We start from the raw sequence: 56,605 nt of genomic DNA, 5'->3' as shown, positions 1-56,605 counted from the left end.
ACGCGGGCTGACGGTGCTCGGGGTGCCGTGCAACCAGTTCGCCGGCCAGGAGCCGGGCAGCGCCGCCGAGATCGAGGAGTTCTGCCAGGTCAACTACGGCGTGACGTTCCCGCTGACGGAGAAGGTCGACGTCAACGGGCCGGACCGGCACCCGCTCTACGCGGAGCTGGTGTCCACGCCGGACGCCGAGGGGCACACCGGCGACGTGCGCTGGAACTTCGAGAAGTTCCTCGTCGCGCCGGACGGCACGGTGGCCGCCCGGTTCGGCCCGCAGGTCACGCCGGACTCGCCCGAGCTGCGCGCGGCGATCGAGAAGGTCCTGCCGGCCTGACGGGCGCACCCGCCGCCGGGCACGGCGCAGCGGCACGCCCCCGCGGGAGGCGTGCCGCTGCCATGGATCGGGTCAGCCGGCGGCGGCCCGGAAGACCGGGTAGTAGCCGCCGGACTGGCCGGCCGCCGTCGGGTGGTACGACTTGCTCAGGCTCAGCACGTTGAGCGCGTGCAGCCACTTCGTGCCGTAGCTGCACAGCTGGTGACCGACGAAGATCGAGCGGACGTCGGCGAAGGTGAAGCCGGCCGAGACGGCGGCCGTACGGGTGATGTCGTCGAGCAGGTTGATGCCCTCGTTGATCTTCGCCCGGGACGTCGCGCTGAGCCCGACGCAGGTGGTGCCGAGCTGGTAGAAGACCGGGTAGCCGACCACCACGACACGGGCCGAGGGCGCGCGGCTCTTGATGCCGTTGTAGACGTTGGCGAGGCGTCCCGGCATCGCGGTGCTCGCCACGTTCATGGCGGACTGCACGGCCGCCACGCACTGGGTCTCGCCCTGGAGCACGCAGGTGCTCATGATGTTGGCGAAGCCGACGTCGTTGCCGCCCACAGTGATGCTGACCAGGGTCGTGGTCGAGGAGAGCGCGGAGAGCTGGCTATTGATGACGTCCGCGGTGGTGGCGCCGGAGCAGGCGACCGACCGGTACGACGCGGGCTTGATGTTGGTGTTGTAGAGGGCTGGGTAGGCGTTCGTGCTGCGTAGACAGTTGCCGCTCTCGGAGGTGTAGCTGTCGGCGCCGACGCCGGAGGCGTACGAGTCGCCGAGCGCGACGTAGCGGTCGGACGGGGCCGCCTGGACGGGGGCGGCCAGAGACAGTGTGACCCCGACCGAGGCGGCCAGGGTCAGGGCGAGGGTGGCAAGACGGGATCTCCGCACGTCGCACTCCTGGGGGGGGTGAAGTGGTGGTGAGAGATAGATATCAATAAGATCACAGGGCATGGAAGATCACCGATTTGCGGCCGGGCGCGCATAGCGACTTAGGCCTACAAATCGTTGCCGGTTTCGCGGAACGGTATGAAGGATTGTTCCGCCGGGAAGGTCAGCCGCATCGCCGGGTCGGCGGTCTCCCGGAAGCCCAGGGCGCGGTAGAGCGGGCGGCCGGCCGCCGAGGCCCGCAGATCGACCCGGCGCACACCCCGGTCCCGGAACCAGGCCAGCAAGGCGGTCACGCAGGCTCGACTGTGGCCGCGCCGGCGGTACGCCGGGTCGGTGCTGACGTTGAAGACGTACCCGACCAGGCCGCTCGGGTCGTCCGGCCCGCCGAGCCGCCGCTCCACAGTGCCCACCGCGCAGGCCGCCAGCGACGCGCCGTCCGGCGCGTCGGCCACGAAGGCGGCGAGCCAGGGATCCGGCTCGGCCAACCAGGTCCGCAGATTGTCCCGGGCGACGTCCTGCCAGCGGCCCGGCGGCGTCGGCACCCCGCTCATGCCGGCGAGCATCAGCCCGCGCAGCCGCACCAGCTCACCGGCGTCGGACGGCACCGCCCGGCGCGCGTCACCCACGGACCGGCTCAGACCGGGCGGCGGCCGGCGAACCCGCACTCGACCCGGTGGTACCAGCGGATGTCGGTGTCCCCCTCCAGCCAGCACCAGAGCACCGCCCGGCCGTCGCGCTCACCCGGGAAGTCGAGCAGCACCGGGGCGATCCCCTTGACCGCGATGTCGTGCTGGTGGAACTCGTCCACCACCAGGTGCAGTCGCGCCTCCAGGGCCTTGACCTCGGCCAGCCCGCCGAGCGCGCTGACGCCGTGGTCGGCCAGGTCGACCCGCAGCTCGGCCAGGTCGGCCCGCAGCCGGATCAGCTCGTCGACGCGCGGCCGCAGCGTGGCAACCAGATGACGCGCCTGGGCGAGAGTGAACACCGGGCCAGTATGCGGCACGACCGTCCGGGGGAAGGCATCCACATGCCACGACCGTCGCCTCCACCTCGGCTTCGCCGTCACCGGCACCCTTGACCGACAGTCAGATCGGGAACACGGAACGAAGGAGGTGTGCGATTATCGCACCATGGTCGATGACGGCGACTGGGCGACGGTTGGCGAGCAGATCCGGCAGGCACGCCTCGGGGTCGGCCTGTCGCAGGCTGAACTGGCCACCCGAATCGGCCTTGACCGTACGATGATCGCCAAGGTCGAGGCCGGTGCCCGACGCGTCGACGCGTTGGAACTCGTCCGTCTTGCCAGCGCGCTCGATGTCACGATCGACTATCTGCTGCATCGACGGCCGGCCGTCGTCTCTCACCGTGCCGAACTCCTCGCCGAAGACAACAACGCCGAAGCCGCTCGCAGATCACAACGTCTCGACATCGCGCTGTCCGCCTGGCTCGGCGACGTCCGCCAGATGATCGAGGCGGGAACGCTACGTCCGAACACTCCGATGCGATATCCCGGACCTGTCGAATCGGAGGCCGACGCCCGGACGGCCGCACGATGGCTACGCGAGGCGCATGGTCTCGGCAAGGAACCGATCACCACACTCATGGGGTTCAGCGAGCGCTGCGGACAGTACATCCTGGTCATCGACCTGCCGGGTGACGGCGCCTCCCTGATCGACGGCGACATCGCCGTAGCGGTGGTGAGCGCCAAGGGTGACCCGGGCAGGCGGCGAGCCACCGCCGCCCACGAGCTCGGTCACCTCGTACTCGGAGACGAATATTCCAGTGACCTGGCCGTACACCTGTCCCGGGCCGATCGTGAGTCCATGATCAATGCGTTCGCGGCGGAGCTGCTGCTGCCGGTGGCGGCCTTCTCCGGCCCCGGTACGGATGGCAACCCGCGCGAGCAGATCATCCACCTGGCCGCCACGTACCGCACATCCTGGTCGCTCGCCCTCAGGCAAGCTGAGCTGGCCGGTTGGCTCGACGCCACGACGCGGCGCAGTCTGAGCCAGGTCACGCCCACCCAGGCGGAGTTCATGGACGCCGTGGGCTGGGCACCGCAGCCGGACCTCAACGGCGTACGTGTTCCGCCCGGCTACTCGCACGCGGTGATGCAGGCGTGGCGCCGCGATCTGGTGACCGGCCCCCGTGCGGTCGAACTGCTGCACGGGCAGATCACCTCCGATGATCTGCCGCGGCGCGACGACGCCGATCTGCCGCTGTGACCGGCTCCGGAGCGGACGGCAACTCGGTGCTGGTCTTCGATACCACAGTGCTGCACCACTTCGCGCTCGCCGACCGGCTGGACGTCCTGGCGAACGTGGTCGCGGACAGCTCATGTGCCACCACCCCGATCGTTCTGGACGAGCTACGGTCCGGAACAGAGCGGCACCCGATGCTCAACTCCGCGCTGGGACTGGACTGGATGCGGGTCATCGGGCTCGACGACGCGGCCGAGATCCGATGCTTCGCGGCCTGGGTCCGCAGGACTGGTGCCGGCGCCCGCCACATGGGCGAGGCCAGCGTCTTCGCCGCCGCAGAAATTCACGGTGGGACCGCGGTGACCGACGATCGCGACGCGACCAGAGTCGCCCGCGCCTACGGCTTGAGCGTGCACGGGACGATCTGGCTTCTGGCCACCGCGTGTAGCGCGGGCAGGATGACGGAGGTCGGGGCCGGCGCGATCATCGATGCGCTGCGGCGGACGGGCCATCGGCTCCCGTGCACAGGGACGGAGTTTCCCACGTTCGCCCGCCGTCACGGCCTGCTCAAGGTGGTCTCACCCCGTCAGCCCACGACGCCGGGCGTCATCACACAGCGCGGTACTTCAGGCGTACTTTGACCGTCAGGGCCGGGACGAGACGGTGGGTCTGGAATGGCCGCGGGAGACCAGACGACGCCGGTAGCCTCCCGCACCTCGGCCCGCCAGGCGCGCGGGGCCCGCTTGATGCGGTCGTTCTCGACGCGTTCGAGCGCGATCTGACGCCATGGGTGGTCACCGATGCCTCAGCCGGCCACGGTGGTCCGGCCGCACACGAGGCGGGCATCTTGGTGCACAGCACTTCGTCGGTACCGGCCAACTCGTTGACGCGAACGCGGCCGGTGGGCTGTTCGATGATCGGTGATCGCGACGAGACTCCGGTCCGCGTGCACCTCATCGACAACCTCCGACTTGCCCAGGCATACCTACCCACCAGCCGAGGAGTATCCGCCCTTTGTGATGCGACGGCACGACCCCACGACGGGGTCGTATCGGGTGTCTGAGCAGGTTCTCCGGCTCAGTCGGCCTGGGCGGCGAGTTCCCGGGCCCGGTCCCGGGCCGCCTCCAGCGCCGCCAGCATGGCCGCGCGTACGCCGTGGTTCTCCAGCTCGCGGATCGCGGAGATGGTGGTGCCCGCGGGCGAGGTGACCGCCTCGCGCAGCTTCACCGGGTGTTCGCCGGAGTCGCGCAGCATCACCGCCGAGCCGATCGCGGTCTGCACGATCAGCTCGTGCGCCACCTGACGCGGCAGGCCGAGCAGGATGCCGGCGTCGATCATCGCCTCGACCAGCAGATAGAAGTAGGCCGGGCCGGAGCCGGAGAGCGCGGTGACCGCGTCCTGCTGCGACTCGGGCACCCGGACGGTCGAGCCGAGCGGGGAGAACATCTCCTCGGCCAGGGCCAGGTGCTCGCCGGTGGCGTACGCGCCCGCCGAGATCGCGCTCATCGCCTCGTCGACCAGCGCCGGGGTGTTCGTCATGACCCGGACCACCGGGGTGCCCTCGGGCAGCCGCCGGTTGAAGAAGGCGGTCGGCAGGCCGGCGCAGAGCGAGATGACCAGCTTGCCGGCCGGCACCTTCGGGCCGATCTCGTCCAGCAGCGCGGCGGCGTCCTGCGGCTTGACCGACACGGCCAGCACCTCGGCCTCGGTCACCGCGGTGAGGTTGTCCACCACCCGTACGCCGTAGCGGTCGGTCAGCTCCTGGGCGCGCGCCGGTCGGCGCGCGGTGGCGAGCAGCCGCTCCACCGGCCAGCCGGAACGCAGCAGCCCGGAGAGCATCAGCTCACCGATCTTGCCCGCGCCGATCACCGCGACCGTGTGCCCGCCCACCCACGCCTCCTCGTCCGACCCCAGCGACCGACTGTTAAGCGGGGGCCCCTGCTATGCACGAGGCGTTAAGCGGGGGCCCCTCCTTACACACCTCAGCTGCCGAAGAAGACCTCGGCCTCGGCGTACCGCTCCAGCGGCACGGTCTTCAGCTCGCGGGTGGCCTCGGCGAGCGGGACGCGGACGATGTCCGTGCTCTGCATCGCGACCATCTTGCCCCAGTCGCCCTCGTGCGCGGCGTCGATCGCGTGGAGGCCGAGCCGGGTGGCCAGCACCCGGTCGAACGCGGTCGGGGTGCCGCCGCGCTGGATGTGGCCGAGCACCACGGTGCGAGCCTCCTTGCCGGTCTTCGCCTCCAGCTGCTCGGCCAGCCACTGGCCGATGCCGCCGAGACGGACGTGACCGAACGCGTCCAGCTCCTGGTTGTGCAGGACCATCTGGCCGTCCAGCGGCTGGGCGCCCTCGGCGACCACGACGATCGGGGCGTACTGGTGCTGGAAGCGCTTCTCGACGTAGCCGGCGACCTGCTCGACGTCGAACTGCCGCTCCGGCAGCAGGATCACGTTGGCGCCGCCGGCGAGGCCGGCGTGCAGGGCGATCCAGCCGGCGTGCCGGCCCATGACCTCGACCACGAGCGTGCGGTGGTGGCTCTCCGCGGTGGTGTGCAGCCGGTCGATCGCCTCCATGGCGATGTTGACGGCGGTGTCGAAGCCGAACGTGTAGTCGGTCGCACCCAGGTCGTTGTCGATCGTCTTCGGCACACCGATGACGTTCACGCCCAGCTCGTGCAGCTTGGTGGCGACGCCGAGCGTGTCCTCGCCGCCGATCGCGATCAGGGCGTCCACGCCCTGGGCGGCGAGGTTGTCCTTGATCCGCTCCACGCCGTTCTCGATCTTGAACGGGTTGGTGCGGGACGAGCCGAGGATGGTGCCGCCGCGGGGCAGGATGCCGCGCACCTCGGCGATGCCGAGCGGCTTGGTCAGGCCCTCGAGCGGGCCCTTCCAGCCGTCCCGGAAGCCCACGAACTCGTGACCGTAGGTGGCGACGCCCTTGCGGACCACCGCCCGAATCACCGCGTTGAGACCTGGGCAGTCGCCGCCGCCGGTGAGCACGCCGATACGCATGATCTGCTCATCCTCCTGGAGCATCAGGTGAAGCCCGGATAAGCCCCAGGATATGTGTCAGATCAGACCATCGGCGTCGTTGCCGGCCCGGGGCGGGCCGTCACTGCGCACTGTAGTCGGCGTAGGCGTACGCCGACACCGCACCCCGGGCCGTTCCGGACGGCGGACGGGCTACCCGTCAGTAGCTGACCTCATGGTTCTCACCCGCCTTCGGCGGCTTGCCGGTCACCGCCGCCTTGGCGAAGCCGAGCAGGTTGACCACGGTGCTGCCGGGAGAGTCCCAGTACTCCGCCGACCCGGCGTGCACCTTGATCAACGTGATCCCGGGCGTGTCCAGCCCGTCCGGGAACCACGCCTTGAGCAGCGGGTTCCACAGCTCCTTCGCCCGGCCGGCGTCCCACTCCTCGGTGGCGGTGCCGGCGACCGACACCCAGGCGTGGTGCCGCTGGTCGGAGAAACCGACGTTCACCTGCGGGTTCACCCGGATCTGCCGCACCTTCGCCGAGTCGGCGTACGCGAAGAACCACAGGTCGCCGTCGAACTCCGCCTCCTGCAGCCCCATCGGGCGGCTGACCAGGCGCCCGTCCACGCCGGTGGTGGTGAGCAGACAGATCCGGGCGTCCCGGATCAGCTCGGTGACCCGGCGGCGGGCGTCCGTGGCGTTGGTCGGCTCGTTGCTCATGGGGCACTCCTGTCTCGGATCGGCGTAGATGCCGCTCCCGTGCCCTGGGCGGAACCGGTCAAACCTCCCGCGCCGTCATCGCCCGCCACCGCGCCAGGTTGTGCCGGGCGTCGACGAGCGCGTCGTGCCGGTCGGCCTCGGCGTCCGGCAGCCGTGGGCGGCCCCGGTCGTCCCAGAGCTGGCGCAGTTCCTTGGTGAAGCGGGGGATCTCCCGGGGCAGCGCCGGCATCGCGCCCCAGAGCTGGGCCAGCACGACGTGGTCGTAGGCGGCGTACCAGGCCCACAGCTCCAACTGCTCCCCCGGCCGGTCCCGCACCGGCTCCAGCAGGAACTCGTGCAGGTCGTCGCGGATGCGCTCACGGGAGCGCCAGGCCCGGTCGGCCGGGGACGGGAGCTTGTCCAGCACGTTGCGCCGCACCCAGGGCACCGCCCGGGAGTCGTCGAACTCCGTGGAGACCGCGTAGAACTCGCGGCCGTACTCGTCGACGACGCCGATCGACACCAGGTCGACGATGCGGCCGTCCTCGATGAATTCGCAGTCGTAGAAATAGCGGTAAACCATCGCCCCCATCCTCGCCCATCACCGGCACGGACCGGTCGCCGGGGCGTCCGCCGAGGTCGGCGGGCGTGCCGGCGGCGGCCGGGCATGGTCACGGAAGTGTTTCCGGGGGTGTACAGCACGCGACGAGAGCGTCATGATCTGATGTGTACCGCCGTCGGGCGCCGAACCGGTTGAGCTGCCTCGTACCGGGACTGACAGCTTCACCCGGTGTGCGAGTCGTGACTTCTGACCGGGGAGGGGTTGAGCCGTGGAGTCTCGCCTGCCGGAGCCGGGTGACGCACTCACGGGTGTGGAGATGTTCGCCGGGCTTGAGCCGGAGGTGCGGCAGCGCGTCATCGCCGCGGCCGTACCGCGCACCTACCGCAAGGGCCAGCTGCTCTTCGTCGAGAACGACCCCGGCGAGTCGCTGATCGTGCTGCGCCGCGGCGCGGTGGCGGTGTTCCGCACCGCACCGACCGGCGAGCGTGCGGTGCTGTCGGTGATCCGACCCCCGGACGTGCTCGGCGAGGTGTCCCTGTTGGACGCCTCCACCCGCTCGGCGTCGGCCGAGGCGATCGAGGACTGCGCCGCGCTGGCGCTGTCCCGGCCCGCGTTCATGGAGCTGGTGCACTCCAACCCGCGCATCCTGGACGCGGTGATGCGCTCGCTGGGGCAGCTGATCCGCCGGCTCACCGAGCAGAACGCCGACCACGTCTTCCTCGACCTGCCCGGCCGGGTGGCCAAGACGCTGGTCCGGCTGGCCGGCGAGAGCCAGGCCCCGATGATCACGATCGAGCTGAACCAGAGCCAGCTCGCCGAGATGGCCGGCGGTTCCCGGCAGAGCGTCAACCAGGCCATCGGCTCGTTCGCCAGCCGGGGCTGGCTGCGTACCGAGGGACGCCGCATCGTGGTCACCGACGTGGCCGCGCTGCGCCGCCGGGCCGGCATGAACGACCGCTGACACGACGACGGCGGGGGCCGGCGGTCGTCCCGCCGGCCCCCGCCGCGTTCGTCGTACGCCCGTTCGTCGTACGCCCGGTCAGTCGTTCTCGGTGTCGGCCGGGGGCGCGCTCGGCCCCGGGCCGATCTTCGACGGGTCGGTCTTCTTCGGCGGGGTCGTCGTGGTGGTCGTGGTCTCGGTCGATCCGCTACCCGCGGGCTGCTCCACCATGCCTTTTTCCTCCAGTTCGGCGAGGGTGACAGCGTCCACGTCGACCGTGTCACCGACGGCCCACACCGTCCCCCGTGGATCGGTCCATGAGGCGGACAGCCGGACGTGCACGGCAATCTCCCTGTCGACGGGACTTCCTGCTAGGGGAGACTAGACCCGGCCGAACAGCCGTGACGTCCCGCCGACCCGTCGGGTACCCGACTGCACGGCCGCGCGGGACACTGGGGACCTCACGCGTACGGAGCCGGACATCGACCTCACCTGTGGACACTGCGCCCGGACCGCCGGGCCGGACGACCGTTTCTGCGGCGGGTGCGGCCGTCCGCTGGCGGCGGCCTGCCCAGGCTGCGGCCACGCCAACGACACCGGCGCCAACTTCTGCACCAACTGCGGTCAGCCGCTGCGCGACCACGCGGTCACGGTGCAGGAGGACCGCCGCCAGGTGAGCGTGCTCTTCATCGACATCGTCGACTTCACGACATACGCCGAGCGGGCCGACCCGGAGCAGGCCCGCAGCCTGCAACAGGCCTACTTCGCCACGGTGCGCCGGCTGGTGCACCAGTACGGCGGCGTGGTGGAGAAGTACATCGGCGACGCCGTGATGGCGTTGTTCGGCGCGCCGGTGGCCACCGACAACGACGCGCTGCGCTGCGTACGCGCCGGGCTGGAGCTGCAACGCAGCCTGGCCCGGCAGCCGGCCGGACCGCATCCGCCGCTCGGGTTCCGGGTCGGCATCGCCACCGGCGAGGCCCTGGTCGACCTGGCCGCGGCGCGCGACGGCGGCCAGGCGTTCGTCACCGGCGACGTGGTGAACACCGCCAGCCGGTTGCAGGGACTCGCCCCGGTCGGCGGCGTCGTGGTCGACGAGAGCACCTGGGCGGCCACCCGGCGCGAGATGGAGTACGACGACCAGCCACCGGTGACGCTGCGCGGCCGGTCGTCGGTGAGCCGGATCTGGCTGGCCGTACGGGCGCGGCCCCGGCGCGACGGGCAGACCGCCGAGCTGACCCCGATGGTCGACCGGGACCACGAGCGGGGCCTGCTGGTCAGCGCGCTGCACCGCACGCTGACCGAGCGCACCTCGCAGCTGCTCACCGTCTTCGGCCCGGCCGGGGTGGGCAAGAGCCGGCTGCTGCGCGAGCTGGCCCGGCACGCCGCCAGCCTGCCCGGCACCCGGGTCACCTGGCTGACCGGCCAGTGCCCGCCGTTCGGCGAGAACGTCACCTACGCGGCGCTGGCCGACATCGTCCGGAGCTGGGCCGGGCTGACCGGCGCCGACGACCCGGCCACCGTCCGGGACCGGCTGCGCGAGCGACTGGGCCGCCTCACCGACCCGCACGCGGTACGGCTGGCCGAGGCGCTGGGCCCGCTCGTCGGCGTCTCCGGCGAACGGCTCACCTCGGCCGAGACCGAGGCGGCGTGGCGGCGCTTCCTGCTCGCCCTGGCCGCGACCGGTCCCACGGTGCTCGTCTTCGAGGACATGCACTGGGCCGACGAGGCGATGCTGTCCTTCGTCGAGCAGCTCGGCGCGGCGGCCCGCAACGTGCCGCTACTCGTCGTCGCGACCGCCCGGCCGGAGCTGCGGGAGCGGCACCCGGCCTGGACCGGCACGATCAGCGGGGCGATGTCCATCTCGGTGCCGCCGATGCACGACGGGGACATCGACACGCTCTACTCGCTGCTGCTCGGCCAGGCCACGCTGCCGCAGGACGCGCGGGCGCCGCTGATCGAGTTCGCCGACGGCAACCCGCTCTACGCCCAGGAGTACGCGCGGATGCTGCTCGACGGCGGGCTGGCCGAGCGGACCGCCGCGCTCGCGCTCGTCGACCCGGCCGGGGGCGCCGGGATGCCGCGTACCGTGCAGGCGGTCATCGCCAACCGGCTGGACCTGCTCGACCCGGCCGACCGCGCGGTGCTCCAGTCGGCCTCGGTGGTCGGCGTGCAGTTCTGGGCGGCGCCGGTGGCGCTGGCGCTCGGCCGCCCGGTGGAGTGGGTCGGACGGGCGCTGCACCACCTGCAGCGCCGTGACCTCGTCTACGAGCTGCCCGTCTCGACCATGCCCGGTCAGGCGGAGTACCGGTTCCGGCACGTGCTGGTGCGGGACGTCTGCTACCAGCGGCTGCCCCGGGCCGAGCGGGTCGCCCGGCACCAGCGCACCGCCGACTGGCTGGAGCAGCTCGCCGACGGCCGGCAGCACGACCTGGCCGAGGTGCTGGCCAACCACAGGTGGGCGGCGCACGAGATCGCCCGTACGGTCGGGCTGGACCAGGCCCCGCACGCCGCCGCGACCCGGTCCGCGCTGCACCGGGCCGCACGGCGGGCGTACGACCTGCACGCGCTGGAGACGGCGGCCACGCTGGTGGAGCGCGCGTTGAGCGTGGAGTGCGGTCCGGACCCGGCGCTCGAGCTGTTCCAGGCCGAGCTGGCGTTCTACCGGGACCGGGACGGCTTCCTCGACGGCGGCGGGACGGCGCTGCTCACCACGCTGGCCGGCCGGCTGGCCGACGCCGGTGACCGGCCCGGTGCGGCGAAGGCGTGGCGGTTGCTGGCCACGGCGGCCTTCGCGCGGGCCGACCGCTCGGAGTTGATGCGCTGCCTGGACCGGGCGATCGGGCTGCACGCCACGCTGCCGGACAGCGAGGACAAGGTGGGCGTGCTGCTGGAGCTGGCCCGGGCGCACATGCTCGACGCGGAGACCGAGCCGGCGTGCGTGGCCGCGCGCACCGCCGCCGAGCTGGCCGAGCGGCTGGAGCTGCGGGAGGCCCGGGCGAACGCGCGCATCACGCTCGCGGTGGTCCGTTACCAGGCCGGCGCCGAGGAGGCGTACGCCGAGCTGGCCGACGTGACCGAGGAGTGCCGGGTGGAGCGGCTGACCAGCCGCCGCCGTGCGGTGCACAACCTGGCCTGGGTGCTCCAGGAGGAGGGCGACCTGGCCGGCTCGGCCCGGCTGATCGACGAGCAGCGCTCGCTGGACCTGGCCGGCGAGCACGCCCTGACGGTGAGCTTCAGCGACCAGTGGGCCCGGTCGTACTACAGCGGGGACTGGACGGCGGCGCTGCGGATGGCCGAGGGGTCGACCCGGCGCCCGACCGACGAGTGGGACCTGCACATCGTGGCGGTGTCGGGCTGGATCCGGGCGCTCGGCGACCACCCGGCCTTGCCGGACACCGGTGAGGATCTGGTGGACCAGGCGCTCGTCGCGGCCCGGCGCAGCGGGTTCCAGCGCGTGCTGCGCTCCACGCTGGCGCACGCCGCGCTCTGCCGCGCGGTGCAGGGCCGCCGGGACGAGGCGGTGGCGCTGCTGACCGAGCTGGACGAGGACTGGCGGCAGACCACGATGATCCCGTTCGCCGAGTGGGTGCCGGCGGTCGGTCACGTCGCGGCGCTGCTCGGCGGCGACGCCGCGGTACTGGTGCGCGACCTGCTGGCCCACGCGCCACGGGTGACCCGCTGGGCGCGGGAGGCCGGGCGGTCGGCCGAGGCGGCGCTGGCCCGGGGCGGCGGGGACGCCGCGCGGGCGGGCCGGCTGCTCACCGCCGCGGCCGAGGGGTACGCGGAGATGACCGACGTCACCGACCAGATGATCGCGTCCGCGCTGGCGGTCGGGCCGCTGACCGAGGCGGACCCGCCGGCCGGCGCGGCGACGCTGGCCCGGGTACGGGCGTTCGCCGGCCGGCACGGCGCCGGCGGGCTGCTCCGGATCGCCGGGGCGGGCTGAGGGTCAGGCCGGGACCGGCTGCCGGGCCGCGGCGCTCTTGGCCTTCTGCGCGTACGTGTCGACGTACTCGCGGCCGGACAGCTCCATCAGCTCGTACATGATCTCGTCGGTGACCGCCCGCTCGACGAACCGGTCGCCGGCCATCCCGGCGTAGCGGGAGAAGTCCAGCGGCGGCCCGAAGCGGATCCGGACCCGGCCCAGGTTCGGGATGATCTGGCCGGTTGGCTGGATCGCGTCGGAGTTGAGCATGGCCATCGGCACGACCGGGGCGCCGCTCTCCAGCGCCAGCCGCGCCACCCCGGTCTTGCCCCGGTAGAGCCGGCCGTCCGGCGACCGGGTGCCCTCCGGGTAGATCCCGGCGATGCCACCGGCGCGCAGCACCGAGAGCTGGGTGTCGAGGGCGGCCCGGGCGGCCCGCCCGCCGGAGCGGTCGACCGGGATGGTGCCGGAGCCGACGAAGAACATCTTGGTGAGCCGGCCCTTGAGGCCCTTACCGGTGAAGTATTCGGCTTTCGCGATGAAGGTGACTTTTCGCTTGACGATCAGCGGCGTGAAGATCGAATCCGAGAAGGAGAGGTGGTTGCTGGCCAGGATCACCTGGCCGGTCTCCGGAACGTGCTCCAGCCCCTCGACCTGCGGGCGGAAGATCAACCTCAGCAGTGGGCCGAGAACGACGTACTTCAGCAGCCAGTACAGCACCGGCGTCCTTCCCGTGTCGGTGGCGGCGGACGGGTCGCCACGTGGCCCCGAAGGCGCCGGCGGCGCCCTCGGGAGTCCGGGAAGAGGGTACGAACGACGAGCGGCACGCCACAACGCACTCCCGGAACCGGGTGCCGACGTGTCACGATTCAGGGCACGGGCAGGGATCGGCGAAAGGGGGTGTCCGGTGTCAGGGGGCGGGCCCCGTCGGGGACGACGGGACAACGGGCTCGACGCGGCCGAGTACGCGGTCGCGGGCGACGTCGATCCACGCGTCGGCGAGCACCTGCTCGACGTGCTCGCCGCCGGTGGCATCGCGGCCTACCTCCAGCCCTCGGCCGACCTGAACCCGGTGACCCGCACCACCACCGTCCCGGCCCGCCCGGTCGACCGGCTCTACGTCGACAGGTCGCATCTGACCACCGCCCGCGACTACCTGACCCAGCTCGCCGACGAGAGCGCGGGCGACCCGCCGCGTGCCGACGAGCCGGACATCGAGGCCGAGTGGGCGAAGATCGTCGCCGGCTTCCACACCGCGCCGAGCGCCGGCAGCCACCCCTGGCCCGCCGCCGAGGACGTGGACGACCCGCCCGCGCCGGGCACCGCCGCCGGCAGCCGGGCCGAGGAGCCCGCCGGCCCGACCGCCACCGACGTGCGCCGGCTGCCGTACGCCGCCGACGTCTCCGGCGTCTCGCTGAGCCGGGACCGGCACGACGAGCCCTCGCTGCTCGACGGCCTGGACACGTTCGGCGCGAACCTGCCCGACGAGGCGTCGGACGAGGAGCACTACACCCCGCCCCCGCCGCCCCCGCTGCCCCGCTTCTCCAAGTACGCGGTGCTCGGCGTGGCCTGCATCGTGCTCGGCTTCCTGCTGTTCCTGTCCCCCACCGTGGTGTCGCTGGTCGACCCGTCGGTGGTCACGCTGCTCGGCTTCACCGGCATCCTGGCCGGCTTCGTGATGCTGATCTGGCGGCTGCGTCCGGGCGACCGGGACGACCACGACCCGGACGACGGCGCCGTCGTCTGACGCCGCGTCACCGGGCGCCGCCCGGATGGCGGGACGCCGCCCGCCCTGGGCGGGGGCGTAACAAGCGTGTAACTTACAGTCAGTAGGAATAGGCTGAACGTCACGTCCCGCACCGGCTGTCCGGCTTGCGTCTCCTTCCGGGTCGCCGGTCCCCTGCTGAGCGGAATGCCCGAGATGCGACAGAGCCCCCTCGTGGTGGTGGCCAACCGCCTCCCCATCGACGACAGCGTGGCGCCGGACGGCGCCTTCGAGTGGCGCCGCAGCCCCGGCGGCCTGGTGAGCGCCCTGCACCCGCTGCTGCGGCACACACCCGCGACCTGGGTGGGCTGGGCCGGCGGCACCGGTCCCGCGCCCGAACTGCCGGACGTGGACGGCGTCCGGATGCACACCGTGCCGCTGAGCGCCGAGGACTTCCGCGACCACTACGAGGGCTTCGCCAACGCCACCCTCTGGCCGCTCTACCACGACGCCGTCGAGCAGCCGGAGTACCACCGCCGCTGGTGGGAGGCGTACCAGCGGGTCAACCAGCGGTTCGCCGAGGCCGCGGCCCGGGTGGCCGAGCCGGGCGGCCTGGTCTGGGTGCAGGACTACCACCTCCAGCTGGTGCCGGGCCTGCTCCGCGAGCTGCGCCCGGACCTGCGCATCGGGTTCTTCCTGCACGTGCCGTTCCCGCCGCCGGAACTGTTCATGCAGCTGCCCCGCCGGGCCGAGCTGCTGCGCGGCATGCTCGGCGCCGACCTGGTCGGCTTCCAGCGGGCCCAGGCCGCGCACAACTTCGCCCAGCTCGCCACCAAGGTGCTCGGCCTGCCCGCCACCGACCGGCGGATCGGCGTGGACGGCCGGGTGGTGCGCATCGGCGCCTTCCCGGTCGCCATCGACACCGCCGAGATGTCCGCGCTCGCCGCCCGTCCCGAGGTCGCCGACCGGGCGCACCGGCTGCGGCAGGACCTCGGCCGGCCCGAGCGGGTCATCCTCAGCGTCGACCGGATGGACTACACCAAGGGCATCGAGCAGCGCCTCAAGGCGTACCGGGAGCTGCTCGCCAACGGCGACATCAAGGTCCGCGACACGGTGCTGGTCCAGGTGGCGGTGCCCAGCCGTGACCGGGTGGCGCAGTACCAGATCCTGCGCGACCGGGTGGAGCACCAGGTCGGCCGGATCAACGGCGAGTTCGGCCGGGTCGGCGAGCCGGCGATCCACTACCTCACCCAGCCGTTCGACCGCGCCGAACTGGTCGCGCTCTACCGGGTCGCGGACGTGATGGCGGTGACGCCGCTGCGCGACGGCATGAACCTGGTCGCGAAGGAGTACGTGGCGGCCCGGGTCGACGGCACCGGCGCGCTGCTGCTGAGCGAGTTCGCCGGCGCGGCCTCCGAGCTGGAGCAGGCGTACCTGGTCAACCCGCACGACCTCGACGGCCTCAAGCAGGGGTTGCTGGCCGCGCTGCGCGCCGGCCCGGAGGACGTCGCGGCCCGGATGCGCGCGATGCGTGAACACCTGGCCCACAACGACATCCACGCCTGGGCGGCGTCCTACCTCAGCGCGCTGGAGGAGAGCGGAACGCTCGTCGGCCGACGTCCCGCAACCCGGTGACCGGCGCCCCGACGCTCACCCGGGGGCGGGCGCCGGGTCCTTGTCCAGCCAGTCCAGGATCGCGTCGATCGGCTCGCGCCAGCGGGCGTCGAGCATCAGGTCGTGCCCCATGCCGGGGAACAGCAGCGGCGCCGAGGCGTACCGCCGGGCCGCCCTGGTCAGCGCCGTGGCCGGCACCACCCGGTCGTCCGGGCTGCCGAGCACCAGCACCGGTGGGCGGCCCACCGCCGGCTCCGGCGACCGGCCGGTCAGCAACTGCCACTGCGCCCGCCGCCCGGCCCGGCCCAGCCGGGCCAGGTGCCGCCGCGCGTCGGCGTCCGGCAACTCCCGGCTGAACAGCTGCCGCCGGTTGAGCCGCAGCCCGGCGCCGAAGACCGCCGGCACCGTGCCGACCGGGTTGCGCCGCAACGCCGTCCCGAACGTCCCCCAGCCGCCGAGCACCGGCGCCACCAGCACCGCGGCCCGCGCCGGGTAGCGGGCCAGCGCGTGCGCCACGACCCGGGCGCCCGCGCCGTGCCCCACCAGCACCGCCTGCCGCGGCAGGCTCGCCGCCACCTGCGTCACGTCATGGGTGTACGACCGCAGCGTCGCCTCCGGCGCCGGCTCGCTGCCGCCGTGGCCGCGCAGGCTCAGCGCGTACGCCGGGAAGCCGCGACCGGCGGCGTGCCCCAGCCAGTGCTCGGCGAACGCCCACGCGCCGTGCCCGAACCCGGGCACGAACAGCAGCGGCGGCTTCGCCTCCTCCCGTTCCGGTACGGCGGCGAGCACCTCGCGGCGGGCGGGCCGCTCGGGCCGGGCCCACTCCCAGGACCGGACCACCCGCACCCGCTCAACCGTCATTTGCCGCCCTCCAGCTCGTGCAGCGCCCGCTGGAGCGCGCGCAGGTAGTCGGCGTGCCCGACCTCGAACCAGTGCCGGGTACTGTCCTTGACCTTCGCCGAGTACCGCTCGCCGAGGCCGGCCCGCACCTTGCGGTCGAAGGCGGCGGCCCGCTCCGGCCGGGTGGCACGCAGCGTGAGCAGCCGGGCGAACAGCACGCTCTGCCAGTGCGAGATCGGGAAGATGCCGGAGTCCGGCTGCACCAGGCCGACCACGGCGAGCGTGGGATGACCGGCGGTGAACGCGTTGAGCCACAGCCGGGGCCGCCCGGATCCGTCCTCGTCGCCGAGCACCCGGCCCTTGAGGAACTCGAAGCGCGGCAGGTAGCCGGTGGCGAAGACGACCAGTTCCGGGTCGATCCGGCGGCCGTCGGTCAGCTCCACCGCGCGGTCGTCGAACCGGGCCACGTCCGGCACCGGGGTGATCTCGCCGTGGCCGACGTAGTAGACGAGCTGGCTGTTGGCGATCGGGTGCGTCTCGTAGACCCGGTGGTCCGGCTTCGGCATGCCGAACCGGGTCAGGTCGCCGACGGTCAGCCGCAGCGTCCAGTGGTAGAGCCACTGCCGTACCCGCAGCGGCACCCGCAGCGCCAGCAGCGTGTCGTTCACCTGGTCGGCGGGGCGGCCGAGGACGTACTTCGGGGCGTACCAGTAGCCGCGGCGGGTGGAGTGCCAGCAGTGCGACGCCTGCTGCGCCGCCTCCACCGCGATGTCGCAGCCCGTGTTGCCGGCCCCGACCACGAGCACCCGCTTGCCGCGCAACTGCGCCGGATCCTTGTAGGACGAGGCGTGCATGACCTCGCCGCGGAACTCCTCCAGCCCCTCGTAGCGGGGCAGCTTGGGCGACCAGTTGTGGCCGTTGGCGAGCACCACGGCGGCGTACCGGGAGGTGCGCTCGGGGCCGTAGCCGCCGGTGCTGCGCGTGGTCACGTCCCAGCGGTCCCCCTCGACCGGCTCGACCCGGACCACCTCGGTGCCGAACCAGACGTGCTGGCGCAGGTCGAAGTGGTCGGCGTACCGCTCGAAGTAGGACAGCAGCTGGCTGTGGTGCGGGTAGTCCGGCCAGTCGTCCGGCATCGGGAAGTCGGGGAACTGGGTGAACGGCCGGGACGAGATCAGGTGCGTGCTGGCGTACACCGGGCTGCGGTCGTGCCGCCAGTTCCAGGCGCCGCCGACGCCCGTCTCCCGCTCGTAGCAGTCCACGCCGAAGCCGGCCTCGCGCAGGTTCTTCACGGCGGTCAGGCCGCTGGCGCCGGCGCCGATGACGCAGACCGTGTCGCCCCGGTCGGAGACCGGGCGGTCGTCACGGCTCGGTACGTCCGTCCGGTCCGGATCGGGGCGGCCGAGGTCGGTGGAGGAGGACACCGGGAATTCTCCTTTGTGCGGCACGCGTGCCGGGTCGGAGCGAAATCCTGCCGAGAATGCCCGCCGTTGTCCAGCCACCGGATCCGGCACCGCCCACCCGCCCGGCTCCCCCGGACACAGCGTCACCACCCAGCCGGTGACCGAGCGTGAGTGGACCGGCCGCGCCGGAGGCGTACCCTCGTTCGCCCTTTGCTCTGCCGCCACGGACGCAGCACCGCCGCGAGCTGCCCGAATGTCTCGCGGACGTCCGGCCGGGACGTTGCCCGCCGATCACGGCGGGTAGCTGATACGCATATGGCGGCAGAGCAAAGGCGGCGAGGCGGTGGTCCTCCCGGCGGCCGGGCACCTGACCGTGCGTCACGGCCCAGGCGGGCGTGGCGCGGGTGGACCGCCGGGCACGGTCCTCCCCGGCGGTCCGCGCCGGTCAGGCGGTGGGCAGCAGCAGGTCGGCCAGGACCGGGAAGTGGTCGCTGGCCCGGCGGGCCGCCGGCGTGTCCACCACGTCGTAGTCGACAACTGTGATCCGGGGGTCGACGAACAGCGCGTCGATGCGGCGGCGCGGGTCGGCGCAGGAGTACGTGTGCCGGTCGGCCCGGTCGGCCGCGAGCGCCGTGTCGGTGAGCCCCTCGGCGAGGGTCTGCCAGGCCGGCCCGTCCGGGCCCTCGTTGATGTCCGCGCCGGCCACCACGGGCAGCGTGGACGCGGCCAGCTCCCGCTTGAACGCCGCCGCCTGGGCGGGACGCTCGGCCGGGTCGGTGGACAGGTGCGAGCCGGCCAGCAGCACGTCGGCGCCGCCGACGCGGCACCGCGCGTACGCGGCACCGCGCATGTGCCGTCCCGGCGTCAGCGGGTACCGCTGGCACCTGGTGTCGACGACGCGCACCCGCAGGCTGGTCAGCAGCACGTTGCCCAGCGACGGCAGGCCGCCGGCCGCCACGACCATGCCGAACGACCCGGCCAGCGCGGCGCACTTCTGCCGCCACCGGAACCGGCGCGGTCCCTCCTGGACGATCACCACGTCCGGTGCCGCCGTCCGGACCACCTCGGCCAGCGCGGCGGTGTCGTCGCGCCGGCTGTGGATGTTGTACGACAGGACCCGCAGCGGCACACCCGCATCCGTCATGTCAGATCCGCCGGGCCAGGTCGGCGGCGCCGATCACGCCCGCGGTGTTGCCCAGCTCGGCCGGGCGCACCTCGGCGACGGGCAGGCGGCTGCGCTGGGCCAGCGCGTCGGCGAACGACCGCCGGGTCGGGCCGAGCAGCAGGTCACCGGCGTCGATCACGCCGCCGCCCACCACCAGCACCTGCGGGTCGAGGATCTGCGCCATGTCGGCGAGGCTGGTGCCGAGCCAGCGGCCGACCTGGGCGAACGCCTCGGTGGAGACCGGGTCGCCGCCCTTGGCCGCGGCGGTCACCATCGGGCCGGTGATCGTCTCGGCCTCGCCCCCGGCCAGCTCCAGCAACGCGGTCGCCCGGTGCGGCTCCTGCCGGGCGGCGGCGCGGGCGAAGCGGACCAGGGCGCTGCCGCTGGCGTACTGCTCGATGCAGCCCAGCCGGCCGCAGCCGCACTGGTGGCCGTCCGGCACGGTGAGCATGTGGCCCAGCTCGGCGGCGATGCCGTTGGCGCCGCGGACCAGGTCACCGCCGAGCACGATGCCGCCGCCGACACCCGTGCCGATGGTGAACATGACCATCGAGTCGTCGGCGTGGCGGGCCGCGCCGTAGCGGAACTCCGCCCACGCGGCCACGTTCCCGTCGTTCTCCACGATTACCGGCAGGCCGGTGGCGTCGCCGACGTACGTGCGCAGCGGCTCGTCCCGCCAGGCCAGGTTCGGGGCGAACAGCACGGTGGAGCGGGAGGCGTCGATCCAGCCGGCGGCGCCGATCCCGACCGCCTCCACGGCGTGGCCGGCGGCCAGTTCGGTGACCACCTCGATGATGACGTCGCGGGTCTTGGCCACGTCGTCGGCGGGGGTGTCCCGTCGCGTCTGCACGAGTACCGTGCCGGCGTCGTCCACGACACCGCCGGCCACCTTCGTGCCACCGACGTCGACTCCGATGGTCAGCGTCACCGCTGCCACTCCCCTCTGCTGTGCTGCCCGGGGACCGGCCGAACCGGCCGTACGGTCCCGGGATGTCCGGTGGTCAGGCCCCGTCGCCTGGTGCGTCCGCGCCCACCTCTCCGGACGCCCGCGAGGCGGGCACCACGGGACGGCCGGCCGGTGGCCGGCTCGTCGCCGGCTCCGGCGGCCCGGCGGCGTCGGCGGCGGCACCCGAATCGCCCGCGCCCTCCCCCCGGGTGGCGGCGGACCACACGTCCTGCTCGGGTGCCGGCTGAGAATCATGCCCGGTACGGGTCGCCTCGCGCCACACGTGGTCCCCGGACCCGCCCGGCGCGGCGGCGCCGTCGTCGGCGGGGTGCTCCGGCTCGGCCGGGGTGAACGCGCGCAGCAGGCTGGCCACCCCGGCCGCCAGATCCCCGGCGCCGGTGGCGAGCCGCTCGGCGAATTCCGGACTCGGATCCCGCAACGCGGCGATACCGCGACAGACGGGGCAGACACAGCATTCCGGCGAGCCGGTGGCGAAACCGGCACCGCCGGAGTGCTCCGGAGCAGGGCCGGCGCCGGGCGGGGTGTGACCGAGGACACCGGAGAGGATCCCACCGAGCGGACCCCAGGCACCGGAGCCGGGTGCGGCGGCGGCCATCTTCGCGCCGGCGAGCAGGGTGGCGACGAGGCGCTCGGCCTCTTCCCGGGCCGAACCCGGATCAGTGGTGCCCATGGTTCGGCTCCTCCAGCGTGACTACCGGGACGACGGTCGGGTCTCCTGCGCCGCACCGGGTGCTTCTACCCGGCGCTTGAGCTGCTTCAACGCCGCGTCCATGATCATTTTCTCGGCCTTGCGGCGGAACATGCCGAGCATCGCCACGGACAGCTCCACCTCGAGCGTGTAGGTCACCGTGGTCGTCCCGTCCGGATTGCCCGCCAGGTCGTACGACCCGCGCTGGGAGCGCTGCATCTTCGACGGGGCCACCAGGTGCCACTCGATCCGGGAGATGTCCTCGGCGTACTCGTAGGCCAGCACGTACTCGTCGGCCATCACACCCGCGTCGAGGGTGAACCGGACCTGGCTGGCGTAGCCGTCCTCGTACTCCTCGATCACCTCGGCCCGGCGGACCGCCTCGGCCCACTCGGGATAACTCGGGAAGTCGCAGATGACGGCCGCCACCCGGTCCGGTGACGCGCCGATGATGATCGACTGGGTGGAGGAGTCCGCCATGGGGGGAGGCTACCCGGCCGCCTCCCGGCCGGTCCCGCTCCACCCGCCGGACGGCGTCCCGACAGCCGGGCGGGCAACCTCCCTGGCCGACCCCCCGGGGTGTGCGGGTAGGTTTCGACAGAGCCGACCAGGCCGGCCCCCGCCGGTAGAGCACGAGGGAGTGCAGGTGCGCGAGTTCTCCGTCCCGCCGATCGTCACCGTCGGCGACGCGGCCACCCTGACCGACCCGGTCTGGGAAAACGCCGAGGTCGCCCCGGACACCGTGCAGTTCGTCCGCCCCGGCGCGGGGACGGACCCGCGCGAGGAGGTCACCTGCCGCCAGTTCCGCGACGAGGTGGTGGCGGTGGCGCGGGGCCTGATCGCGTCGGGCGTCTCCCCCGGCGACCGGGTCGGCCTGATGAGCCGCACCCGCTACGAGTGGACGCTGTTCGACTACGCGATCTGGGCCGCCGGCGCGGTGACCGTGCCGATCTACGAGACCTCCAGCGCCGAGCAGGCCGCCTGGATCCTCGGCGACTCCGGCGCCGTCGCGGTGGTGGTGGAGAGCACCGAGCACGCCACCCTGGTCGCCGGCGTCCGGGACCGGCTGCCCGAGCTGCGCGAGGTCTGGCAGATCGAGCTGGGCGCGGTCGACGACCTGGTCGCCGCGGGCGCCTCCGTGGACCGGGCCGAGGTGGAGACCCGCCGCTCGCTGCTCAAGGCCGACGACGTCGCCACGATCATCTACACCAGCGGCACCACCGGCCGGCCCAAGGGCTGCGTGCTGACCCACCGCAACATCTACTCCGACATCGCCAACGCGGTGCCGGTGCTGCCGAACCTGTTCCGCCAGGGCGCCTCCACCCTGCTGTTCCTGCCGCTCGCGCACGCCTTCGCCCGGCTCATCCAGGTCGGCGTGGTACACGCCCGGGCCACCATGGCGCACTGCGCGGACACCAAGAACCTGGTCGCCGAGCTCCAGGACTTCAAGCCCACGTTCGTGCTCTCCGTACCCCGGGTCTTCGAGAAGGTCTACAACGGCGCGCGGCAGAAGGCCGAGGCCGAGGGGAAGGGCAAGATCTTCGACCGCGCGGAGAAGGTCGCCATCGCGTGGAGCGAGGCGCAGGAGCTGCCCGGTGGTCCCGGCCTGGGGCTGCGCGCGCAGCACGCCCTCTTCGACAAGCTGGTCTACCGCAAGCTGCGGGCGGCGATGGGCGGCCGGTGCCGCGACGCCATCTCCGGCGGCGCGCCGCTGGGCGCGCGGCTCGGGCACTTCTTCCGCGGCGTCGGGGTGACCATCTGCGAGGGGTACGGCCTCACCGAGACCTCGCCGGCCGCCGCCGCCAACCTGCCCGGCGGCACCCGGATCGGCACCGTCGGCCGTCCGCTGCCCGGCGTCACCATCCGGATCGACGACGACGGCGAGGTCCTGATCGCCGGCGACATCGTCTTCCAGGGGTACTGGCACAACGACGCGGCCACCGCCGAGGCGATCACCACCGACGGCTGGTTCCGCACCGGCGACCTCGGGCAGCTCGACGAGGACGGCTACCTGAGCATCACCGGCCGGAAGAAGGAGATCATCGTGACCGCCGGCGGCAAGAACGTCGCCCCGGCGGTGCTGGAGGACCAGGTACGGGCGCACCCGCTGATCAGCCAGTGCGTGGTGGTCGGCGACCGGCAGCCGTTCATCGCCGCCCTGGTCACCATCGACGAGGAGGCGCTGCCGAAGTGGCTGGCCGGGCAGGGACGCCCGGAGACCACGAGCACCGCCGAGCTGCGCGAGGACGCGGCGCTGCGCGCCGAGGTGCAGTCCGCGGTCGACCAGGCCAACCAGGTGGTCTCCAAGGCCGAGGCGATCAAGGTGTTCCGGATCCTGCCGCACGACTTCACCGAGACCACCGGCGAGCTGACCCCGTCGCTGAAGGTCAAGCGTCAGGTCGTGCACAAGACGTACGCCTCGGAGATCGCCGAGATCTACCGGGGCTGACTACCATCCGTCACGTGCCCGCCTCCACATCCCGCCAGCCGTCGACGCAGCCCCTCGCGGCGGCGGCTCGCGCGGTCCTCCTCGCGCTGGTCGCCGCCCTGACCCTGTTCGCCACCCGCGACGCCACCCAGCTCTGGTGGATCGCGCTGCTGGGCGCCGCCGGCCTGCCCGCCGTGCTCGCCCCCCAACACCGGCTGCTCGCACCGATCAGCCGCTTCGCCGAGGTGGTGGTGCTCGGACTGGCCGCCAGCCAGGTCGCCGCCGACACCCATCTGGCCGGCGTGACCGGCGGGGTGGGCGCCTCGGCGGTGCTGCCGTACCTCGCCGTGCCGGTCACCGTGACCGCGCTGAGCCGCCGGTTCCGCGAGGGCGCCGCGCTGCTCGCCGTGGCGGCGGCGACGCTGCTGGCCAGCGCCGCGTTCACGCAGGTCGACGGCGGGCCGCAGCTCGGCCAGGTCGGCTACCTCGCGGTCTGCGCCCAGTGGCTGATCCTGGCCGGTCTCGGCCTCTACACCGCGGGCACGCTCCAGCGCGTCATGCGGGTGCGCGGCGAGGGCAAACCCCAGCCGTACGCCGAGGCGACCCGCCTGCTCACCCAGCTCCGTACGGTCGCCCGCCAGCTGCCCGGTGCCACCCTGGACCCCGGCGGCATCTCCGAGCACCTGCTGGAGGAGCTGCGGGTGGTGGCCAAGACCGACCGCGGCGCGGTGCTGTCCGCCAGCGGCGGCGGCCGGCTCGTGGTGCTCGCGCAGATCGGCGCGGACCGGGTCGACTGGGAGACCACGCTCGACGCCGACTCGGCCATCGCCGACGCCTGGGCCACCCAGCAGCCGACCGTCTCGGCCCGCTCGCAGGCCCGGTCCCGGCACTCCGGTGAGGTCTCCGCGCTGATCGTCCCGCTGGTGGCGGGCGTACGCACGGTCGGCCTGGTGGTGATCGAGGCGGACACCGCCGCCGCGTACCCGCCGCCGGTGGTGTCCCGGGTGACGGCGCTGACCGGCCCGGCGGCGCTGCGGCTGGAGGCGGCGCTGCTCTTCGACGAGGTGCGCTCGCTGGCGACGAACGAGGAGCGGCAGCGGCTGGCCCGGGAGATCCACGACGGGGTCGCCCAGGAGCTGGTCATGGTCGGGTACGGCATCGACAACGCACTCGCCACCGTGCACGAGGACGCCGAGGAGACCGCCGACTCGCTGCGGACGCTGCGCCAGGAGGTCACCCGGGTGATCACCGAGCTGCGGCTGAGCCTGTTCGAGCTGCGCAGCGAGGTGGACCGGCACGGTGGCCTGGCCGCCGCCATCGCCGAGTACGCCCGCACCGTCGGCGCGTCCGGCGGCCTGCGGGTGCACCTGTCGCTGGACGAGTCCACCGCCCGGCTGCCGGCCGCCACCGAGGCCGAGTTGCTGCGCATCGCGCAGGAGGCGGTGACCAACGCGCGCAAGCACGCCGGCGCGTCGAACCTGTGGGTCACGTGCGAGGTGGATCCCCCGTACACCCGAATCGAAGTGTCGGATGACGGTCACGGCATCGGTGACCAGCGCCCGGACGGGCACTATGGCCTTGCGATCATGGCGGAGAGGGCGGAACGTATCCGAGGCCGGTTGGAGATCAGGCCGCGGCAGCCGAGTGGGACGACTGTGGCGGTGGTGCTCGGTTCGTCGCCCCGGCGCGATAAGGTGCGCGGCAGCGCCGCAGCAGCAGAAGGGGAGTAACCCGAGGATGACCAGCAGTCCGACACCGGCCACCCGTACCAAGGTTCTCCTGGTCGACGACCACGACCTCATCCGCAAGGGGCTGCGTCACGCGTTCGAGCGCGACCGCCAGTTCGAGGTCGTGGGCGAGGCGGCCACCGCGGCGGAGGGCGTGCGCCAGGCCGGCGCGCTCCAGCCCGACGTGGTGATCATGGACCTCCGTCTGCCCGACGGCAGCGGCCTGGAGGCCACCCGCGCCCTGCGTAAGTCCAGCGCGTCGATGGGCATCGTCGTGCTGACCATGTACGCCGGCGACGACCAGCTCTTCGGCGCCCTGGAGGCGGGCGCGAGCGCGTTCGTGCCGAAGACCGCCCCGGCCGACGAGGTGGTGGCCGCCGCCCGGCACGCCGCCTCCTCTCCCAGCGCGTTCACCGCGGCCGACCTGGCCGAGGCGATGAAGCGCCGGCTGGCGCCGTCCGGCCCGCAGCTGTCCCCCCGTGAGGGCCAGGTGCTGCGGCTGCTCGCCGACGGCATGAGCGTGGCCGGCATCGCCAAGCAGCTGTTCGTCAGCGAGTCGACCGCGAAGACCCACATCTCGAAGCTCTACGAGAAGCTGGGCGCGGCCAACCGGGCGCAGGCCCTGATGACCGCGCTGCGGCTGGGGCTGCTGGAGGCCCCGGACGCCCCGAAGTTCTGACAGGCGTACCGCCGGAAGAGGCCCCGTCCGCCACGGACGCGGGCCTCTCCGGCGTTGCGGCCCCGTGTGGTCGCCTACGGTGAGCGGCCGGACGCATAGCGACGGCGGTCTTTGCACCGCGACGGCGGAGGGGCAGAATACCCGGGTGATCCGCGCGGCGGTGACGACCGCGTGTCGCCGACACCCGAGGGGCAGAACATGCAGCGGCCGGACTGGGCACCCGAGACGATCGACATGGAGCGCCCCAGCGTCGCCCGCATGTACGACTACTACCTCGGCGGCTCGCACAACTTCGCCGCCGACCGGGCGGCGGCCCGCGCGATGGTGGAGGCGGTGCCGGAGGCGCCGCTGATGGCGCAGGCCAACCGCGCGTTCCTGCGCCGGGCGGTGCAGTACCTCGCCCAGGCCGGCGTCCGCCAGTTCCTGGACATCGGCTCCGGCATCCCGACCGTCGGCAACGTCCACGAGATCGCCCAGCGGATCGATCCGGAGTCGCGGGTGGTCTACGTCGACGTGGACCCGGTGGCGGTGGCGCACAGCCAGGAGATCCTGGCCGGCAACGAGCACACCGCCGCGCTCCAGGAGGACCTGCGCAACCCGGAGGCGATCCTGGCCCACCCGGAGGTCACCCGGCTGCTGGACTTCACCCGGCCGGTCGCCGTGATGATCGTGGCGGTGCTGCACTTCATCCCGGACGCCGACCGCCCCGAGGAGATCCTCCGGACGCTGCGCGCGGCGCTGGCGCCCGGCAGCCACCTGGTGCTCTCCCAGGCCAGCGAGGAGGGCCGCGACGGCACCGGCGAGCGGGCCGAGGCGGAGCGGGTCTACCGGCGTACCGACAGCCAGCTCTGGATTCGCAGCCGGGCCGAGCTGACCGCCCTGTTCGACGGCTTCGAGCTGGTCGATCCGGGTGTGGTGTGGGTGCCGCAGTGGCGGCCGGACTCCCCCGACCAGGCGGAGAACGCCGAGCGGGCCGTCTTCATGGGCGGGGTCGGGCGGCTCGGTGGGTGACGACGCGACCCGCTGCCGGCCCGGCGTGTTCGCCCGGGCCTGGGCCAAGGCGGTGTCCGGCACCAGCTACCTGCCGATGACCCAGTCGCAGCTGGAGGAGATGCTGCAACGGCTCACCGAACGGCTGGCCCAGGCGCTGCGCGCCGAGCCGTTCGACCTGCGGATCGGCCAGCAGGTCGGCGCGGAGCTGGTGCAGGCGCACATCGCCTCCGCGGAGGGGCTGGGCCGCACCGTCGAGGTGATCCAGCTGCGCCTGGTCCGCGACCTCGACCTGGTCGTCGACGACGTCGAGGACCGGATGGCGCGGCTGCTCGCCACCGTCGCCACCGGGTACGCCCGCGCCCTGCGCGACCGCACGCTGGACGAGCAGGAGTCCATCCGCCGCGCCGCCATGATGGCCCGTGCGCAGGCGGAACGGGCGCTGCGCGACAGCGAGGCCCGGTTCCGGCACCAGGCCACCCACGACCCGCTCACCGGGCTGCCGAACCGCACGCTGTTCACCGAACGGCTGACCGCCGCGATCACGGCACCGGGCCGGGGCGCCGACCGGGTCGGTGTGTGCTTCCTCGACCTGGACCGGTTCAAGGTGGTCAACGACTCCCTCGGCCACCAGGTCGGCGACTCGCTGCTGGTGACGGTGGCGCAGCGCCTGCACCGGGCGCTCGGCGAGCACCTGGTGGCCCGGCTCGGCGGCGACGAGTTCGTGATCCTGGTCGAGCGCACCGCCGGCACCGACGACGCGGTGAAGGTCGCCGAGGCGGCGCTTGCCGCGGTACGCGAACCGGCACTCGTCGACGGCCACGAGCTGACCGTGTCCGCGAGCATCGGCATCGTGGAACGCCCGGTCGCGGGCACCTCGCCGATGGACCTGATGCGCGCGGCCGACAGCACGCTGCACTGGGCCAAGGCCGCCGGCGGGGCCCGCTGGTCGCTGTTCGACGCCGACCGCAACCGCCGCGACCTGGCCCGGTACGCGCTGTCCGCGGCGATCCCCGCCGCGCTGGACCGGGGCGAGTTCTACCTGGACTACCAGCCGCTGACGTCGTTGCGCGACGGGCGGGTGCTCGGCATGGAGGCGCTGGTGCGCTGGCGCCACCCGGAGCTGGGTGTGCTGCGGCCGGACAGCTTCATCCCGCTGGCCGAGGAGACCGGGTTGATCGTCCGGCTGGGCAACTGGGTGCTGGCCGAGGCGTGCCGCGAGGCGGGCACCTGGCCTGGTGCGGACGGCGACGCGCCGTTCGTCAGCGTCAACCTCGCGGTCCGGCAGTTGCACCGCACCGACCTGGTGACCGAGGTACGCGGCGTGCTCGGGCGCACCGGCCTGCCGCCGCACCGGCTGCAACTGGAGATCACCGAGAGCACCATGATGAGCACAGTGGTCGAGCCGGTACGCGCCCTGCGGGTGCTCGGCGACCTCGGTGTCCGGGTCGCCATCGACGACTTCGGCACCGGCTACTGCAACCTCGCGTACCTGCGCGACCTGCCGGTCGACGAGCTGAAGGTGGCGGGCGAGTTCGTGACCGGCCTGCGCGCGCCGGGCAGCGGCACCGACGAGCGGATCCTCGCCTCGCTGGTGTCGCTGGCGCACGCGCTGGACCTGACCGTCACCGCCGAGGGCGTGGAGACGGCCGACCAGGCGGACCGGCTGCGCGCGATCGGCTGCGACGCCGCGCAGGGCTGGCACTTCGGCCGCCCCGGCCCGGCCGCGCCGCACCTGGGCCGGGTGCCCGCCCACGTCGACGCGGCCTCCTGACTGACCCGGCCCCCTGACCCGGCCGGCGCGCGGTCAGCCGGCCAGCAGGGCGGCCATCCGCTGCGCCTGAGTCTCCCAGCGCCACTCCCGCTCCACCCAGGCGCGGCCGGCAGCGCCGAACTGCCGGGCCAGATCCCGGTCGGCGAGCAGCGTGGCCACCCGGTCGGCGAGCTGGGCCACGTCCCGGCCCCCGACCACGTACCCGGTCTCCCCCTCGCGGACCGCGTCCGGTGCGCCGCCGGAGTCACCGGCCACCACCGGCAACCCGGTCGCACTCGCCTCCAGGTAGACGATCCCGAGGCCCTCCACGTCCAGCCCGCGGTTGCGGGTGCGGCACGGCATCGCGTAGACGTCGCCCGCCGCGTAGTGGGCCGGCAGTTCGGCCGAGGGCACCGAGCCGGTGAAGACCACGTCGCGTTCCAGCCCGGTCTGCCGGGCCAGCTTCTCCAGCGCCGAGCGGTACGGGCCGCCGCCGACCACGAGCAGCGCGGCGTCGGGCACCCGGCGGCGGATCTCCGGCAGCGCGCGGATCAGCATGTCCTGGCCCTTGCGGGGTACCAGCCGCGACACGCACACCACCACCGGCCGGTCGGCCAGCCCGAGCCGCGACCGGACGCGCCCGCCGTCGACCTCGGGGTGGTAGGTGTCCACGTCCACGCCGGGCGCGAGCCGCCGCAGCTCGGTGAGCCCGTCCAGCACGCGGGCCAGCCGCGCGCGGGTGTACTCGCCGAGGTAGGTGGTCACGTCCACGCCCCGGCCGATCCGGCGCAGCGCCGACCGGGCACCGGGGAGCGCCGCCCAGCCGACCTCGTGCCCGTGGGTCAGCGCCACCGCCCGGCGGATCCCGGCCCGCCGCCGCAGGCCCGCGGCGAGCAGCCCCAGCGGGGCCGCCGCGCCGAACCACACGGTGTCGCAGTCGTACGTCCGCGCCAGCCGCGCCGCCCGCCGGGCGATCAGCGGGGTGGGCAGCAGCACCCTGGTCCGCTCCCGGACCACCTCGAACGGCTGGTCGGCGTCGAACTTCTCCGCCCCGCGCCAGCTCGACGCGTAGACCACCACCGAGCCGGGCTGCTGGCGCACCGCGAGGTTGTGCACGAACGACTGGATGCCGCCGGGGCGCGGCGGGAAGTCGTTGGTGATCAGCAAGGTACGGCTCATCGGCCGGACTCCCTGGCGTAGGCGCGGGCGGCGGCCATCCGCTCCACGGTGGACGGGTGGGTCGCCGACCAGAGGCGCTCCCAGCGCGGCGGGTCGGGGTCGGCCAGGTTGACCCCGGCGAGCCGCCGCTGCATCGCCTCGAACGTCGCCGGGTCGCCGGTGAGCGCCAGCGCGTGGGCGTCGGCGCGGGCCTCGATCCGGCGCGAGACGAGCGCCTGCGCCGGGGTGGCGAGCAGGCCGGCGACCGTGACCAGCGCGATCAGCAGCGGGAACGCCCGGGGGTGGGCGATCGAGTCGACGCCGGCGAGCCGCAGCAGCGGCGTCCAGGATCCGACCAGGTAGAGCGCCACCACCGCGGCGGCGGCGCCGAGCGCGCCGAGCATCGTGCCGGTCCAGACGTCCCGGTCCTTGGCGTGCCCCAGCTCGTGGGCGACCACGCTGGTCACCTCGGCCGGTTCCGCCTCGCGCAGCAGCGTGTCGTAGACGACCACCCGCCGCGTCGGGCCGAGCCCGGAGACGTACGCGTTCACCGCGCTGGTTCGCCGGGACGCGTCGGCGACGAGCACGTCGCGCACCGGTACGCCGTCCCGGGCGGCCATCGCGGTCAGCTCACTGCGCAGCGGACCCGGCTCCATCGGGGTGAACCGGTTGAACACCGGCTCGACCAGCACCGGCAGCACGAACGACAGCACCACCACCAGGGCCGCCGCGCCGGCCGCGCCGAACGCCCACCACCAGCGCGGGGCGAGCCGGACCACGGTGTAGAAGCCGAGCAGGACCAGCGCGCCGATCACCGCGCTGACCGCGTACGACTTGAGCAGGTCGATCGCCCAGCCGCCCCAGCTCTGGGTGCTCAGCCCGTAACGCACCAGCACGGTGCGGCGCCAGGCCGCGAACGGCAGCGTGAGCAGGTCGGCGAGGAACATGACGGCCAGTCCGCCGAGCACGGCCTGCGCGACCCAGTGCCCGCCGAAGGGCCGGCCGACCAGTTCGACCAGGCGCCCGCCCAGCGGGGTCAGCCCGAGCAGCACCGCCACCACCAGCCCGACCGCCAGCGCCGACCAGGCCGCCGGGCGCAGCGCGCCGTGGAACGCCCGGCCCCGGGTCACCTGCTCGGCCGGGAGATCCCGCAGCGCCGCGAGCTGGTCGGCGCGGGGCGCCGGCGGGCGGCTCCACGGCACCAGCACCGCCACCGCCACGAGCAGCGCGACCACCAGGCCGGCCAGGGTCAGCAGCGCCCAGGCGCGCGGGGTCACCGGCTCACCCCGCCGTCGTGCCCCGTCCGCGTCATGCCGCTCCCTCCCGCCGTGACCGCCCATCCTATTGCCCGCCCCCGATCGGGGCCGCCATGCCCGACGCACACCGGGATCGACGCAGTGCAGGGCTTGCCTCGCGGGTAGGGCTGGCCGCCGGCATCGAGCTGGCCGTGGCATCCGGGGTGGGCACCCGCCCCGCAGCAGGCAGCAGGCAGCAGGCAGCGTCAGGCGACCCGGCGACGGGCGGGACGGCGGGGCGCCGGTGCCCGTGTCGGCGCGGGCGCCGCGGCGGGCGCGGGTGGCAGCACCTCCACCTCGAATCCGGCCCGCGCGAACACCTCGATCGCCCGGTGCTCGGCCGGGCCCAGGTCGGCCGGGCCGGAGTCGAGCAGTGCGGTCACCAGGCAGCCGGAGCAGCCGGCGCCGCGGTTGCCGCAGGTGTCGCAGTCGATCAGCATCAACGCCTCCTGACGGGTCGCCGGTGGCGCTCGGGGAAGGGACCACCACCGTCGGTCACCAGGACGCTAACGCTCGGGTACGACAGAACCGGACAACGAGGCAGCACCCGCCGCGAAAACGGTCATCCGGTCAAGACCGGGCCAGGCGCCGCAGCAGCGAGTCGGCGCCCAGCGGGTACGCGCCGTGCCGGCGTACCCCGTCGGCCACCTCGCGGTCGGAGGAGACGACGACCACCGGCCGCCCGGCCGGCTCGGCGCGGACCAGCCGGCGGATCAGCTCGTCCGCGGTCTCGCCCTTGCGGGAGAACAGCACCCGCACGCCGCGCGGCGCCGGGGGCAGCCCGTGGATCCGCTCGGCGCCGTCGAAGACGACTGTGACCTCGTCCCCGGTCTGCGCGGCGATCCCGCCGAGCCCGGTGATCAGCCGCTTGCGCTGCTGCTCCAGCGACATCTCGCCGAAGCCGCGCTTGGTCACGTTGTAGCCGTCCACCACGAGGTGCGCCCGCGGCAGCGCGAGCAACTGGTCGAGGCGGGCCGGGTCGTCGGTGTCGCGGGCCCGCGTGGACGGGCCGCCCGGCGCGGCGCCCGGCTGCTCGGCGAACGCGTCGGCGACGAAGTCGGCCGGGAGCTTGTCCACCGGGTCGAGCGCCAGCTCCCGGCGCAGCCCGACGGCCGCCTGGCCGATCGTCTCCAGCAGCAGCCACAGCCGCGCGTCGTCGACCGAGCGGGCCTCCTTGGCGCTGGCCCGGGCCACCCCGGCGGCGGCCTCCGCCTCGGCCAGCCGCGCCCGGGCGCGGCGCAGCTCGGCGTCCGCGTCGGCGGCGGCGCGGGACGCCCGCCCCCGCTCGGTGGCGAGCATCTCGGTGGCCTTGCGCTCCCGGGCCTGGGTCTCCCGCAGGGTACGGGTCAGCTGGCGGGCCTCCTCGCGGAGCTGACCCAGCTCCTCCCGGACCCGGGCCAGCTCGTCGCGCAGCTTCTCCGCCTCGACCCGGGCCACCGCCCGGTCGTGCTCGGCGCGGGCGGCCCGCTGTTCGGCCTCGCGGACCAGCTCGGCCACGACCGCGCTGTCCGCCTCGGCGCGGACCGCCTCGCCGCTGGCGTCGATCAGTTCCCGCCAGCCGCGGGGCCGGGCCAGGTAGGCCAGGGCGGCCACCTCGACCGGGTCGGCGGCGGCCGGCGCGGTGCCCTCGACGACCGCCGCGCCCAGGTCGCCGGCGTCGGCGAGCACCCGGGCGGTGATCCGCTGCCGGAACAGCGGGTCGGCGGTGAGCTGGGCGGCGATCGCGGGCGCGCCCAGGCGGGCACGGCGGTTGGGGGCGAACTTGGCGACCCGCCGCAGCGGCACCGGCACCTCGTCGGCGGGCAGGCCGGGCAGCACGGCGGCGGTCAGCGTGACGATCCGCTGCCGGACCGGCTCGGGCAGCACGGGCTCGGGCTCGACCGCAGGTGGGGAGTCCTCATCGGCGGGCACGCCGACCACCGGCTCCTCCACGGAGGAGTGGTCGTCGTGCGGCTCGGTGAGGGGCATGAAACAAGTCTCCCACCCCGAACGGGCCCACCGCCCGGTGAGTGAGCCGATCTCTCATCGTACCTCCGTGGTATCTCCTGGGACGGCAGTGACAGGAGTGTCGGACCGTGCCGCTAGCGTCCCGCGGGTGACACGAGCGGAGTACGTCCAGGAGTCGCTGGCCGGCCTGGACCCGGCGGGCAGCGGTGTCGACCCGGCGCTGCCGCTCTACGCGACCACCTTCGTGGTGGTCGACCTGGAGACCACCGGCGGCGCGCCCGACGGCGGCGGGATCACCGAGATCGGCGCGGTGAAGGTCCGCGGCGGCGAGGAGCTGGGCGTGCTCGCCACGCTCGTCAACCCGGGCGTGCCGATCCCGCCGTTCATCACCGTGCTCACCGGCATCACCCAGGCCATGCTGCTGCCCGCCCCGCCGATCGAGCAGGTGCTGCCCAGCTTCCTGGAGTTCATCACCGACGCCGTCCTCGTCGCCCACAACGCGCCGTACGACGTGGGCTTCCTCAAGGCGGCCTGCGCGAAGCACGGCTACCGCTGGCCCAACCCCCGGGTGCTGGACACGGCCGCGCTGGCCCGGCGGGTGCTCACCCGCGACGAGGTGCCCAACCGCAAACTGGGCACGCTCGCCGCCTACTTCCGCACCGCGACCCAGCCCACCCACCGGGCGCTGGACGACGCGAAGGCCACCGTCGACGTGCTGCACGGGCTGATCGGCCGCCTCGGCGGGCACCGGGTCGACACGGTCGGCGAGGCGATCGAGTTCGCCCGCGCGGTCACCCCCACCCAGCGCCGCAAGCGGCACCTCGCCGACGGGCTGCCCAAGGTGCCGGGCGTCTACATCTTCCGGGCCGCCGACGACCGGCCGCTCTACGTCGGCACGTCCGGCGACATCGCCACCCGGGTCCGCAGCTACTTCACCGCCGCGGAGAAGCGGGCCCGGATCTCCGAGATGCTCGCCGCCGCCGAGCGCGTGGAGGCGGTCGAGTGCGCCCACTCGCTGGAGGCGGAGGTCCGCGAGCTGCGGCTGATCGCGGCGCACGCGCCGCCGTACAACCGCCGGTCGAAGTATCCGGAGCGCCAGGTGTGGCTGAAGCTCACCGACGAGGCGTACCCCCGGTTGTCGATCGTGCGCGACATCGCGCCCACCGACACGGCCTACCTGGGGCCGTTCCGGTCCCGGCAGGCGGCGGAGCTGGCCGCCGCCGGTTTCCACGACGCGGTGCCGCTGCGTCAGTGCACGCACCGGCTCTCCCGGCGCACCACCATGCCGGCCTGCGCGCTGGCCGAGCTGGGCCGCTGCCCGGCGCCCTGCGAGCACAAGATCACCCCCGAGGAGTACGACGACCGCGCGGCGACGCCGTTCCGCACCGCCACCAGCGACGACCCCGCAGTGGTGGTGGACGCGCTGCTCGCCCGCATCGAGGTGCTCTCCGCCGCCGAGCGGTACGAGGAGGCGGCTGTCGTTCGCGGCCGGCTCGTCGCGGTGCTGCGCGCGGCGGTCCGGATGCAGCGGCTGGCCGCGTTGACCGGCATCGCCGAGCTGGCCGCCGCCCGTCCGGCCGCCCGGGGCGGCTGGGAGCTGGCGCTGATCCGGCACGGCCGGCTCGCCGGGGCCGGGGTGTCCCCGCCGGGTGTCCACCCGCGACCCACGATCGCCGCGATCCGGGCCACCGCGGAGACGGTGCTGCCCGGGCACGGTCCGGTGCCGGCCGCGACCGCCGAGGAGACCGAGCGGATCCTGTCCTGGTTGGATCGTCCGGAGACCCGGCTGGTCGAGTCGACCGCCGGTTGGGCCTCGCCGGTGGCCGGGGCGGGGCGTTTCCGCGACCTCCTGACGAAGGCGGAGAACGGCGGATCCGCCAAACTCTCGACCGAACGCTCATGACCAACTGACCGATCGGACTACCTCGACTCCCTTAGTCTGTTAAAGGAGTGCAGACCTGCCCGATTCGCGGGCTCTGCTCCCGGCCGCCGGTTTCCGGTGGCCGAGGGCCGGGGTGAGGAGGTGTCCCAGGTGGACGTCGACGCCGGACACGGCGCCGCCCTGGGTGGCGCGCTCCCGACCCAGGGCGAACTGCCGCTCACCCGCCGCCTGCGTTCCCTGCTCACCTGGCCCACGGCCGACGGCGACCCGGTCACCACACTGGTCCGGGCCCACCGCGGCATCCACGCGAGCGCCGACGCCTCGGTGCTGCGCCGGGCCTACACGATCGCCGAGAACATGCACCGCGGCCAGTTCCGCAAGAGCGGCGAGCCGTACATCACCCACCCGCTGGCGGTGGCGCAGATCTGCGCCGACCTCGGCATGGACACCATCACCCTGGTCGCCGCCCTGCTGCACGACACGGTGGAGGACACCCGCTACACGCTCCAGGCCCTCCAGGAGGACTTCGGCCGCGAGGTCGCCCACCTGGTCGACGGCGTGACCAAGTTCGACAAGGCGTTCTACGGCAAGGCCGCCGAGGCGGAGACCGTCCGCAAGATGATCGTGGCGGCCGGCAAGGACGTCCGGGTGCTGGTGATCAAGCTGGCCGACCGGCTGCACAACATGCGCACGCTCGGCGTCCGCTCGGCCGCCTCCCGCGAGCGGATCGCCCGCAAGACCCAGGAGGTACTGGTCCCGCTCTGTGACCGGCTGGGCATCCAGACGCTCAAACGCGAGCTGGACGACGTGGTGCTGCTGCACCTGCGGCCGGAGGAGCACGCGCGGATCGCCCGGTTCGTGCACGACCGGCCCGGCTGGGACGCCTACCTCGCCGACGTGGTCGCCCGGACCCGGGTGGTGCTGCGCCGCAACCGGGTCGACGCCGACGTCTCCCCCCGCCCCCGGCACCTGTACTCGATCTGGAAGGACACCGTCGCCGGCGACCACGCCGCCCCGTACGACCTGCCCCGCATCGCGATCGTGGTGGACGGTCCGGCGACCGACTGCTACGCCGCGCTGGGCGCCGTGCACGGGCTCTGGCGGCCGGTGCCGGGCCGGTTCAAGGACTTCATCGCCTCCCCCAAGAACAACCTCTACCGGTCCCTGCACACGAGCGTCTGCGGCCCGCAGGACCGCACTGTCGAGGTGCTGATCCGCACCACCGAGATGCACCGCTCCGCGGAGTACGGCGTGGCCGCCCACTACCGCTTCCCCCGCGCCGCGGGCCGGGGCGCCGACCGGGCGGACGAGCTGGCCTGGCTGCGCCGGGTGCTCGACTGGGAGCAGGAGACGGTCGACCCGACCCAGTTCATGGAGTCGCTGCGCTGTGACCTGTCCGAGGCGCAGATCCAGGTGGTCGCCGACGGGCGGCAGGTGGTGCTGCCGGCCGGAGCGACCCCGGTCGACCTCGCGTACGAGCTGGGCACCGAGCGCGGCGACCACTGCCTGGCCGCCCGGATCAACGGCCGGCTCGCGCCACTGGCCTCCGAACTGGAGGAGGGCGACGTGGTGGAGATCTTCACCGAGAACGACGCGGAGAGCGGCTTCGAGGCGGACGTGGCCCCGCGCGGCCCGCGCCGGGAGTGGCTGGGCTTCGTGAAGTCCCCGCACGCCCAGATGCAGATCAACCGCTGGTTCGCCGAGCACACCGAGCCGGGCATCTCGATCGCCGACAAGGTCCGGCTCGGCCGGGCCTCGATCGGCCTGGCGTTGCGCAAGCACAACCGGGGCCTGGCCAGCGACCTGCCGTTGCTGCGGCTGTCCGAGGAGCTGGGCTACCCCGACCTGGAGACGATGCTGGTGGCGGTCTTCGACCGCACGGTCGAGCCGGACACCGTGGTCCAGCAGTTGATCGATCTGGTCGACCACCGGCAGTAGGCGGAGCCGGTCCGCGCGGGACCACTAGCTAGCCTGGACGGCATGATCCCCCGCGCGCGTGCCACCGGACGGGCCCTCGGCTACCAGATCTTCTACCGGCTTCCGGTCCCGCTGCGGCGGAGGCTGGTCCGGCTGGCCGTACCGAAGTACGTCGTCGGCGCGGTCACGCTGGTCAAGGACGCGGAGGCCACCGGCTCGGGCCGGATCCTGCTGCTGCGCCAGCCGCCCGGGTACAGCTGGACGCTGCCGGCCGGGCTGCTGCAACGCGGCGAGGCGCCGGTGGTGGGCGCGGCCCGCGAGCTGTACGAGGAGTCCGGCGTCCGCCTGTCCCCCGACGCGCTGCGCCCGGCGGTGCCGAACGCGGTGGTGCACGCCAAGGGCTGGGTCGACGTGGTGTTCGAGGCGGAGGTGCCGGCGTCGCGCACCGAGCTGAAGGTGGACGGCGCCGAGGTCTTCGAGGCCGCCTTCCATCCGCTCGACGACCTGCCCCGGCTCAGCCGCGCCACCGCCAACCTGCTCGGGTACTACGGCATCGGCCCGCGCGCCGGCGAGAACCCACCGGCCGCGTGAGCGCCCCGGTCCCGTACCCGGGCACTCCGGCGCCGGGCGTCGAGGTGTGCGCGGTGGTGCTGGCCGCGGGCGAGGGCACTCGGCTGCGCCCGCTCACCGAGCGGGTGCCGAAGGCGCTCTGCCCGGTCGGGAACGTCCCGCTGCTGGACCGGGCGCTGGCCCGGCTGGCCGGGCTCGGCCTGATCGGCCCGCGGCGGGTCGCGGTCAACGCCTGCTACCTGGGCGACCAGGTGGTCGCGCGGGTCGGCGGACGGGCCCACCTGTCGGTCGAGCCGGACGCTCCGCTCGGCACCGCCGGGGGCGTGGGCCGGCTGCGGGACTGGATCGACGGCCGGGGCGTGCTCGTGGGCAACGCCGACGCGTACCTGGCCGACCCGCAGGCCCCGCCCGGCCCGGACATCGCCGCGCTGCTGGACGGGTGGGACGGGCACGGCGTACGCCTGCTCGGCCGGCCCGCCGACGACCCGGACGCCCCCGGCACCTTCGACGGCCACGACTTCGTGGGTTTCTCGCTGCTGCCCTGGCGGCTGGTCCGCGACCTGCCGGCCACGTTCGGCGACCTGGTCCGGGCGGTGTGGCGGCCGGCGGAGGCCGCCGGGGCGCTGACAGTGGTGCCCTACCGGGGCACGTTCTACGACACCGGCACCCCGGCCGACTACCTGGCCGCCAACCTGCACGCGGCCGGACCGGACGGACTCGTGGACCCGGCGGCGACGGTGACCGGCCGGGTCACCGGCTCGGTCGTCGGCGCCGGCGCGCGGGTGCACGGCGACGTCGACCGGTCGGTGGTGTGGCCGGGCGCGACCGTCGCGGCCGGGGAACGCCTGCGTGAGGTGATCCGGGCCGGGGACTACCTGACCGTCCCGGCGGCGCGGTGAGGGGCGCGGGCTCTAGCATGGGCCTCGTCGCCGACGAACGGAGAACCGTCCCGTGATCACCGCGATCGTGCTGATCGACTGCGCCACCGACTCCATCCCCGAGGTGGCCGAGACCCTGGCCAACCTGCCCGGCGTCAGCGAGGTCTACTCGGTGGCCGGGCACGTCGACCTGATCGCCATGGTCCGGGTCCGGGAGTTCGAGCAGATCGCCCAGGTCATCGCCGGCAGCATCTCGAAGGTGCCGGGCGTGCTCAACACCGAGTCGCACATCGCGTTCCGCGCCTACTCGCAGCACGACCTGGAGGAGGCGTTCGCGATCGGGCTGGCGAACGCCGACTGACACGAGCCGGTGACCGGCCCGCCCTCGCGGGCGGACCGGCCACCGTCGACCGTGCGGTACGTCAGCTCTGGCTGGGCACCGGGGTCTCCGTGGTGCCCGGAGCGGGCTCCTCGGTCTCGGTGCCGCCCGGAGCCGGCGACTCGGTGCCACCCGGGGACGTGGTGCCGCCCGGGCTGGGCGTGCCGCTGGCGCTGGTCTGCGGGACCGGGACGCCCAGGGTCTGGGCCAGGGCCACGAGCGCGTCGTAGTGCGCCTGGAGGACCGGCAGCGCGTCCTGCGCGATCTGCACCACCGACTGCTCCGAGCCCTGCGAGATCTCGGTCTGGGTGGCCTGGATCGCCTGGACGTGACCGGCGAGCTGCGCGGTCACCCACGCCTTGTCGAACTCGGCCCCGCTGAGGTTGTTCAGCTTGTCCAGGACCTTCTGCTGGTCGGCGGTCGGGTCGGCCGGCAACTCCACGTTGAGCTGCTGCGCGGTCGACTGCACCGTCTGGTCGAGCTGGGTGTGGTCCGTCACGAACATCTTGCCCAGGTCCTTGACCTGCTGGTTCTGGCCCTTCTGCTGGGCCAGGTTACCGGCGGTGATCTCGAACAGGTTGACCTGGTGCAGCGCCTGCAGGTACTGCGTGTCCTGCGTCGACGGCTGCGCCGCCGCCTGCGCCGCGGCGGCGGGCGCCAGCCCCACGACCACCAGCGCGGCCAGCAGGCCCAGGCGTTTGATTCCCAACATTCGTTCCTCCCCCATGAGACGTCGGACCGCACGGATACCCGCCTGACCGGGGTTATTCCTGCGATTCCACCCGTCCGTGCCGGGGGCGACGGCCGCCTGCGCACCGGCCGCGCGACGTACGCGGGAGGCAACGGGACGACCGGGGCGGAAACGGCCGTGGCGCCCGCCGGATGATCCGGCGGGCGCCACGGTCAGTCGTACCCGGGAGGGTCAGCGACGGCTCTCGCCGCTGCCGATCTCCTCCCGCTCCGGCCGGGCCTCGACCGGCGGGTGCCCCGGCGAGACCGGCGCCTCGGCCGGCTTCTCGATCGGGTAGAAGAAGCCCCGGATCGCCGGGCCGAGGGCGCCGAGCCGGTTCATCTTCTTCGGCACCACCCAGCCGACGTAGTCCAGCGCCGGCGGGTGACCGTCGTGGCCCTCCGCCGAGGTGAGCGGCTGGTGGACCTCGACGAACCGGCCGTCGGGCAGCCGCTTGATGATGCCGGTCTCCACGCCGTGGGCCAGCACCTCCCGGTCGTGCTGCTGCAGACCCAGGCAGATCCGGTACGTGACGTAGTACGCGATCGGCGGCAGGATCAGCAGCCCGATCCGGCCGCCCCAGGTCATCGCGTTCAAGCTGATGTGGAACTTGTCCGCGATGACGTCGTTGGCCCCGGAGAGGGTCAGCACGACGTAGAAGGTGACCGCCATGGCGCCCACGGCGGTCCGGGCCGGGACGTCCCGGGGCCGCTGGAGCAGGTTGTGGTGCTTGTAGTCCTTGAGGCGGCGCGCCTCCAGGAACGGGTACATCGTCGACAGGCCGACCAGGATGCCCGGTAGCACGACCGTCGGCCAGAACAACGGTGGGATCACGTACCCGTCGCCGATCGGGATGCTGATCTCCCAGCCCGGCATCAGTCGGGTCGAGCCGTCGAGGAACATGACGTACCAGTCGGGCTGGCTGGCCGCCGAGACGACCCACGCCTCGTACGGGCCGAACAGCCAGATCGGGTTGATCTGGAACAGACCGCCCATCAGCGCGATCACGCCGAAGACGACCATGAAGAAGCCGCCCTGCTTGAGCGCGTAGCGCGGGAACATCCGCTCGCCGACCACGTTGGAGTTGGTCCGGCCGGGGCCGGGCCACTGGGTGTGCTTCTGCTTGAACACCAGGCCGAGGTGCACGCTGATCAGCGCCACCAGCAGGCCCGGGATGAGCAGCACGTGGGCGATGAAGAAGCGGCTGATGATGATGGTGCCGGGGAACTCCCCGCCGAAGATCGACGAGCTGACCCAGGAACCGATCACCGGGATCGACAGGATGATCGCGGAGGCGATCCGCAGACCGGTGCCGGACAGGCCGTCGTCCGGCAGCGAGTAGCCGGTGAAGCCGGCCAGGAAGCCGACCCAGAACAGCAGCGAGCCGATGATCCAGTTGGTCTCACGCGGCTTGCGGAACGCGCCGGTGAAGAAGACCCGCAGCATGTGGACCACGATCGCGGCCATGAACAGCAGGGCCGCCCAGTGGTGCATCTGCCGCATGATCAGACCACCCCGGACATCGAATGAGATGTCCAGGCTGGAGGCGTAGGCGGCCGACATCGGGGTGCCCCGCAGCGGGGCGTAGCTGCCGTTGTAGATGACCTCGGTCATCGCCGGCTCGAAGAAGAACGTCAGGAAGACGCCGGTGAGCAGCAGGACGACGAACGAGAACAGCGCGATCTCGCCGAGCAGGAACGACCAGTGGTCGGGGAAGACCTTGTTCAGCAGCTTGCGCAGGGGCGTGGCCACCTGGAAGCGGTCGTCCACCGCCCGCGCGCTCTTGGCCGGCAGCGCGGCCGCATCAAACTTTCGGCGCTTCATGGCCGCTCCCAGAAGTCGGGACCGATGGTCTCGGTGTAGTCGGACTTCGCCACGAAGAAGCCCTCCTCGTCCACCTCGATCGGCAGCTGCGGCAGCGGCCGGTTCGCCGGGCCGAAGATCGGCTTGGCGTTGTCGGTGATGAGGAACTGGGACTGGTGGCAGGGGCAGAGCAGGCGGTTGGTCTGCTGCTCGTAGAGGCTGGCCGGGCAGCCGGCGTGCGTACAGATCTTGGAGTACGCGACGTAGTTGCCCCACATGTAGTCGCCGTGGCCCTTGCGCTCGTTGGCGGCGCGCGACTTCTGCGCGTCGTCCTCCCGCAGGTGGATGAGCAGGGTGGGCGAGTCGGCGTGCACGTTGCTCACGCCGCCGTCGATGCCCGGGAACACGGTGAGCTGGCCGCCGACGCTGACGTCGGCCGGGCGGATCGGGCGGCCGTCCTCACGGATCAGCCGGATCTTCTTGCCACCCTCGGCGGGGTGGAAGCCGGTGGTGAACATCTGGTTGTCCTTGTGCGGCTGCTCGATCAGGCCACCGATCAGCGGGGCCGCGACCACCGCGCCCACCGGCGCCAGGCCGGCGAGCAGGGAGATGCCGAGCAGCGGCCGGCGGCGTACGCCCATCTCGTCGGCCAGGTAGAGCATGGTCTCACCGGTGATCTTGCGATCCTCCGGGTTGTCGACCTGGTCGTGCCGGTCCTGGATCGAGACCTCCTTGGGCAGCAGCTTCTTGCCCCAGGTCAGGATGCCGAAACCGATGCCCAGCAGCGCCAGGCCGAGGGTCAGGCCCAGCAGCGGCGTGTAGAGCTTGTCGCCGCCGCGACCCGGCTCCCACTGCCACGGCCACCAGATGTAGACGACCAGGAAGGCGGTCGCGAAGACGCCGGTCAGCAGGAACATCAGGGCGACCGTACGGGTCAGCCGGCGCTCGGCCTTGCTGCCCGGGACCACCTGCGGCTCGTAGTGGACGATCTCGATGTCGTCCCGCCGTGCGCCCTCCTGGACGATGTCGAACCGGGAGAGCCGGGGGTCGTTCACGTCGAGCGGCTCCGGGCCCTGCTGGACCTGGTGCTCGGTGTGGGTGCTCATGCCGTCACCTCGCTACGGGTGACGCCGGGGGTCGGCGCCACAGCACTGGAAGCATTGATCCGTCCGGTCACGACTTGCCCGCGATCCACAGGCTCGCGAAGACCAGCGCGACGATGCCGACCAGGAAGATCGCGAGACCCTCGGTCGACGGGCCGTAGCGGCCCAGGTTGAAACCGCCCGGGTCGCCGTCGTGCTTCAGCGTCTCCTGGATGTAGGCGATGATGTCCGCCTTCTCCTCGGGCGTGATCTGGTTGTCGCCGAACACCGGCATGTTCTGCGGGCCGCTCAGCATCGCGGCGTAGATCTGCCGGTCGCTGGCCGGCGCCAGGCTCGGCGCGTACTTGCCGGAGGACAGCGCGCCGCCGCCACCGCCGAAGGCGTGGCACTGCGAGCAGTTGATCCGGAACAGCTCGCCACCGGTGGACAGGTTGGCGCCCTCACGCAGGTCGCCGTCGGGCACCTCCGGGCCGCCGCCGAGCTCCTGGATGTACTGCCCGAGCTGGCGCACCTGCTCGTCGGTGAACTGCGGCGGCTTGCGCATGGCCTGGGCCTCCTGCCGGGCCATCGGCATGCGACCGCTGCTGACCTGGAACTCGACCGAGGCCGCTCCGACGCCGATCAGGCTCGGACCGCGGCCCTCGACGCCCTGGGCGTTGCGACCGTGACAGGTCACACAGCTCACGTCGAACAGCGCCTTGCCCTCGTTGCCTGCGGCGGTCAACGGAGGGTTGTCCTGCGCCTGCACGCCGGGGGCGAAGACGGTGTAGGCACCGCCGGCCAGCATCAGCGCGGCGAACAGCCGGACCGCGGCGCCCAGCCGGCGGCGGCCCCTGCTGCGCACTACGGGCCGCCCGCGCAGCCGCGCGAGCAGACCGCGTCGGCGGTCGTTGTCAGAAGTCATGACCTGTGTCCTTAACCGGTTGGACCTTGTCTCAGGGGACGGAGCAGCGGCGCGGTTCGTGACGCGCCAAGATCACTGGAGCCAGTAGATCATGGCGTAGAGCGCGATCCACACGACGTCCACGAAGTGCCAGTAGTAGGACACGACGATCGCCGAGGTCGCCTGGGCGGGGGTGAACCGGCCCATCGTGGTACGGACCATGAAGATCACGAAGGCGATGAGGCCGCCGGTCACGTGCAGACCGTGGAAGCCGGTGGTGAGGTAGAACATCGACCCGTAACCGTCTTCGTTGATCTTCACACCCTCGTGCACCAGGGTCCGGTACTCGTTCACCTGACCGAGCACGAAGATCAGACCCATCACGAAGGTGATCGTGAACCACCGGCGCAGAGCGTGGACGTCACCGCGCTCGGCCGCGAACACGCCGATCTGGCAGGTGATCGAGGAGAGCACCAGGATCACCGTGAACGTGGTCGCGTACGGGACGTCGAGCACCTCGGTGTGCTTCTCCCACTGCTCCGGCGCCGCCGCGCGGATGGAGAAGTACATCGCGAACAGCGCCGCGAAGAACATGAGTTCGCTGGAGAGCCACACGATCGTCCCGACGCTGACCATGTTGGGTCGGGTCAGGGAGTGGATCCGGCTCTTGTCAATGGCTGGGGCCGCAGTCACGCGGTCATTATTGCCCCTGACCGGGACCGACGATCAGCGGGGTGCCAAACCGGAAGCTTCCGTGGCCCGATCGTGGTGGTCCGCTTCGCCTGGCCTACCCTGAAAAGCGTGCTGCACGTCGATCAGATCCGCGCCGTCACCTCGGCTGTTCCGGCGACGCTGGCGGCGGGAGGCGACGGCGCCCCGCCGCCGTTCACCGTGGCCCGGGTCCTCACCGAGACCCGGCTGGACAGCTGGCTCACGCTGGGCATCGTCCTGGCCGCCGGCCTCTACCTCTACGGGGTGCACCGGCTGCGGCTGCGCGGTGACCGCTGGCCGGTCATCCGTACCGTGTCGTTCCTCGGCCCCGGCCTCGGCGGCATCGCCCTGGTCACGCTCACCGGCCTCGGCGCGTACGACACCGCCCTGCTCTCGGTGCACATGGTGCAGCACATGGTGCTGTCGATGATCGCGCCGATCTTCCTGGCGCTCGGCGCGCCGGTGACGCTGGCGCTGCGCACGCTGCCGGTGCGCCCGCGCAAGCGGCTGCTCGCGATCGTGCACAGCAAGGTGATCCGGATCTACAGCTTCCCGCTTGTGGCGTTCGCCATCTTCGTGGTGAACCCGTTCGCGCTGTACTTCACCGACCTCTACGAGTTCACCCTGCGCCACGAGTGGGCGCACGAGCTGGTCCACGCGCACTTCATCGCCACCGGCTGCGTCTTCTTCTGGCCGCTGCTCGGCCTGGACCCGCTGCCCGGCCGCTGGCCGTACCCGGGGCGCGCGCTGCTCATGCTGCTCTCGGTGCCGTTCCACACCGTCCTCGGCCTGACCGTCATGCAGAGCACCACGCTGTTCGGCGGCGACTGGTACCCGTCGCTCAACCTGTCCTGGTCCGACCCCTGGAACGACCAGGTGGTGGCCGGCGGCATCCTGTGGGCCGGCGGCGAGTTCGTCAGCGTCACCATGCTCGCCGTCCTGGTCGTCCAGTGGGTCAAGCAGTCCGAGCGCGAGGCCCGCCGGCTCGACCGCGAGCTGGACCGCCAGGAGGCCCGCCAGCGAGCCGCGGAGGCGAGCGCCTGACGGCCCCTTCCGGGGTACGCCCCGAGCCCGCCGGGCGGGGCGACAGGCCGGATGTGACGCCCGCTACGATCAGCGGGCAGCTACGAGGTGGGAGCCACGTCACGATGAGCGATCGTCTTTGCACCGTCCTGCTCTACAGCGACGACCCGAAGGTCCGCGACCGGATGCGGCTCGCCGTGGGCACCCGGCCGGCGCCCGGTATCGAGATCGAGTTCGTCGAGGCCGACGACTACAACGCCTGCGTCCGGCTGGTCGACGACTACGAGATCGACCTGCTCCTGCTCGACGGCGAGGCGACCCCGGGCGGCGGCATCGGCATCGCCCGCCAGATCAAGGACGACCGGGACGACGCACCGCCGACCTGCGTGGTGCTGGCCCGCGCCGCCGACCGCTGGCTGGCCGCGTACGCCGAGGTCGACGCCACGCTGACCCACCCGCTGGACCCGGTGCTCGCCGGCAGCACCGTGGCGGAGCTGCTGCGCCGCACCCACGCCGCGGCCTGATCCCCGGGCCTTCGCCCGCCACGGCGACGCGGCCGTGGCGCGCCCCAACCGCTTTCCTCACGCCGCTCGGGAGGCCCGCCATGGGCGAACGGACCTGGCCGCTTCTGCTCAACGCGCTGCTGCGCGGCGAGGAGCTCTCCACCGCCGACACCGCGTGGGCGATGGGCGAGATCATGGCCGGCTCGGCCACACCGGCGCAGATCGCCGGGTTCGCCGTGGCGCTGCGCACCAAGGGTGAGACCCCCGCCGAGCTGGGCGGCCTGGTCGAGGCCATGCTGACCCGCGCGGTGCCGGTGCACCTGCCCGAGGACGTACGCGCGACCGCGCTGGACGTGGTCGGCACCGGCGGCGACCTCGCGCACACGGTGAACATCTCCACCATGGCGGCGCTGGTGGTCGCCGGGGCCGGGGTCCGCGTGGTCAAGCACGGCAACCGGGCCGCCTCCTCCTCCTGCGGCACCGCCGACGTGCTGGAGCAGCTCGGCGTACCCCTTGATCTGGCGCCCGAGCAGGTGGCCCGCTGCGTCACCGAGGCCGGCATCGGCTTCTGCTTCGCCGCCCGCTTCCACCCCGGCATGCGCCACACCGGCCCGGTCCGGCGCGAGATCGGCGTACCCACCGCGTTCAACTTCCTCGGCCCGCTGACCAACCCGGCACGCCCTCGCGCGGGCGCGGTGGGCTGCTTCGACAAGCGGATGGCCCCGGTGATGGCCGCCGTCTTCGCGGCCCGGGGCGACTCCGCGATCGTGGTACGCGGCGAGGACGGCCTGGACGAGTTCAGCACCGGCGCCCCCACCCGGATCTGGGTGGCGCAGCAGGGCACCGTCACGGAGGCCGTGCTGGACGCGACGGACCTCGGCGTGCCCCGGGCCACCCTGGCCGACCTGCGCGGCGGGGACGCGGTCTACAACGCCGACGTCGTCCGCCGGCTGCTGGCGGGCGAGACCGGCCCGGTGCGGGACGCGGTGCTGGTCAACGCCGCTGTCGCGCTGGCCACCCAGGGCCCGCTCGACGGCGATCTGCACGAGGTGCTGCGGGCCAACCTGGACCGGGCCGCCGAGGCGGTCGACTCGGGCGCCGCCGCGGCAGCGCTGGAGCGCTGGCTCGAGGTGGCACGCACCGCCTGACGGCGGCATGGCGCGGGTGTTGTCGTACCCGCGTGCCAAACTACACGGGAGTTATTTTCCGTTTCGGTCTTTCCGTTTCGGTCTTCGGTCCGCCGGCCGGTTGGCTGCCCGCCTCTGCCGGTGCCCCGGAGCGAGAGGAGCCACCCGTGTCTGACCGCGAGCTGCACTGTGACACCTGCGAGGGCGTCGTGCTGTTCGAGGCGCCGCCGTGCGGCGACGGGCACGGCGCCGACTGCCCGGAGCTGATCTGCACCGGTTGCGGCGCGGCCGTGGTGATCGCCACGTTCACCTTCCGCGAGACCCGCCTGGCCAGCCGCCGCACACCCCGCCCAGCCCCCCGCTCCCGGGCAGCCTGACCCGTCCCCGCCCCGGCCCCGTCGCGCCCCGGCCCACCCGGGCCCCCTGACCCGGCCCACCCGGGCCCGCCCCTGACCCGGGCCCGCCCCTGGCCTGGCCCTGGCCCTGGCCTGGCCCTGGCCTGGCCCGTCCGGTGATTGATCAAGGAGTTCGGGTCATCCAGCGTGATCCACTCCGACCCGAACTCCTTGATCACCGCAGGATCGGCGTTCATCGAGGACGGGCGGCGACGCTGAGTGGATCTCCCGCCCGCCACCAGGTGTCGATCAAGGAGTTTGTGTCACCGGGAGCGGGGTGAGCTGACACAAACTCCTTGGTCGACAAGGTGGGTCCGGGTGGGCGCGTCGAGCGTCCAGGGCGATGGACCGCCGGGCCGGCATCGGGCGGCGACGCGGCGGCAGACAGCCGCGCCGCGCCGCCGGAGGATCGGGCGGAAGCCCAGCCGCAGCACCACCGACCGTCCGGAACCCCTCGCCGGGCGCCCTCGCCGCAGGGGCAACGCCCTGTCGATCATGAAGTTGACGGGGACAAAAGGGACCGTCTGCACCGCTAACTTCATGATCGCCGGGGCGGGGCGAGGGGGGTGGGGGTGGGGGTGGGGCGAGGGCGGGCGCGGGAGGTGGGAGGGGGAACGCCGCAGGCCCGCGGCCCTCGGGAAGAGGGGCGCGGGCCTGCGGGGTGGGTCGGGTCAGTGCTCGGCGGTACGGCGGGTGCCCGAGTAGTACTCGAACAGCAGCCCGCAGGTGGCGAAGACGACCGCCACCAGGCCCAGTCCCAGCAGCCAGAACTGCCAGAACACCAGGCCGAGACCGGCGATCGCGGCGGCCAGCGCCAGACCGAACGGCCAGTAGCTGCCCGGGCTGAAGAAGCCGACCTCACCGGCGCCGTCGGCGATCTCGCCGTCCGGCCGGTCCTCCGGGCGCAGGTCGATACGGCGGGAGACGAACCAGAAGAAGCCGCCGCACATCGCGCAGAGCAGGAAGGACAGCAGCAGCGCCACGGTGCCGATCCACTCGACGTGGCCGCCGCTGTCGGCGTACGTCCAGGCGCCGTAGAGGATCGTCGCGCCGAGGAGGAACGTGGCGATGGTCAGGAAGATCTTCCACTCGGTCTTCATGCCGAACCCCTCAGCTTCCCGCGCCGGCCGTCGCGTCGGACGGGTTGAAGTTGTTCACGTCGCGCCGGGTGTCGAACGGCTTGGTCTCGGTGGCGTACTCTTCCTCGCCGATCGCGCCGAGCGCCTCCTGGGTCGACTTGCCGGCCTTCTTGGCCGCCAGGAACTGGTCGTACTTCTCCGGCGAGACGACCCGCAGCTCGAAGTTCATGAAGGCGTGGTAGCTGCCGCACAGCTCGGCGCAGCGGCCGACGAACGCGCCCTCCTGGTCGATGCTGGAGACCTCGAACGTGTTGCGGATGTTGCCCGGCATGACGTCCCGCTTGAACAGCAGCTCCGGCACCCAGAACGAGTGGATGACGTCGCGGCTGGTCTCCTCGAACCGGATCGAGCGGCCGCTGGGCAGCACCAGCACCGGGATGACCTCGCTGGTGCCGAGCACCGAGGCGACGGTGTTGGCGTCGCGGCCCTGGCCGTCGCGGTAGTTGAACTGCCAGTTCCACTTGAACGCCACGACCTCGACGGTGACGTCCGGGTTCTTCGACTCCTTCACCACGTCGGTCTGCACGACAGCGGTGTAGTAGAAGAGCACGGAGACCACGAGGATCGGCGCGATGGTGTAGAGGAACTCCATCGGCAGGTTGTAGCGGGTCTGCACCGGCAGCTCGTTGCCGCGCTTGCGGTAGCGGACCACGCACCAGAAGATCAGGCCCCACACGAACACGCCGACGGCGAGCGCCGCGATGCAGGACGCGATCCACAGGTCGTACATGCGGTGCGACTCGGGCGTGATGCCGCCCTGCGGCCAGCCGAACCCGCCGAACGCCTTGCCGACGTCACAGCCGGTGAGCGAGATCAGCAGCGCCGCCGCGCCGAGACCGAGCCCGGCGATTCGACCAGCACCACGCCGCCGGCGTCCACCGGCCCCCGGGGAAGCGCTGTGCCGTACGGCCGAGCGCCGTACCTCCGAACTCCTTGCGACCACCTGGTCCTGCCTCCCTAGCGCGCCGCGGCGGTTGTTCTCCCTGACACCGACGGCAAAGGCGTCACCGACGGTCGCAGATTACTCGACCATGACCGGCCAGGCCGTCTTGGGGTCGCTGTCCACCCCCATCGTGGGGATCTTGGGCGTAACCGGACGATAGCGTGAGCGTCATGAGCGTCTCCCCGGTCTACCTGGACGCCGCCAGCGCGGCGCCGCTGCATCCGGTCGCGCGGCAGGCGATGCTGGCCGCCCTGGACGACGGCTGGGCGGACCCGGCCCGGCTGTACGCGCCGGCCCGCCGGGCCCGCCGGCTTCTCGACGCCGCGCGGGAGGCCGCCGCGCAGACGCTCGGCGTCCGCGCCGACGAGCTGTCCTTCACCCCCAGCGGTACGGCGGCAGCGCACGCCGCCGTGCTCGGTGGCCTGGCCGGGCGGCGGCGGGCCGGGGCGACGCTGGTGCACTCGGCGATCGAACACTCGGCGGTGCTGCACGCCGCGCAGCGGCACACGGCCGGTGGCGGCGCGGGGGTGTCCGTACCCGTGGACCGGCTGGGCCGGCTGGACCTGGACGCCTGGGCGGCGGCGGTGGCCGCGCCCGGCGTGGCCCTCGCCGCGCTGATCGGGGCCAGTCACGAGGTGGGCACGGTGCAGCCGGTGCCCGCGGCGGCGGAGCTGTGCGCCGAGGCGGGCGTGCCGCTGTACGTCGACGCGGCGCAGCTGGCCGGCCGGGCGCCGCTGCCGCCGGGCTGGTCGGTGCTGACCGCCAGCGCGCACAAGTGGGGCGGGCCGCCCGGCGTCGGGCTGCTCGTGGTGCGCAAGGGCACCCGCTGGGAGTCGCCGTACCCGGCCGACGAGCGGGAGTCGGGGCGTACCCCCGGGGTGGTGGATCTGCCGGCGGTGGTCGCGGCGGCGGCGAGCCTGCGCGCGGCGGCGGCCGACGCGGCGGCGGAGGCGGCCCGGCTGGGTCCGCTCGTGGACCGGATCCGGGCGCGGGTGGCGGCCGAGGTGCCGGACGTGGAGGTGGTCGGCGACCCGGTGGACCGGTTGCCGCACCTGGTGACGTTCTCCTGCCTGTACGTCGACGGCGAGGCGTTGCTGCACGCGCTGGACCGGCGCGGGTTCGCGGTGTCCTCCGGCTCGTCCTGTACGTCGTCGACGTTGCGCCCGTCACACGTGCTGGAGGCGATGGGGGTGCTGTCGCACGGCAACGTACGGGTGTCGCTGCACCGGGAGACCACCGAGGCGGACGTGGAGCGGTTCCTGGCCGAACTGCCCGGGATCGTGGCGGAGCTGCGGGCGGAGGCGGGGGTGACCGACCTGTGAGCGCGAGGAGCGAGCCGGACGAGGTGCTGGACTGCCGGGGACAGCGCTGCCCGCTACCAGTGATCAATCTCGCCCGGCTGGTGCCCGGCCTGCCGGCCGGCGCGGTGGTGCGGGTGCTCGCCGACGACCCGGCCGCCGCGGTGGACATCCCGGCGTGGTGCCGGATGCGCGGCCACGAGTACCTCGCCGCCCACGAGGGCCCCGCCTACGACGTCCGGGTGTAAGGAAGGGCCCCTTCTTAACGCCTCGGGTAGAGGCAGGGGCCCTTCTTAACGCCGGCCGACCGGCCGTCAGCGCAGGTAGGCGAGGATGCCCGGCAGCGGGTCGGCCGCCACGGCGGTGTCGACCACCAGGCGCGGGCCGATCAGCGGCTCGTACTCCGCCCGGCGGCGCAGCGTCTGCTCCCAGGTGCCGTGCTCCTCGGGCGGGCGGGCCTCGACCCGGCGGCGGTGCTCCGCCTCGTCGCCGCAGTGCACCTCGATCACCCGCAGTGGCACGCCGGCCCGTTCGGCCACGTCGTGCCACAGGCCCCGGGCGCTGGCGACCGGGTTCACCGCGTCGACGACCACGCTGAGCCCGAGGCCGAGCTGCACCTCGGCCAGCCCGGCGACCGCGCCGTAGGCGGCCATGCCGGGTACGTCGCCGGTGAGGCCGTAGCGGTGCAGGGCCCGCTCGACCGGGTCGACCGGCAGGACCGGGGCGCGCAGGGCGGCGCCGACCCGGGCGGCGAGCGTGGTCTTGCCCACGCCCGGTAGCCCGGCGAACGCGACGAGCACCGGACCGCCGGAGCCGGTGCGGACCTCCGGGTCCACCCCGCCGGCCGGCGCCGGGCCGGTCACAGCAGGTGCGGCCGGACGTCCTCGGCGGCCGCGTCACCGTACGACTCGGCGAGTCGCTTCACGAACAGGTCCCGGCGGACCTCGTACTCCTGGCCGCCGAAGTTCTCCAGCACGAGCGTGGCCAGCAGGCAGCCGACCTGGGCGGCCCGCTCCAGGCCGACGCCCCAGTCGAGCGCGGCGAAGAAACCGGCCCGGAAGCCGTCCCCGACACCGGTCGGGTCGACCGCCTGGATCTCCCGCGCGATCGGCACCCGGATCGTGCCGATCTCCCGGCCGGCGATCTCCACGCCCTGCTTGCCCAGCGTGGTGACCCGCACCTTGACCCGGTCCAGCAGCTGCTCGTCGGTCAGGCCGGCCTTGCTCTGCAGCAGCGACTTCTCGTACTCGTTGGTCATCAGGTAGTCGGCGCCGTCGATCAGGCCGAGCACGTCCTCGCCGTCCATCCGGGCGAGCTGCTGCGACGGGTCGGCGACGAAGGAGTAGCCGCGGTCCCGGCACTCCCCGGAGTGCCGGATCATCGCGGCCGGGTCGTTGGCGCTGACCAGCACCAGGTCCAGACCGCCGAGGCGCTGCGCCACCGGGGCCAGCTCGATGTTGCGGGCCTCGCTCATCGCCCCGGCGTAGAAGGAGGCGATCTGGCACATGTCGGTGTCGGTGGTGCAGACGAAGCGTGCCGTGTGCGCGACCTCGCTGACGTGCACCGAGTCGCAGTCGACGCCGTGGCGCTCCAGCCAGGAGCGGTAGTCGGCGAAGTCGGTGCCGACCGCGCCGAGCAGCACCGGGCGCAGCCCGAGCTGGGCCATGCCGAAGGCGATGTTCGCCGCGGTGCCGCCGCGCCGGAGCACCAGCTCGTCGACGAGGAAGGACAGCGAGACCTTGTCGAGCTGGTCGGCGATGAGCTGGTCCGCGAAGCGGCCGGGGAAACTCATCAGGTGGTCGGTCGCGATCGAGCCGGTCACGGCGATCTTCATGTCAACCCTCGGGGTCGGGAGCACGGCGCGGTCAGCCTACCGGCCCCCGGGCCGGACGGACGGCGGTCGGTCGCCAACCGGTCGATCAGCGCACATCCGGGCGTCACGCGCAGGGGGTACGACGAAGCGGCGGGCCGCCCCGAGTGGGGTGGCCCGCCGCTTCCGGTCGGTCCGTCGACTCAGCTGAAGGAGTCGCCGCAGGCGCAGGAGCTGCCCGCGTTCGGGTTGTCGATGGTGAAGCCCTGGGCGTCGATCCGGTCGGCGAAGTCGATGGTGGCGCCGGCCAGGTAGGGGGCGCTCATCCGGTCGACGACGACCTCGACACCGTCGTAGTCGGTGACGACGTCACCGTCGAGCGAGCGCTCGTCGAAGAACAGCTGGTACCGCAGGCCGGAGCAGCCACCCGGCTGCACGGCGACCCGGAGCCGCAGGTCGTCGCGGCCCTCCTGCTCGATCAGGGCCTTGACCTTCTGCGCCGCGACGTCGGTGAGGACGACGGTGCTGGGGGCCTTGGCCTCGGTCGACTCGGTCTGCGCTGGCGTGGTCACGTGGAAGTCTCCCTGCGCGGTATAAGGTCCGGACGCCCTGGCCAACGCCGCACGTCCGCCAGTGATTCCCGGTGTGGTCCGTCTTTCGATCGTACGCCGCCTCCGGCCTCACCACCCAGCGGCGTGACCAGCGGAACCGGTCAGCGGCTCCACTGCCGCGCCAGGCGGGCGCCGAGCGCGCGCAGACCTTCGGCCGGACGGGTCATCGCCGCGTCCACTCCCCCGTGCTCCTCGCCGCCGAAGTGCTCCACGAGGCTGTGCGCCTCGGTGACGCCGGCCGCTGCCGCCTCCCGCCGCCCGGTGCTCACCCGTCCCGCCAGCACCACGCAGGGCACGCCCCGGTCCCGGGCCGCCCCGGCCACACCGGCGACCACCTTGCCGCGCAGCGACTGGTGGTCGAACGAACCCTCGCCGGTGATCACCAGGTCGGCGGCGTCGAGCGCGGCGTCCAGCTTCACCGCGCGGGTGACCAGCCCGATGCCGGACTCGCACCGGCCACCGAGCGCCAGCACCGCCGCGCCGAGGCCGCCTGCGGCGCCGCCGCCGGGCAGCGCGCCCAGCCCGGACGGGCAGCCGGGCAGCCGCTGCGTCAGCACCTCCGCCCAGCGGGTCAGCGCGGCGTCCAGCAGCAGCACGTCGGCCCGGTCGGCACCCTTCTGCGGGCCGAAGACGCTGCTCGCGCCGTGCAGCCCGAGCAGCGGGTTGTCCACGTCGGTGGCGGCGACGAGCGTCGCGCCGCGCAGCCGGGGCTCGCCGTCGAGCGCGGCCACCCCGGCGAGCGCCGCGCCGCCGTACGGCAGGGCCCGGCCGGCGCCGTCCAGCGGCGTGACGCCCAGCGGGACGAGCATTCCGGCGCCGCCGTCGTTGGTGGCCGAGCCGCCCAGCCCCACCACCACGGTCCGCGCGCCCGCCTCGACCGCGGCGGCCACGAGCAGCCCCAGCCCGTACGAGGTGGTCGCCTTCGGGTCGCGTTCGGCGGCGGTGAGCAGGTGCAGCCCGCACGCCTGCGCGCTCTCCAGGTACGCGGTGCCGTCGTCGGTGAGCAGGATCTCACCGGCGGCCGGGCGGCCCAGCGGATCGACCGTGGGCACCGGCACCCGGCGCCCGCCGAGCGCCCCGGCGAGCACGTCGACGAACCCCGGCCCGCCGTCGGCGAGGGGCCGGAGCAGCAGGTCGTCGCCGGGGGCGACGTCACGCCAGCCGTCGGCCACCGCGGCGGCCACGTCGGGGGCCGGCAGCGTGCCGGCGAACTTGTCCGGGCAGAGCAGCACGCGCATGCGCAGCAGTGTGGCAGGCCACATCGGGGACGGCTGCGCGGCGGTCGCGCTGTGGGACCATGGGGACGTGACTTCGACCTGGGTTGAGCCGTCCAACACCGCCACGGCGCTGCTGCTCCTCGGCCGCGGCAGCGACCCCGCCACCGAGCGTGGCGTGGAGTGTCCGGGTGACCTCCCCGCGCCGAGCGACCCGGGCCTGGTGGCCCGCGCCGCCGCCGCGAAGGCCGCGCTCGGCACGAAGGTGTTCGTCCTGGGCCACCACTACCAGCGCGACGAGGTGATCCAGTTCGCCGACGTGACCGGCGACTCGTTCAAGCTGGCCCGGGAGGCGGCCGCCCGCCCGGACGCGGAGTACATCGTCTTCTGCGGCGTGCACTTCATGGCCGAGAGCGCGGACATCCTCACCTCGGACGCGCAGAAGGTGATCCTGCCCGACCTCGCCGCCGGCTGCTCGATGGCCGACATGGCGGTGCTGTCGCAGGTCGAGACCGCGTGGGACACGCTCACCGACCTGGGCATCGCGGCCGACACCGTGCCGGTGACGTACATGAACTCCTCGGCCGACATCAAGGGCTTCGTCGGCCGCAACAGCGGTGTGGTCTGCACCTCGTCGAACGCCAAGCGGGCCCTGGACTGGGCCTTCGAGCAGGGCCGCAAGGTGCTGTTCCTGCCCGACCAGCACCTCGGCCGCAACACCGCGGTGCTGGAGATGGGCTTCTCGCTCGACGACTGCGTGCTCTACGACCCGCACAAGCCGAACGGCGGGCTGACCCCGGAGCAGCTGCGCGACGCGAAGATGATCCTGTGGCGGGGGCACTGCTCGGTGCACGGCCGCTTCACGCTCGACAGCGTCGACGACGTACGCGAGCGGGTGCCGGGCGTGAACGTGCTGGTGCACCCGGAGTGCCGCCACGAGGTGGTGAACGCGGCCGACCTGGTCGGCTCGACCGAGTTCATCATCAGGACCATCGAGGCGGCCCCGGCCGGCTCGGCGTGGGCGGTGGGCACCGAGCTGAACCTGGTACGCCGGCTCGCGCTGGCCCACCCGGACAAGCAGATCATGTTCCTCGACCGGGCGGTCTGCTACTGCTCGACGATGAACCGGATCGACCTTCCGCACCTGGTCTGGGCGCTGGAGGAACTGGTCGCCGGGCGCGTGGTCAACCAGATCACGGTCGACCCGGAGACCGCCCGACACGCCCGGTCGGCGCTGGACCAGATGCTCGCCCTTCCGGGAGCCTGATCACCATCGGTGACCTTGCTGGCACGGAAACGCACCGGACACCCCGGTTCGTGCCCTCGCTGGCGATGTGACCGATTCCATTCCCGTCACGGAGGGCTATGCTGCCGGGGCGACGACACACGCGGCCCGTTTTCCCATGACCGCGTTCCGGGTAGCGATGAACTTCGTGCACCCATCACTAGACACGGCAGTACCCAACGCGCTGGAGGTTGCGTTGACCGACGACGTCCTGGTCGTACACGGAGGCACTCCGCTTGAAGGGCGGATCCGCGTGCGCGGCGCGAAGAACCTGGTGTCCAAGGCGATGGTGGCCGCCCTGCTGGGCGACACACCCAGCCGGCTGTTCGACGTGCCGCGCATCCGTGACGTCGAGGTGGTCCGCGGTCTGCTCGGCCTGCACGGCGTCAAGGTCAGCGACGGCGACGAGGAGGGCGAGCTCGTCTTCGACCCCACGAACGTCGAGAGCGCCAGCACCGACCAGATCAACGTGCACGCCGGGTCCAGCCGGATCCCGATCCTGTTCTGCGGTCCGCTGCTGCACCGGCTCGGCCACGCCTTCATCCCCGACCTGGGCGGCTGCCACATCGGCCCGCGCCCGATCGACTTCCACCTCCAGGCGCTGCGCGAGTTCGGCGCCACCGTCGAGAAGACCCCGGAGGGCCTGCACCTGTCCGCGCCGAACGGGCTGCACGGCACGAAGTTCGCGCTGCCGTACCCGAGCGTGGGCGCCACCGAGCAGGTGCTGCTCACCGCGGTGATGGCCGAGGGCGTCACCGAGCTGCGCAACGCGGCGGTCGAGCCGGAGATCATCGACCTCATCTGCGTGCTCCAGAAGATGGGCGCGATCATCAAGGTGCACACCGACCGGGTGATCGAGATCCAGGGCGTCAAGAGGCTGCACGGCTACACGCACCGGCCGATCCCGGACCGGATCGAGGCGGCCAGCTGGGCGGCGGCGGCGCTGGCGACCCGCGGTCACGTCGAGGTGCTGGGCGCCCAGCAGGCCGACATGATGACCTTCCTGAACATCTTCCGGTCGGTCGGCGGCGAGTACGAGGTCACCGACCTGCGCCCGCCGCGCGGCGGCAGCCCGGGCCAGGAGGGCGGCATCCGGTTCTGGCACCCGGGCGGCGAGCTGAACGCGGTGGCGCTGGAGACCGACGTGCACCCCGGTTTCATGACCGACTGGCAGCAGCCGCTGGTGGTCGCGCTCACCCAGGCCCGGGGCCTGTCGATCGTCCACGAGACCGTCTACGAGCAGCGGCTCGGCTACACCGAGGCGCTGAACACGATGGGCGCCAACATCCAGGTCTACCGGGACTGCCTCGGCGGCACCCCGTGCCGCTTCGGCCGGCGCAACTTCAAGCACTCCGCGGTGATCGCCGGGCCGAGCAAGCTGCACGCGGCCGACCTGGTCATCCCGGACCTGCGGGCCGGGTTCAGCCACCTGATCGCGGCGCTCGCCGCCGAGGGCACCTCCCGGGTGTACGGCGTGGACCTGATCAACCGTGGCTACGAGGACTTCGAGGCCAAGCTGGCCGACCTCGGCG

The 56,605-nt window shown here is 73.1% G+C and carries 55 protein-coding genes (2 of these 55 running past the window's edge); 25 read left to right on the top strand and 30 right to left on the bottom strand.

Annotation, left to right across the window (positions count from 1 at the left end; genetic code table 11):
• Positions 1-331, top strand: the 3' portion of a protein-coding gene (locus tag ABIH81_RS16755) for a glutathione peroxidase (protein WP_349875872.1). 158 nt of this gene lie to the left of the window's left edge; only the last 331 of its 489 coding nucleotides appear in the window; its start codon lies beyond the left edge, outside the window; the stop codon is at positions 329-331.
• A 72-nt stretch (positions 332-403) separates the two neighbouring features.
• Here the strand turns inward: ABIH81_RS16755 and ABIH81_RS16750 are convergent, their stop codons facing one another.
• The 3 genes from ABIH81_RS16750 to ABIH81_RS16740 form a co-directional block, all read right to left on the bottom strand.
• Positions 404-1,207: an SGNH/GDSL hydrolase family protein gene (locus tag ABIH81_RS16750; RefSeq protein ID WP_349875871.1), complete on the bottom strand. Its 804-nt coding sequence runs from the start codon at positions 1,205-1,207 to the stop codon at positions 404-406.
• Between the two features lie 107 nt (positions 1,208-1,314).
• Positions 1,315-1,833 carry a GNAT family N-acetyltransferase gene (locus ABIH81_RS16745; RefSeq protein ID WP_349875870.1) on the bottom strand — a complete coding sequence of 173 codons (519 nt, stop codon included), beginning with the start codon at positions 1,831-1,833 and terminating at the stop codon, positions 1,315-1,317.
• Positions 1,834-1,841: 8 nt separating this feature from the next.
• On the bottom strand, positions 1,842-2,192 hold the full coding sequence (locus tag ABIH81_RS16740; RefSeq protein ID WP_036342567.1) for a DUF2203 domain-containing protein: 351 nt from the start codon (positions 2,190-2,192) through the stop codon (positions 1,842-1,844).
• Positions 2,193-2,337: 145 nt separating this feature from the next.
• On the opposite strand from ABIH81_RS16740, the gene ABIH81_RS16735 reads away from it, so the two are divergent.
• Both ABIH81_RS16735 and ABIH81_RS16730 read left to right on the top strand, forming a co-directional pair.
• The gene (locus ABIH81_RS16735) at positions 2,338-3,432 is read left to right on the top strand and encodes an XRE family transcriptional regulator (protein WP_349875869.1); all 1,095 of its coding nucleotides are present in this window, start codon (positions 2,338-2,340) and stop codon (positions 3,430-3,432) included.
• Positions 3,429-4,049, top strand: a complete 621-nt coding sequence (locus ABIH81_RS16730) for a hypothetical protein (RefSeq protein WP_349875868.1) — start codon at positions 3,429-3,431, stop codon at positions 4,047-4,049. The genes ABIH81_RS16735 and ABIH81_RS16730 overlap by 4 nt, the downstream gene beginning before the upstream one ends.
• A gap of 436 nt (positions 4,050-4,485) precedes the next feature.
• Here the strand turns inward: ABIH81_RS16730 and proC are convergent, their stop codons facing one another.
• The 4 genes from proC to ABIH81_RS16710 all read right to left on the bottom strand — a co-directional run bounded on the left by proC (position 4,486) and on the right by ABIH81_RS16710 (position 7,663).
• Positions 4,486-5,247, bottom strand: a complete 762-nt coding sequence (proC, locus tag ABIH81_RS16725) for a pyrroline-5-carboxylate reductase (RefSeq protein ID WP_349881129.1) — start codon at positions 5,245-5,247, stop codon at positions 4,486-4,488.
• Positions 5,248-5,390: 143 nt separating this feature from the next.
• Positions 5,391-6,419 (bottom strand): 6-phosphofructokinase, encoded by a 1,029-nt coding sequence (locus tag ABIH81_RS16720; protein WP_282314221.1) that lies wholly within the window; start codon positions 6,417-6,419, stop codon positions 5,391-5,393.
• 178 nt (positions 6,420-6,597) lie between these two features.
• Entirely contained in the window at positions 6,598-7,101 is a 504-nt protein-coding gene (locus tag ABIH81_RS16715) for a pyridoxamine 5'-phosphate oxidase family protein (protein ID WP_349875867.1), read from the bottom strand.
• Between the two features lie 58 nt (positions 7,102-7,159).
• Positions 7,160-7,663: a polyadenylate-specific 3'-exoribonuclease AS gene (locus tag ABIH81_RS16710; RefSeq protein WP_091420952.1), complete on the bottom strand. Its 504-nt coding sequence runs from the start codon at positions 7,661-7,663 to the stop codon at positions 7,160-7,162.
• A 247-nt stretch (positions 7,664-7,910) separates the two neighbouring features.
• On the opposite strand from ABIH81_RS16710, the gene ABIH81_RS16705 reads away from it, so the two are divergent.
• Positions 7,911-8,603, top strand: a complete 693-nt coding sequence (locus tag ABIH81_RS16705) for a Crp/Fnr family transcriptional regulator (protein ID WP_013287664.1) — start codon at positions 7,911-7,913, stop codon at positions 8,601-8,603.
• 78 nt (positions 8,604-8,681) lie between these two features.
• On the opposite strand, the gene ABIH81_RS16700 is transcribed toward ABIH81_RS16705, so the two are convergent.
• Complete coding sequence (locus ABIH81_RS16700; protein WP_334461789.1) at positions 8,682-8,924, bottom strand: hypothetical protein; 243 nt, start codon at positions 8,922-8,924, stop codon at positions 8,682-8,684.
• Positions 8,925-9,063: 139 nt separating this feature from the next.
• Here ABIH81_RS16700 and ABIH81_RS16695 point away from each other — a divergent pair, with 139 nt between their 5' ends.
• Positions 9,064-12,531, top strand: a complete 3,468-nt coding sequence (locus ABIH81_RS16695) for an adenylate/guanylate cyclase domain-containing protein (RefSeq protein WP_349881128.1) — start codon at positions 9,064-9,066, stop codon at positions 12,529-12,531.
• A gap of 3 nt (positions 12,532-12,534) precedes the next feature.
• Here the strand turns inward: ABIH81_RS16695 and ABIH81_RS16690 are convergent, their stop codons facing one another.
• Positions 12,535-13,230 carry a lysophospholipid acyltransferase family protein gene (locus ABIH81_RS16690; protein WP_349875866.1) on the bottom strand — a complete coding sequence of 232 codons (696 nt, stop codon included), beginning with the start codon at positions 13,228-13,230 and terminating at the stop codon, positions 12,535-12,537.
• A 187-nt stretch (positions 13,231-13,417) separates the two neighbouring features.
• Between ABIH81_RS16690 and ABIH81_RS16685 the strand changes: the two genes are divergently transcribed.
• A complete protein-coding gene (locus tag ABIH81_RS16685; protein WP_349875865.1) occupies positions 13,418-14,257 on the top strand; it encodes a DUF308 domain-containing protein in 840 nt (279 codons plus the stop codon).
• A gap of 174 nt (positions 14,258-14,431) precedes the next feature.
• Positions 14,432-15,850 carry a trehalose-6-phosphate synthase gene (locus ABIH81_RS16680; protein WP_349875864.1) on the top strand — a complete coding sequence of 473 codons (1,419 nt, stop codon included), beginning with the start codon at positions 14,432-14,434 and terminating at the stop codon, positions 15,848-15,850.
• A 15-nt stretch (positions 15,851-15,865) separates the two neighbouring features.
• Here ABIH81_RS16680 and ABIH81_RS16675 read toward each other — a convergent pair whose 3' ends face one another.
• From ABIH81_RS16675 to ABIH81_RS16650, 6 genes are all read right to left on the bottom strand, one after another.
• Positions 15,866-16,690 (bottom strand): alpha/beta fold hydrolase, encoded by an 825-nt coding sequence (locus ABIH81_RS16675; protein ID WP_349875863.1) that lies wholly within the window; start codon positions 16,688-16,690, stop codon positions 15,866-15,868.
• Positions 16,687-18,093: an NAD(P)-binding domain-containing protein gene (locus tag ABIH81_RS16670; RefSeq protein ID WP_349875862.1), complete on the bottom strand. Its 1,407-nt coding sequence runs from the start codon at positions 18,091-18,093 to the stop codon at positions 16,687-16,689. Before ABIH81_RS16670 ends, ABIH81_RS16675 begins: the two co-directional genes overlap by 4 nt.
• Before the next feature lie 424 nt (positions 18,094-18,517).
• Complete coding sequence (locus ABIH81_RS16665) at positions 18,518-19,216, bottom strand: endonuclease/exonuclease/phosphatase family protein (protein WP_349875861.1); 699 nt, start codon at positions 19,214-19,216, stop codon at positions 18,518-18,520.
• Between the two features lies 1 nt (position 19,217).
• The gene (locus ABIH81_RS16660; RefSeq protein ID WP_349875860.1) at positions 19,218-20,174 is read right to left on the bottom strand and encodes an ROK family glucokinase; all 957 of its coding nucleotides are present in this window, start codon (positions 20,172-20,174) and stop codon (positions 19,218-19,220) included.
• A gap of 64 nt (positions 20,175-20,238) precedes the next feature.
• Positions 20,239-20,874, bottom strand: coding sequence for a hypothetical protein (locus ABIH81_RS16655; protein WP_349875859.1), 636 nt, complete (start codon positions 20,872-20,874; stop codon positions 20,239-20,241).
• Positions 20,875-20,895: 21 nt separating this feature from the next.
• Positions 20,896-21,372, bottom strand: coding sequence for an SRPBCC family protein (locus ABIH81_RS16650; protein ID WP_091420982.1), 477 nt, complete (start codon positions 21,370-21,372; stop codon positions 20,896-20,898).
• 166 nt (positions 21,373-21,538) lie between these two features.
• On the opposite strand from ABIH81_RS16650, the gene ABIH81_RS16645 reads away from it, so the two are divergent.
• The 5 genes from ABIH81_RS16645 to ABIH81_RS16625 all read left to right on the top strand — a co-directional run bounded on the left by ABIH81_RS16645 (position 21,539) and on the right by ABIH81_RS16625 (position 28,490).
• Positions 21,539-23,341, top strand: coding sequence for a long-chain fatty acid--CoA ligase (locus ABIH81_RS16645; RefSeq protein ID WP_349875858.1), 1,803 nt, complete (start codon positions 21,539-21,541; stop codon positions 23,339-23,341).
• Between the two features lie 14 nt (positions 23,342-23,355).
• Complete coding sequence (locus ABIH81_RS16640; protein ID WP_349875857.1) at positions 23,356-25,050, top strand: GAF domain-containing sensor histidine kinase; 1,695 nt, start codon at positions 23,356-23,358, stop codon at positions 25,048-25,050.
• Between the two features lie 7 nt (positions 25,051-25,057).
• Positions 25,058-25,726 (top strand): response regulator transcription factor, encoded by a 669-nt coding sequence (locus tag ABIH81_RS16635; RefSeq protein WP_013287678.1) that lies wholly within the window; start codon positions 25,058-25,060, stop codon positions 25,724-25,726.
• A 198-nt stretch (positions 25,727-25,924) separates the two neighbouring features.
• Positions 25,925-26,737 (top strand): SAM-dependent methyltransferase, encoded by an 813-nt coding sequence (locus ABIH81_RS16630; RefSeq protein WP_349881127.1) that lies wholly within the window; start codon positions 25,925-25,927, stop codon positions 26,735-26,737.
• Between the two features lie 76 nt (positions 26,738-26,813).
• Complete coding sequence (locus tag ABIH81_RS16625; RefSeq protein WP_349881126.1) at positions 26,814-28,490, top strand: bifunctional diguanylate cyclase/phosphodiesterase; 1,677 nt, start codon at positions 26,814-26,816, stop codon at positions 28,488-28,490.
• A 33-nt stretch (positions 28,491-28,523) separates the two neighbouring features.
• Here the strand turns inward: ABIH81_RS16625 and ABIH81_RS16620 are convergent, their stop codons facing one another.
• From ABIH81_RS16620 to ABIH81_RS16605, 4 genes are all read right to left on the bottom strand, one after another.
• Positions 28,524-29,648: a glycosyltransferase family 4 protein gene (locus ABIH81_RS16620; protein ID WP_349875856.1), complete on the bottom strand. Its 1,125-nt coding sequence runs from the start codon at positions 29,646-29,648 to the stop codon at positions 28,524-28,526.
• On the bottom strand, positions 29,645-30,904 hold the full coding sequence (locus ABIH81_RS16615) for a M48 family metallopeptidase (protein WP_349875855.1): 1,260 nt from the start codon (positions 30,902-30,904) through the stop codon (positions 29,645-29,647). The genes ABIH81_RS16620 and ABIH81_RS16615 overlap by 4 nt, the downstream gene beginning before the upstream one ends.
• A gap of 224 nt (positions 30,905-31,128) precedes the next feature.
• Positions 31,129-31,362: a hypothetical protein gene (locus tag ABIH81_RS16610; protein ID WP_349875854.1), complete on the bottom strand. Its 234-nt coding sequence runs from the start codon at positions 31,360-31,362 to the stop codon at positions 31,129-31,131.
• A 130-nt stretch (positions 31,363-31,492) separates the two neighbouring features.
• Positions 31,493-32,890 (bottom strand): NYN domain-containing protein, encoded by a 1,398-nt coding sequence (locus ABIH81_RS16605; RefSeq protein ID WP_349875853.1) that lies wholly within the window; start codon positions 32,888-32,890, stop codon positions 31,493-31,495.
• Positions 32,891-33,017: 127 nt separating this feature from the next.
• On the opposite strand from ABIH81_RS16605, the gene ABIH81_RS16600 reads away from it, so the two are divergent.
• From ABIH81_RS16600 to ABIH81_RS16580, 5 genes are all read left to right on the top strand, one after another.
• On the top strand, positions 33,018-34,772 hold the full coding sequence (locus tag ABIH81_RS16600) for a DEDD exonuclease domain-containing protein (RefSeq protein WP_349875852.1): 1,755 nt from the start codon (positions 33,018-33,020) through the stop codon (positions 34,770-34,772).
• Positions 34,773-34,901: 129 nt separating this feature from the next.
• Positions 34,902-36,689, top strand: coding sequence for an HD domain-containing protein (locus tag ABIH81_RS16595; RefSeq protein ID WP_349875851.1), 1,788 nt, complete (start codon positions 34,902-34,904; stop codon positions 36,687-36,689).
• 42 nt (positions 36,690-36,731) lie between these two features.
• Positions 36,732-37,259 (top strand): NUDIX domain-containing protein, encoded by a 528-nt coding sequence (locus ABIH81_RS16590; RefSeq protein ID WP_349875850.1) that lies wholly within the window; start codon positions 36,732-36,734, stop codon positions 37,257-37,259.
• Entirely contained in the window at positions 37,256-38,137 is an 882-nt protein-coding gene (locus tag ABIH81_RS16585) for an NTP transferase domain-containing protein (protein ID WP_349875849.1), read from the top strand. The genes ABIH81_RS16590 and ABIH81_RS16585 overlap by 4 nt, the downstream gene beginning before the upstream one ends.
• 52 nt (positions 38,138-38,189) lie before the next feature.
• Entirely contained in the window at positions 38,190-38,477 is a 288-nt protein-coding gene (locus tag ABIH81_RS16580) for an Lrp/AsnC ligand binding domain-containing protein (protein ID WP_013287689.1), read from the top strand.
• A 61-nt stretch (positions 38,478-38,538) separates the two neighbouring features.
• Here the strand turns inward: ABIH81_RS16580 and ABIH81_RS16575 are convergent, their stop codons facing one another.
• The 5 genes from ABIH81_RS16575 to ABIH81_RS16555 form a co-directional block, all read right to left on the bottom strand.
• Positions 38,539-39,207, bottom strand: coding sequence for a DUF4142 domain-containing protein (locus ABIH81_RS16575; RefSeq protein ID WP_349875848.1), 669 nt, complete (start codon positions 39,205-39,207; stop codon positions 38,539-38,541).
• A gap of 210 nt (positions 39,208-39,417) precedes the next feature.
• Positions 39,418-41,049 (bottom strand): cytochrome b N-terminal domain-containing protein, encoded by a 1,632-nt coding sequence (locus ABIH81_RS16570; protein WP_349875847.1) that lies wholly within the window; start codon positions 41,047-41,049, stop codon positions 39,418-39,420.
• Positions 41,046-42,134 (bottom strand): Rieske 2Fe-2S domain-containing protein, encoded by a 1,089-nt coding sequence (locus ABIH81_RS16565; RefSeq protein ID WP_349875846.1) that lies wholly within the window; start codon positions 42,132-42,134, stop codon positions 41,046-41,048. Before ABIH81_RS16565 ends, ABIH81_RS16570 begins: the two co-directional genes overlap by 4 nt.
• A 67-nt stretch (positions 42,135-42,201) precedes the next feature.
• Positions 42,202-43,035 (bottom strand): cytochrome c, encoded by an 834-nt coding sequence (locus ABIH81_RS16560; protein ID WP_349875845.1) that lies wholly within the window; start codon positions 43,033-43,035, stop codon positions 42,202-42,204.
• Positions 43,036-43,107: 72 nt separating this feature from the next.
• Positions 43,108-43,707 carry a heme-copper oxidase subunit III gene (locus ABIH81_RS16555; protein ID WP_349875844.1) on the bottom strand — a complete coding sequence of 200 codons (600 nt, stop codon included), beginning with the start codon at positions 43,705-43,707 and terminating at the stop codon, positions 43,108-43,110.
• 126 nt (positions 43,708-43,833) lie between these two features.
• On the opposite strand from ABIH81_RS16555, the gene ABIH81_RS16550 reads away from it, so the two are divergent.
• From ABIH81_RS16550 to ABIH81_RS16535, 4 genes are all read left to right on the top strand, one after another.
• Positions 43,834-44,769 carry a cytochrome c oxidase assembly protein gene (locus tag ABIH81_RS16550; RefSeq protein WP_349881125.1) on the top strand — a complete coding sequence of 312 codons (936 nt, stop codon included), beginning with the start codon at positions 43,834-43,836 and terminating at the stop codon, positions 44,767-44,769.
• A 104-nt stretch (positions 44,770-44,873) separates the two neighbouring features.
• Complete coding sequence (locus tag ABIH81_RS16545; protein WP_349875843.1) at positions 44,874-45,272, top strand: hypothetical protein; 399 nt, start codon at positions 44,874-44,876, stop codon at positions 45,270-45,272.
• An 80-nt stretch (positions 45,273-45,352) separates the two neighbouring features.
• A complete protein-coding gene (trpD, locus tag ABIH81_RS16540) occupies positions 45,353-46,399 on the top strand; it encodes an anthranilate phosphoribosyltransferase (RefSeq protein WP_349875842.1) in 1,047 nt (348 codons plus the stop codon).
• 146 nt (positions 46,400-46,545) lie between these two features.
• Positions 46,546-46,755 carry a hypothetical protein gene (locus ABIH81_RS16535; RefSeq protein ID WP_349875841.1) on the top strand — a complete coding sequence of 70 codons (210 nt, stop codon included), beginning with the start codon at positions 46,546-46,548 and terminating at the stop codon, positions 46,753-46,755.
• A 689-nt stretch (positions 46,756-47,444) separates the two neighbouring features.
• Here ABIH81_RS16535 and ABIH81_RS16530 read toward each other — a convergent pair.
• Positions 47,445-47,873 (bottom strand): cytochrome c oxidase subunit 4, encoded by a 429-nt coding sequence (locus ABIH81_RS16530; RefSeq protein WP_091421051.1) that lies wholly within the window; start codon positions 47,871-47,873, stop codon positions 47,445-47,447.
• A gap of 10 nt (positions 47,874-47,883) precedes the next feature.
• Positions 47,884-48,855 carry a cytochrome c oxidase subunit II gene (gene coxB / locus ABIH81_RS16525; RefSeq protein WP_349875840.1) on the bottom strand — a complete coding sequence of 324 codons (972 nt, stop codon included), beginning with the start codon at positions 48,853-48,855 and terminating at the stop codon, positions 47,884-47,886.
• A 170-nt stretch (positions 48,856-49,025) separates the two neighbouring features.
• Between coxB and ABIH81_RS16520 the strand changes: the two genes are divergently transcribed.
• A complete protein-coding gene (locus ABIH81_RS16520) occupies positions 49,026-50,177 on the top strand; it encodes an aminotransferase class V-fold PLP-dependent enzyme (RefSeq protein ID WP_349875839.1) in 1,152 nt (383 codons plus the stop codon).
• On the top strand, positions 50,174-50,401 hold the full coding sequence (locus tag ABIH81_RS16515; protein ID WP_349875838.1) for a sulfurtransferase TusA family protein: 228 nt from the start codon (positions 50,174-50,176) through the stop codon (positions 50,399-50,401). The genes ABIH81_RS16520 and ABIH81_RS16515 overlap by 4 nt, the downstream gene beginning before the upstream one ends.
• A 66-nt stretch (positions 50,402-50,467) precedes the next feature.
• Here ABIH81_RS16515 and ABIH81_RS16510 read toward each other — a convergent pair whose 3' ends face one another.
• The 4 genes from ABIH81_RS16510 to ABIH81_RS16495 form a co-directional block, all read right to left on the bottom strand.
• Complete coding sequence (locus ABIH81_RS16510) at positions 50,468-51,016, bottom strand: ATP-binding protein (RefSeq protein ID WP_349875837.1); 549 nt, start codon at positions 51,014-51,016, stop codon at positions 50,468-50,470.
• Complete coding sequence (locus ABIH81_RS16505) at positions 51,013-51,987, bottom strand: carbohydrate kinase family protein (protein ID WP_349875836.1); 975 nt, start codon at positions 51,985-51,987, stop codon at positions 51,013-51,015. Before ABIH81_RS16505 ends, ABIH81_RS16510 begins: the two co-directional genes overlap by 4 nt.
• Positions 51,988-52,166: 179 nt before the next feature.
• Positions 52,167-52,535 carry an iron-sulfur cluster insertion protein ErpA gene (gene erpA / locus ABIH81_RS16500; RefSeq protein ID WP_120568749.1) on the bottom strand — a complete coding sequence of 123 codons (369 nt, stop codon included), beginning with the start codon at positions 52,533-52,535 and terminating at the stop codon, positions 52,167-52,169.
• 140 nt (positions 52,536-52,675) lie between these two features.
• On the bottom strand, positions 52,676-53,836 hold the full coding sequence (locus ABIH81_RS16495; RefSeq protein ID WP_349875835.1) for a glycerate kinase: 1,161 nt from the start codon (positions 53,834-53,836) through the stop codon (positions 52,676-52,678).
• Between the two features lie 43 nt (positions 53,837-53,879).
• Here ABIH81_RS16495 and nadA point away from each other — a divergent pair, with 43 nt between their 5' ends.
• Together nadA and murA are read left to right on the top strand one after the other, a co-directional pair.
• Positions 53,880-55,055, top strand: coding sequence for a quinolinate synthase NadA (gene nadA, locus ABIH81_RS16490; RefSeq protein WP_349875834.1), 1,176 nt, complete (start codon positions 53,880-53,882; stop codon positions 55,053-55,055).
• A 214-nt stretch (positions 55,056-55,269) separates the two neighbouring features.
• Positions 55,270-56,605 carry the 5' portion of a UDP-N-acetylglucosamine 1-carboxyvinyltransferase gene (gene murA / locus ABIH81_RS16485; RefSeq protein ID WP_036345331.1) on the top strand. It continues 20 nt past the right edge of the window, so only the first 1,336 of its 1,356 coding nucleotides appear in the window; it begins with the start codon at positions 55,270-55,272; its stop codon lies beyond the right edge, outside the window.

The sequence above is a fragment of the Micromonospora sp. HUAS YX12 genome, assembly GCF_040215685.1.
Classification (GTDB): Bacteria; Actinomycetota; Actinomycetes; order Mycobacteriales; family Micromonosporaceae; genus Micromonospora; species Micromonospora tulbaghiae.
This window is presented reverse-complemented; position numbering and strand designations above follow the sequence as displayed.

Bases quoted from the DNA above. Each gene is read 5' to 3' on its own strand.
- ABIH81_RS16735 (WP_349875869.1), top strand. From the start codon at position 2,338: ATGGTCGATGACGGCGACTGGGCGACGGTTGGCGAGCAGATCCGGCAG.
- proC (WP_349881129.1), bottom strand. From the start codon at position 5,247: ATGCTCTCCGGGCTGCTGCGTTCCGGCTGGCCGGTGGAGCGGCTGCTC.
- ABIH81_RS16720 (WP_282314221.1), bottom strand. From the start codon at position 6,419: ATGCGTATCGGCGTGCTCACCGGCGGCGGCGACTGCCCAGGTCTCAAC.
- ABIH81_RS16715 (WP_349875867.1), bottom strand. From the start codon at position 7,101: ATGAGCAACGAGCCGACCAACGCCACGGACGCCCGCCGCCGGGTCACC.
- ABIH81_RS16710 (WP_091420952.1), bottom strand. From the start codon at position 7,663: ATGGTTTACCGCTATTTCTACGACTGCGAATTCATCGAGGACGGCCGC.
- ABIH81_RS16680 (WP_349875864.1), top strand. From the start codon at position 14,432: ATGCGACAGAGCCCCCTCGTGGTGGTGGCCAACCGCCTCCCCATCGAC.
- ABIH81_RS16675 (WP_349875863.1), bottom strand. From the start codon at position 16,690: ATGACGGTTGAGCGGGTGCGGGTGGTCCGGTCCTGGGAGTGGGCCCGG.
- ABIH81_RS16665 (WP_349875861.1), bottom strand. From the start codon at position 19,216: ATGACGGATGCGGGTGTGCCGCTGCGGGTCCTGTCGTACAACATCCAC.
- ABIH81_RS16655 (WP_349875859.1), bottom strand. From the start codon at position 20,874: ATGGGCACCACTGATCCGGGTTCGGCCCGGGAAGAGGCCGAGCGCCTC.
- ABIH81_RS16650 (WP_091420982.1), bottom strand. From the start codon at position 21,372: ATGGCGGACTCCTCCACCCAGTCGATCATCATCGGCGCGTCACCGGAC.
- ABIH81_RS16635 (WP_013287678.1), top strand. From the start codon at position 25,058: ATGACCAGCAGTCCGACACCGGCCACCCGTACCAAGGTTCTCCTGGTC.
- ABIH81_RS16630 (WP_349881127.1), top strand. From the start codon at position 25,925: ATGCAGCGGCCGGACTGGGCACCCGAGACGATCGACATGGAGCGCCCC.
- ABIH81_RS16625 (WP_349881126.1), top strand. From the start codon at position 26,814: ATGACCCAGTCGCAGCTGGAGGAGATGCTGCAACGGCTCACCGAACGG.
- ABIH81_RS16620 (WP_349875856.1), bottom strand. From the start codon at position 29,648: ATGAGCCGTACCTTGCTGATCACCAACGACTTCCCGCCGCGCCCCGGC.
- ABIH81_RS16610 (WP_349875854.1), bottom strand. From the start codon at position 31,362: ATGCTGATCGACTGCGACACCTGCGGCAACCGCGGCGCCGGCTGCTCC.
- ABIH81_RS16605 (WP_349875853.1), bottom strand. From the start codon at position 32,890: ATGCCCCTCACCGAGCCGCACGACGACCACTCCTCCGTGGAGGAGCCG.
- ABIH81_RS16590 (WP_349875850.1), top strand. From the start codon at position 36,732: ATGATCCCCCGCGCGCGTGCCACCGGACGGGCCCTCGGCTACCAGATC.
- ABIH81_RS16575 (WP_349875848.1), bottom strand. From the start codon at position 39,207: ATGTTGGGAATCAAACGCCTGGGCCTGCTGGCCGCGCTGGTGGTCGTG.
- ABIH81_RS16570 (WP_349875847.1), bottom strand. From the start codon at position 41,049: ATGAAGCGCCGAAAGTTTGATGCGGCCGCGCTGCCGGCCAAGAGCGCG.
- ABIH81_RS16565 (WP_349875846.1), bottom strand. From the start codon at position 42,134: ATGAGCACCCACACCGAGCACCAGGTCCAGCAGGGCCCGGAGCCGCTC.
- ABIH81_RS16560 (WP_349875845.1), bottom strand. From the start codon at position 43,035: ATGACTTCTGACAACGACCGCCGACGCGGTCTGCTCGCGCGGCTGCGC.
- ABIH81_RS16545 (WP_349875843.1), top strand. From the start codon at position 44,874: ATGAGCGATCGTCTTTGCACCGTCCTGCTCTACAGCGACGACCCGAAG.
- trpD (WP_349875842.1), top strand. From the start codon at position 45,353: ATGGGCGAACGGACCTGGCCGCTTCTGCTCAACGCGCTGCTGCGCGGC.
- ABIH81_RS16530 (WP_091421051.1), bottom strand. From the start codon at position 47,873: ATGAAGACCGAGTGGAAGATCTTCCTGACCATCGCCACGTTCCTCCTC.
- ABIH81_RS16520 (WP_349875839.1), top strand. From the start codon at position 49,026: ATGAGCGTCTCCCCGGTCTACCTGGACGCCGCCAGCGCGGCGCCGCTG.
- ABIH81_RS16505 (WP_349875836.1), bottom strand. From the start codon at position 51,987: ATGAAGATCGCCGTGACCGGCTCGATCGCGACCGACCACCTGATGAGT.
- ABIH81_RS16495 (WP_349875835.1), bottom strand. From the start codon at position 53,836: ATGTGGCCTGCCACACTGCTGCGCATGCGCGTGCTGCTCTGCCCGGAC.